The organism is Actinokineospora spheciospongiae (assembly GCF_003182415.1).
In the GTDB taxonomy this organism is placed as follows: Bacteria; Actinomycetota; Actinomycetes; order Mycobacteriales; family Pseudonocardiaceae; genus Actinokineospora; species Actinokineospora spheciospongiae.
In genome coordinates, this window is sequence record NZ_QHCP01000011.1 from 55,378 (window position 1) to 112,722 (window position 57,345).

Below are 57,345 nucleotides of genomic sequence, written 5' to 3' on the forward strand. Positions count from 1 at the left end.
GCCGTCGTGCACGTGCAGCAGCGGTTTGACCGCCAGCGCCGAACCCATCAGCGCCGCCGCGGCGCCGATGCGCCCGCCGCGGCGGAGGTGGTCGAGGGTTTCCACCACGAAGAAGCTCCTGGTGTGCTCCGCCGCCGCCACCGCCACCGCCTCGACCTCCGCTCCCCCGGCACCCGTGGCGGCCACGGCCGCCGCCCGCAGCGCGGCGAAGCCCAAGCCCATCGCGGTGGTGCGGGAGTCGACCACGCGCACCCGGTCCGAGCCGACCTCCTCGGCCGCCAACCGGGCCGACTCCCAGGTGCCCGACAGCTCGCGGGACAGGTGGACCGACAGCACGCCGTCGGCGCCCGCGTCCAGCAGCGAGCGGTACTCGGCGATGAACTCGCCCGGGTTGGGCCGGGACGTGGTGACCGCGCGGTGCTGGGTCAGCGCCTCGGCCAGTTCGCCGGGGCCGAGGTCGACGCCGTCGCGGAACTCGCGGCCGTCGAGGTGGACCAGCAGCGGCACGACGCGGACGGCGTGCCGGTCGGCGAAGCCCTGCGGCAGGTACGCGGTCGAGTCGGTGACTACGGCGAACGGCACGGGGCGGGAGCCTAGTTGCCGACCCGCCGGGAACCTACGACACGCGGTTCGTGCGCGGGTCGAGCAGCGGGGCGACGAGTTCGGCCAGGGCCTTGCCCGCCAGCGCGTGCCCCTCCCAGCCCCAGTGCAGGCCGTCGACGTTGCCGTGACCGCCCAGGACGTGGTCGCCGATGGTGGCGCGCAGGTCCAGGGCGGGCACCCCGGACTCCTCGGCCCACGCCTCGATGGCGGCCACGGCGGTGTCGCGGGCGGTGTGGACGTAGCCGTACGAGGCGGCGCGGTGGACACCGGGCAGGGCGATGACGACGGGCAGGGTGGGGCGCAGGGCGCGCACGGCGACCACGATGTCGTCCAGGTAGCGCACGGTCTGGGCGGCGGGCAGCACCACCGGCCAACCGCGGGTGAGCCGGGCCAGGTGCGGTTGCGCGGCCAGGTAGGCGCTCCGGACGCGGCGGCGCAGGCCGTCCGGGCGCAGGTAGCGGATGCCCTGGCGCAGGTAGGTCGGCAGCGGCGAGGGCAGCGTGTCCATCCCGCCGACGGCCAGCACCAGCACGTCGATGTCGGGCAGCACGGCCCACACCCGCGGGTCGCCGGTCAGCGACCAGTAGGCGTCGCGGGCGGTCCAGCCGAACCCGGCGAACAGCTCGGCGCGGCCGCCGACCGCCGCGGCGGCCAGGTTGGGCCACAGCCGGGGGTCGTCGGCGGGCATCGGTCCCCGCGGCCCGTGGAAGCACAGCGAGTCGCCGAACACGAGCAGGGTCGGGGACATGCGGTTCAGCTGGTCGTCCCGGCGTTGTACGCGACCAGCCGCCAGGTCGGGCCGCTGTTCGGGCGGCGGGCCAGCACGGTCCAGTGGCAGTTGCTGATGCCGCCGAGCTGCGACCAGTTCTCCACCGGCAGGTCCAGCATCCGCCCGGTCAGCGCGGTGATGAGGCCGCCGTGCGCGCACAGCAGCGCGGTCTCGTCGGTGCCCTCGTCGAGGTCGGCGACCACCTCGACGGCCCGGGCGGCGACCTCGACGCGGGTCTCGCCGTCCGGCGGCGCCCAAGTGGCGTCGGTCTGCCAGCGGGCCCGGTCACCGGGCCACTCCAGGTCGATCTCGGCACCGGTGCGGCCCTGCCACTGCCCGAGGTGCGTCTCGCGCAAGCGCTTGTCCAGCCGCAGCGGCACCCCGATGGCGTCGCTGAACACGGTGGCGGTGTCGGTGGCGCGGCGCAGGTCGGAGGCGACGATGACGTCCGGGGAGAACCGGGCCAGGCCGGGAACGGCGAACCGCGCCTGGTTCCAGCCCGTCTCGGTCAGGTGCGAGTCGATGTGACCCTGCATCCGGCCGGTGGCGTTGTAGTCGGTCTCCCCGTGGCGCCAGAGCACCACCCTGCGCAGGGTCACTCGGCGCCGTCCTCGGCCGGGGGCTCGGGGTCGAACTCGATCCGGGGGCAGTCCTTCCACAGCCGCTCCAGGCTGTAGAACGTGCGCTCCTCGGCGTGCTGGACGTGCACCACCACGTCGACGAAGTCCAGCAGGACCCAGCGGCCCTCGCGGGTGCCCTCGCGGCGGACCGGCTTGCTCCCGGCCTCGCGCATCTTCTCCTCGACGCCGTCGACGATCGCGTTCACCTGGCGCTCGTTGCTCGCGGAGGCGATGACGAAGCAGTCGGTGATCACCAACTGATCGGAGACGTCCAGGACGAGCACGTCACTGGCCTTCTTGTCGGCAGCCGCGTTGGCGGCTACCAGGGCCAGCTCGCGGGCGTCGGGCGTCGCGGTCACAGTTCTCCTCGATATCCTGCTGGGGACTCAACCAGGCGAGGGTACCCGGGCGCGCGCGGCGCCCGACGGGGAAGCACCGGTACGGGGCCTTGCCGGTCAGTCGCCATCGGCGTAGAGGCCGCGCTTGGAGATGTACTGCACGACCCCGTCGGGCACCAGGTACCAGACCGGCTCGCCCTTGGCGACCCGCGCGCGGCAGTCGGTGGAGGAGATCGCCATGGCCGGGACCTCGACCAGGGTGACCGAACCGCTGGGCAGGTGCTGGTCGCCCAGGGTGTACCCCGGGCGGGTGACACCGACGAAGTGGGCGAGGGTGAACAGCTCCTCGACCCGGTGCCAGGACAGGATCTGCTCCAGGGCGTCGGCGCCGGTGATGAAGAACAGTTCCGCGTCCGGGAGGCGTTCGCGCAGGTCGCGCAGGGTGTCGACGGTGTAGGTGGCGCCCGCGCGGTCGATGTCGACCCGGCTGACGGAGAACCGCGGGTTGGAGGCGGTCGCCACGACCGTCATCAGGTAGCGGTCCTCGGCGGCGCTGACCCCGTGCGCGGTCTTCTGCCAGGGCTGGCCGGTCGGCACGAACACGACCTCGTCCAGCCCGAACCGGACCTGCACCTCGCTGGCGGCCACGAGGTGGCCGTGGTGCACCGGGTCGAAGGTGCCGCCCATGATCCCCACGCGACGCCGCATGGGGGTGAGCCTACGTCCGGTTCGGCACCCCGTCGCGGCGTGTGGCCCAGCTCATCGCGGGGCGGGCCTGTGGACAACGAGTTGGCCGTGTCGTACGGGTCCGGTACCAAGGGGGCATGAACACGACCACGACCGCACTGCGCGCCACCGCCGAGGAACGGCTGCGGGCCCTCGCCGGTCCTGGCGCGCGGCTGCGCGAGGACCAGTGGACGGCCATCGAGGCGCTGGTGGCCGGGCGCGGCCGGGCGCTGGTGGTGCAGCGGACCGGGTGGGGCAAGTCCGCTGTGTACTTCGTGGCGACGGCGCTGCTGCGGGAGCGGGGTGAGGGACCGACGGTGATCGTGTCGCCGCTGCTGGCGCTGATGCGCAACCAGGTGGAGGCGGCCGCGCGGGCGGGGGTGCGGGCGCGGACGATCAACTCGGCGAACGTCGAGGAGTGGGACGACGTGCAGGACGCGGTGGCCTCGGGCGAGGTCGACGTGCTGCTGGTGAGCCCGGAGCGGCTGAACAACCCGGACTTCCGCGACACCGTGCTGCCGAAGCTGACCGCCTCGGCGGGGATGCTGGTGGTCGACGAGGCGCACTGCATCTCCGACTGGGGCCACGACTTCCGGCCGGACTACCGGCGGCTGCGGACGCTGCTGGGCGAGCTGCCCGAGGGGGTGCCGGTGCTGGCGACCACGGCCACCGCCAACGACCGGGTGGTGCGGGACGTGGCCCAGCAACTGCGGCTGGCCGAGGACGACGCGCTGGTGCTGCGCGGGCCGCTGGACCGGGAGAGCCTGCGGCTGGCGGTGCTGCGGCTGCCCACCGCGCGCGCCCGGCTGGCGTGGCTGGCCGACCACCTCGGGGAGTTCACCGGATCGGGAATCATCTACACGCTGACCGTCGCCGCCGCCGACGAGCTGGCGTCGTTCCTGCGCGAGCGCGGGTTCGAGGTCGCCTCGTACACCGGGCGCACCGACACCGCCGAGCGGCAGCGGGCCGAGGACGACCTGCTGGCCAACCGGGTCAAGGCGCTGGTGGCGACGTCGGCGCTGGGCATGGGCTTCGACAAGCCGGACCTGGGTTTCGTGGTGCACGTGGGGGCGCCGCAGTCGCCGATCTCCTACTACCAGCAGATCGGGCGCGCGGGCCGCGGCGTCGAGCGGGCGGACGTGCTGCTGCTGCCGGGGACCGAGGACCGCGACATCTGGTCGTACTTCGCTTCGCTGGCGTTCCCGCCGGAGCCGGTGGTGCGGGAGGTGCTGGCCGCGCTGGAGGGGGCCGGGCGGGTGCTGTCGACGCAGGCGCTGGAACCGATGGTCGACCTGGCCCGGGGCAGGCTGGAGATGGTGCTCAAGGTGCTCGACGTGGACGGGGCGGTCCGGCGGGTGCGCGGCGGCTGGGAGGCCACCGGGGCGGCGTGGGAGTACGACGGGGAGCGGTACGGGCGGATCGCGGAGGCGCGCACCGCCGAGCAGCGGGCCATCCTGGAGTACCAGCGCACCGACGGCTGCCGGATGGAGTTCCTGCTGCGGCAGCTCGACGACCCGCACGCGGCCCCGTGCGGCCGCTGCGACAACTGCACCGGGCAGCGGTGGAGCGACGCGGTGTCGGAAGCCGGGTCCGCGGCGGCGGAGGAGCGGCTGGCCCGGCCGGGCGTGGAGGTCGCGCCGAAGAAGATGTGGCCCACCGGGATGTCGGCGTTGGACGTCCCGCTGAGCGGCAAGATCGCCACCGGGCGGGTGGCCGAGGTGGGGCGGGCGCTCGGGCGGCTGACCGACATCGGGTGGGGCAACCGGTTGCGGGCGCTGTTCGCCGAGGGGGCCACGTCGGTGCCGGACGACGTCATGCGCGGGTGCGTGCAGGTACTGGCGGGCTGGGGGTGGGAGCAGCGACCGGTCGGCGTGGTGACGGTGGGGTCGTCGGACCTGGCGGTCGACTTCGGGGCGCGGATCGCCTCGATCGGACGGCTGCCCGTGTTGGGGATGGTCGAGGTGGCGGGGGCCGTGGCGCCGGGCAACAGCGCGCACCGGGTGGCGCGGCTGTGGGAGGCGCTGCGGGTGCCGGAGGAGTTGGCCGCGCGGGTGGCGGAGGCGGACGGGCCGGTTCTGCTGGTCGATGAGCGGGTGGACAGTGGGTGGACGGTCACTCTCGCCGCTTACCTGCTGCGCGGGGCTGGGGCGAAGAAGGTGTTGCCGTTTGTGTTGGCTGCGACCAGTTGATGCGGGGCGGTGGCGCGGGGTGATGTGACTGTTGGGCCGTGGCTGCGGTCAAAGCTCGGGATTTTGTCGCTGGTGCCCGGGTGGGTGGATCTGCTCGGCCGTGCCGTTGGTTTACAAGCCCGGGATTTTTGGGGGCGTGCCCGGGTGGGTGGATCTGCTTGGGCGGGGCCCCTACGCCGATCATGCGCCCAGTGTGACCGAGTGGGGCTGAAGAGATGCCCCACAGCCCAGGCAGGCTTGCACATGATCGTCTCCCCCACCCAAGCACATCCACCCACCCGGGCATGTCCGTAGCCGGGCCGCCGGTTCATTGGGTGGTCGGCGGCTGCGCACAGTGGGTCCGGTGTGACCGGCGGGCCAGCGGTCGATGGCGGTGCTGGCGGTGCTGGCCGGGTGGTGGGCTTCGGGGTGGTGACCGGCCTTGCGGGGCATGGGGTGGCCGACCGGGGTCGGGGCGGGGCTAGATCAGGGGGACGAGGTCGTCGGCGTGGACCACTTCGCGGCGTTGGTCCAGGGGGAGGTCTTGGGTGGAGTGGCCCAGGAGGGCGGGGAGTTCGGCGGAGTCGAAGTTGGTGATGCCGCGGGCGACGGTGACACCGCTGGTGTTCCGCAGTTCCAGGACGTCGCCCGCGACGAAGTCGCCGGTGGTGGTGGTGATGCCCGCGGCCAGGAGGGAGCGGCGGCGGGTGACCACGGCCGCGACGGCGCCGTCGTCGAGGGTGAGGGTGCCCTTGGTGTCCGCGGCGTAGCCGAGCCAGAAGCGGCGGGAGGTGAGGCGGCGGTCGCCCGCGGCGAAGGCGGTGCCGACGTCGGCCGCGCCAAGGGCCGCTTTGGCCTGGGCGGCGGAGGTGAGCAGGACCGGGACGCCCGCGGCTGAGGCGAGGCGGGCGGCGGCCAGTTTTGAGGCCATGCCGCCGGTTCCGAGGCCGGAGGCGCCGGTGCTGCCCGCCCGCACACCGTCCACATCGGACTCGCCGGCCACCTCGTCGATCCGGCGGGCGGCGCCGAGGCGGGGGTCGCCGTCGTAGAGGGCGTCCACATCGGACAGGAGGATCAGGGCGTCGGCGCCGACGAGGTGGGCGACGAGGGCGGCCAGGCGGTCGTTGTCGCCGAAGCGGATCTCCTCGGTGGCCACGGTGTCGTTCTCGTTGACGACCGGGACCGCGCCGAGGGCCAGCAGGCGGGACAGGGTGCGCTGGGCGTTGCGGTAGTGCGAGCGGCGGACCACGTCGTCCGCGGTGAGCAGGACTTGGCCGACCTGGAGGGAGTAGCGGGCGAAGGATTCCACGTACGCGTGCGCCAGGAGGATCTGGCCGACGCTGGCGGCGGCCTGCTGGGTCGCCAGGTCGCGGGGGCGGCGGGCGATGCCCAGCGGCGCCAGGCCCGCCGCGATGGCGCCCGAGGACACCAGGATGACCTGGCTGCCCGCGGCGAGCCTGGCCGCCAAGGCGTCCACCAGCGCGTCGAGCCGGGCCGGGTCGAGCCCGCCCTCGGCGGTGGTCAGCGACGACGAGCCGACCTTGACCACCATGACCCGGGCCGCCGCGATGGCGGCCCGGGTGGGGGAGCCCGCGACGGTCACAGGTCCTCGTCGTCGGTGCGGGTGCGGCGGGCGATCTTGGCGGCCTTGCGCTCCGAGGCGCCGACGCGCTCGTTGAGGTCGAGCCGCGGGTCGCTGCCGCGGTTGTGCATGAGCATCGCGATGCCCGCGGGCGTGGAGGGCTCCCAGTCGAAGGTGACGCCGCCGATGGTGACCGGGCACCCGGGGACCGCGCCCGCCTTGGCCAGCGCGTCCTCGACCCCGAGGCGGGCCAACCGGTCGCCCAGGTAGCCGACGGCCTCGGTGTTGTTGAAGTCGGTCTGCCGAATCCAGCGGGCGGGGCGCTCGCCGTGCACGAAGAACGCGCCCTCCTCCTCCGGGTCGGCGACCACGGTGAAGCCCGCGTCGTCGACGGCGGTGGGGCGCAGCACGATGCGGCTGGGCTCGGGGGCGGGCTTGGCCGCGCGGTCGTCCTCGATGACCTTGGCCAGGGCGAAGCTCAGCTCCCGCAGGCCCTCGCGGGTGGCGGTGGAGACCTCGAACACCGGCAGGCCGCGGGCCTCGATGTCCGGGCGGATCAGCTCGGCCAGCTCCCGGGCCTCGGGCACGTCGACCTTGTTCAGCACCACCAGGCGCGGCCGGTCGGCGAGGTCGCCGCCGAGGGCGGGGGTGTAGCGGGCCAGCTCCTCCTCCAGCGCGTCGATGTCCGACAGCGGGTCGCGGTCGGCCTCGAAGGTGGCGCAGTCGACCACGTGCACCAGCACCGAGCAGCGCTCGATGTGCCGCAGGAAGTCCAGGCCCAGGCCCTTGCCCTGGCTGGCGCCGGGGATCAGGCCGGGCACGTCGGCGATGGTGTAGATCGACTCGCCCGCGGTGACCACCCCGAGGTTGGGCACCAGGGTGGTGAACGGGTAGTCGGCGATCTTCGGGCGGGCCTGCGACAGCACCGAGATCAACGACGACTTGCCCGCCGAGGGGAAGCCGAGCAGCCCGGCGTCGGCCACCGAGCGCAGCTCCAGGACCAGGTCGCGGGTCTCGCCCGGCTCACCGAGCAGGGCGAAGCCGGGGGCGCGGCGGGCCTTGGAGGACAGCGCGGCGTTGCCGAGGCCACCCCGGCCGCCCTGGGCGGCGACGAAGCGGGTGCCGTGGCCGACGAGGTCGACGATGATCTCGCCGTCCGGGTCGAGGATGACGGTGCCGTCGGGGACGTGCAGCTCCAGGTCCTCGCCGGTGGCGCCGTCGCGGTTGGCGCCGTGGCCCTGCTTGCCGTTGGACGCGCTGGCGTGCGGGCGGAAGTGGAAGTCGAGCAGGGTGTGGACGTTGCTGTCCACGACCAGCACGACGTCGCCGCCGTTGCCGCCGTTGCCGCCGTCGGGGCCGCCGAGGGGCTTGTACTTCTCGCGGTGCACCGAGGCGCAGCCGTTGCCGCCACTGCCCGCGGCGACGTGGATCACCACGCGGTCGACGAATCGGGACACCTGGGGTTCCTCTCAGAGACAAAAAACGAGGGGCGGGCCGGATGAAGCTCCAGCCCGCCCCTCGTGGGGTCTTCCCGCTCGGTTCGGGCTTACGCCGCCTCGACCGGGACGATGTTCACGGTCTTGCGACCGCGCTTGGCGCCGAACTGGACGGCACCGGCGGCGAGGGCGAACAGCGTGTCGTCCTTGCCGCGGCCGACGTTGACACCCGGGTGGAACTTGGTGCCGCGCTGGCGGATCAGGATCTCGCCGGACTTGACGACCTGGCCGCCGTAGCGCTTCACACCGAGGTACTGGGCATTCGAGTCACGCCCGTTGCGGGAGCTGGATGCACCCTTCTTGTGTGCCATGTCTGCTCAGTCCCTCTACTTGGTGATGCCGGTGACCTCGACGCGGGTCAACTTCTGGCGGTGACCCTGGCGCTTGTGGTATCCGGTCTTGTTCTTGAACTTGTGGATGCGGATCTTGGGGCCCTTGGTCTGCTCGACCACCTTGCCCGTCACGGACACCTTGGCGAGGGCGTCCGCGTCGGTGGTGACGTCGGTGCCGTCGACCACGAGGACGGCCGTGAGGTTGAGCTCGGCGCCCGGGGTGCCCTCGAGCTTCTCGACCTCGACGACGTCGCCAACAGCCACCTTGTACTGCTTGCCGCCGGTCTTGACGATCGCGTACATCGGGACGGAAGTCTCCTGCTACTAGACGATGGGGGTCTTGCGCGCCCTCGACCGTGGGGGAAACGACCGCGGTCCGGGCTTCGCACGACACAGCCCGCCGATGGGAGGGCCGTGTGTCAGGTTACGTGTCGGCGGGAATCGGGGTCAAACCGGGGGGTGCTTTCCCCGGTCCGACCCCGGTTCCTCAGGCCTCTGGGCCGCCGACGGGCGGGCCCGCGGGGCGCGAGGCGGCCCGTCGGGCGCGCCTGCGCGGGGCGGCGGGCACGGACACGGGCTCCGGCTCGGCGAGGGCGGCCTCGGTGCGGCTGTCGAGCGGCGTGGTGCTCTCCACCCGCGCGTGGCCGTTGCGGTCGCCAGGCTCGCCCGTGAGCGGCTCGGAGCCGTCCCGCTGGGCGGGAGCAGCGGCCGGGGCGCTCACGACCTCCGGGACGTCGCGGACGGGGGCCTTGGCCTGCTCGTCCGCCGCGGCGGCGGCGGCCCGCTGCGACCTGCCGTTGGCGCGGTCGTTGCGGTGCCCGTTGTCCCTGCCGTTGTCCTTGTGGCCGCCGTCGCGCTGGCCGTTCTCACGGCCGTTGTCCCGGTTGCCGTTGTCCCGGTTGCCGTTGTCCCTGGACTGACCGGACTGGTGGCCGTTGTTCTGCCCCTCATCCCTGGTCGAGTCCTTGGAGTCCTTGGCCGCGTCGCCGTCGCCGTTGCGGTTGCGGTTCCGGTTGCGGCCGCCACCGCCGCCGTTGCCCTGGCCCTTCTCCGGCTGCGGGGGCTGCTGGGGCTGCCCACCACCCGCGGCGGCCTTGACGTTGGGCTCGGTGGAGACCATGACGCCGCGGCCCTTGCAGTGCTCGCAGGTGTGGCTGAACGCCTCCAGCAGGCCGGTGCCGACCCGCTTGCGGGTCATCTGGACCAGGCCGAGCGAGGTCACCTCGGCGACCTGGTGGCGGGTGCGGTCGCGGCCAAGGCACTCGGTCAGCCTGCGCAGCACCAGGTCGCGGTTGGACTCCAGCACCATGTCGATGAAGTCGATCACGATGATGCCGCCGATGTCGCGCAGCCGGAGCTGGCGGACGATCTCCTCGGCCGACTCCAGGTTGTTGCGGGTGACCGTCTCCTCCAGGTTGCCCCCGGAGCCGGTGTACTTGCCGGTGTTGACGTCGATGACGGTCATCGCCTCGGTGCGGTCGATCACCAGGTAGCCGCCCGAGGGCAGCCAGACCTTGCGGTCGAGCGCCTTGAGCAACTGCTCGTCGATGCGGTGCTCGGCGAAGACGTCCTTGGGCCCGACGTGGCGGCGGACCCGCTCCAGCAGCTCCGGGGCGACGTGGCGGACGTAGGCGTCGATGGTCTCCCAGGCGGTCTCGCCCTGCACCACCAGCGAGGTGAAGTCCTCGGTGAACAGGTCGCGGACGACCTTGACCAGCAGGTCGGGCTCCTCGTAGAGCAGCGTCGGCGCGCCGGACTTCTTGCCGACGCTGCCGTCGGACTTCTCCTTGATGACCTGCCACTGCGCCTGCAGGCGGCGCACGTCGCGGCCGAGCTCCTCCTCGCTGATGCCCTCCGAGGCGGTGCGGATGATCACGCCCGCGTCCTCGGGGACGATGCGCTTGAGCACGTCCTTGAGCCTGCGCCGCTCGTTCTCCGGCAGCTTGCGGGAGATGCCGGTGGCGCCGCCGCCGGACACGTAGACCAGGAAGCGGCCGGGCAGGCTGATCTGGGTGGTCAGCCTGGCGCCCTTGTGGCCCACCGGGTCCTTGGTGACCTGCACCAGCACGCTGTCGCCGGTGGACAGCGCCTGCTCGATCTTGCGGGCCTTGCCGTCCAGCCCGGCGGCGTCCCAGTCGACCTCACCGGCGTAGAGCACGGCGTTGCGGCCGCGGCCGATGTCGACGAAGGCGGCCTCCATGCTGGGCAGCACGTTCTGCACCCGGCCCAGGAAGACGTTGCCGACCAGCGAGCCGCTGCCCGCGGAGGTGACGAAGTGCTCGACGAGGACGCCGTCCTCGAGCACGCCGATCTGAATCCGGTCGGTGTGCTCGCGCACGACCATGGCGCGGTCGACGGCCTCGCGGCGGGCCAGGAACTCCGCCTCGGACAGGATCGGCGCACGCCTGCGGCCCGCCTCGCGGCCGTCGCGGCGGCGCTGGCGCTTGGCCTCCAGCCGGGTCGAGCCGCGCACGCTGCGCACCTCGTCGCGGGCGTTGGCCGCCTCGGTCTTCTCGTCGCGCGGTTCGCGGGGCTCACGCGGTTCGCGGGCCTCGCGGACGTGGACGACGGTGTTCGGCGGGTCGTCGTGGGTGGCGCTGTCGTCGTCGCCGCCCTTGCGGCGCCTGCGGCGGCGACGGCGGCGGCTGCCGCCGGAGTCGCCGTCGTCGTCGGAGTCGCCGTCGGTGTCCGCGTCGGACTCGGCGGGTTCCTCGGCGTCCGCGGGCTGCTCGGCCTCGGCGCGGGCGGGCTTCTCCGGCTTGTCGGGCTGCTCGGAGTCGTTCTGGTCGGTGTCGTCGGCGGCACCCTTGCCGCGACCGCGGCCGCGGCGGCCGCGACGGCGGCGGCGGCTGCCGGAGCCGTCCTCGTCGTCGTCGCCGTCGTCGAAGTGCTCATCGGACTCGACCGGGGCGGGCTCGTCCTCGACCGGCTCCGGCCGGGGGGTCCGCGCGGGCTTGGCCGGGGCGGCCTCGGGCGGCAGGAACAGCGGGGAGGCCGAGGCGAACACCGGGGTCGGGGGAATCCGCCGGGCGGGTTCGGGGGTCAGCGCGGTCTCGACCACGGCGGCCTCGACGACCTCGGGCTCGACGTGGTTCTCGTCGGCGGGGGCGTCGCCCTCCCAGGGGGCGTCGCCGGTCAGCGCCGCGGCGACCCGCAGGGCCGTCTCCCTGGCCACGCTGGACTGCGCGCCGCGCACCGCCTCGCCGAGGTCGGCGAGGGCGGCGATGACGTCCTTGCTGCTGACCGAGAGCAGCTTGGCGAGCGCGTGCACCCGCACCTTGGCGGGCAGCTCGGCCAGTGCGGCCTCGGTGGATGTGGTTGTGTCCCCGCCGGTGGTGCCGGCAGGGCTGGACTTGTCGGACATGTAGCTCCTCCACCCCCGGGCGCGTCGTGTGGACGCCGCCGCTCAGGGGCCTCGTTGTCATTTCCACCGCGCGAAGCGGCGGGAATCCTCGCCTCTCACCGCCCCGACCACCGGACATGGGACCGGCGGCCTGCGGACGGCAGGTCTTTCGACAACGGGTCGAGGCGCTCTGTTGTCTCCCCGGTCGGACTAGCCGATCGCCGCCCGGTCGTGGGCGAGCGGATCGGTCAGACCGCCACCGTCGTCAAGCCGTCCCTGGGCCATCCGGGTCGCCTTCGCGGGCACCGGCGGTTCCAGGGCGGCGACGACACGGAGCGCGCTCAGCACGTCGTCGGGTCGCACGGCCGGTGTTGTCTGCCGGACGACCACCACCAGTATCCCACACGAACGCCCCGCATCAGACATGTCGATGCCCACAGCGTCCGGCGAGTCCGCCGCGAGTTCCGCGGAATCGACCACTTCGGCGGAGATCACCGCAGGTCGGGCGTCGATCAGCCGCCTGCCGTCCTTGGTGAGCCGTTCCACCTCGACGTGCTCGGTGGCCATCAGCGCGTCCACCGCGGCGGCCAGTTCGGGCGCGCCGATGCCCGGCAGGGCGATCCGCCAGCGGCTGGCCTCCATCCGCTCGGCCAGCCCACCGGGTCCGGCCTGCACGGCCTCCAGCACGTCCAGGCCCGGGGCGAGTGCGGCGTCGAGCACCTGGGCCAGCCGGTCCGGGTCGAGGGCCTGCACGACCTGCAGCTCGACGTACTCGGCCTCGCTGGCCACCCCGGTCGGCGCGGCCCCGATCCAGGAGATCTTGGGGTGCGGGTTGAACCCCTGCGAGTAGGCCATCGGCACGCCCGCCCGGCGCAGCGCCCGTTCGAAGGCGCGCGCGACGTCGCGGTGGGAGGTGAAGCGGAGCCTGCCCCGCTTGGCGTAGCGCAGGCGCAGCTTCTGCACCGGCGGCGCCGAGGGGTTGGGCTGATCCTGGCGGCTCAGGACTACTCCTTACGGTGGTGCGGCACTGCTCCGGTGGTGCGCGGAGCGGCATGGTGGCACCGTACCGGCAGCCCCATTTCGGTCCGCGCGCTTGTTTCGGTCCGGGGTGGTGATTACCGTCCGCAGGCGAGTCGACAGCCGGTGCCCGAGGAGGTCCGGCGGTCCAGCCCTGGAGGTCACCGTGCTCCTGCCCCGCCGCGCGACGGCGGCCGCGGTCGGTGCCACGCTGGCCGCGAGCGCGCTGTTGACCCAGGTCACAGCGGACGCGGCCCCGTTGCCCGACGACGCGGTGCCGTGCCGCGCCGACGTGCCGACCGCCCGCTACCTGGTGCTGTTCGATCCCGGGACCACCGCCGAGGCGGCCTCGGTGTCGACGACCCTGGCCTGCGGGACCGCGGTCGTCTTCCACGACGCGATCGATGTGGCGGTCGTCACTTCCGCCGACTCGCGCTTCGCTGACCGGATCGGCCGCGACCGGGCGTTCAGCGCGGGTGCCGCGGTGGGCGAGGTGGCCGAGCGGGAGCCGCTGCCGGAGGCGGTGGGGCCGGTGGCCGACACCGACCGCACCGGTGAGCAGTGGGACATGGACATGATCGGCGCGCCCGCCGCGCACCGGGTGTCCCCCGGCGACCGGGACGTGCTGGTGGGCGTGCTGGACTCCGGGGTGGACGCGAGCCACCCCGACCTGGCCGCCGCGGTGGACCCGGCCGCGTCGGCGGGCTGCCTCACCGGGGTGGCCGACCCCTCCCCCGCCGCCTGGGCGCCCACCACCTCGACGCACGGCACGCACGTGGCGGGCCTGATCGCCGCCGCGGACGACGGCCGGGGCATCACCGGCGTGGCCCCCGGCGTGCGGCTGGCCTCGGTGCGGGTGGTCGACGACCGCGGCCTGGTGTTCCCGGAGGCGGTGGTGTGCGGGCTGGTGTGGGCCGCCGACCACGGCGTGCGGGTGGCCAACAGCAGCTACTTCGTCGACCCGTGGCAACTGACCTGCGACCGCGGCGCCGAGCACGTGGTCTTCGAGGCGGTGCGCCGGGCGGTGGAGCACGCGACCGACTCCGGGGTGCTGACCGTGGCGGCGGCGTCCAACGGCGGGATCGACCTGGCCGAGCCCCGCGGCGAGGCCTCGGACCTGGCGGGCGGCAGGCGGGTGCTGGACTCGGGCTGCAAGGTGCTGCCGGGCGGGCTGCGCGGGGTGCTGACCGTGTCCGCGGTCGGTCCCGACCGGCTCAAGGCGGGCTACAGCTCCTACGGCCTCGGTTCGGTCGACGTCACCGCCCCCGGTGGTGAGCGCGACGACCGCTGCGTGCTGTCCACGGTGCCCGGCGGCTACGCCACGGACTGCGGGACGTCGATGGCGACCCCGCACGCGACCGGGGTGGTCGCGCTGCTGGCCTCCCGGCACCCGTGGGCCACGCCGCAGCAGCTCACCCGGATGGCCACCGCGCAGGCCGAGTCCGTCCCGTGCCCGTCGGACTACGACCTCGACGGTTCCGGCGCGCAGGACGCCTACTGCTCGGGCTACGCGGCGTTCAACAGCTTCTACGGCCACGGCATGGTCGACGCGCTGGCGGCGGTCGACTAGTCGACGCGCCCGCGGCGGTCGGCCGACCGCTCAGCCGGGCGGGAGCCGCAGCAGCAGCGAGGTCGCCGGGGCGAAGCCGTGCCTGCCGTAGAACGGGACGGACCGCTCGGTGGGGCTCAGCACGACCCGCGCGTACCCCTCGGCGTCGGCGTGGGCCAGCGCCGCGGCCAGCATCTCCGCGCCGATCCCCCGGTCGCGGTGGCCGGGGGCGACGTAGGCGTTGCCGATGTGGCCCCACCGGCTCGCGGGAGCGCCCGGCTTGGGCATCCGGGTGAATTCGAGCATGTTCATCGAGCCCACCGGCGTCTCGCCGTCGAAGGCCAGCCAGAACGCGCGGTGGTGCCACTCGGCGGCGAGCCAGTCGGCGAACGCGGCGTCGAAGCCGGGGTCGTCGACCGGGCCGCGGTCCTCCTCGGTCCAGGCCCGCCGCAGCGCGGCCAGGGAAGCCGTGTCGGCTTCCCCGGCGCGGCGGACCTTCATCGGATCAGTGAGGGGTTCTGGACCGGGGAACCGACGCCGACCGGGCTGATCGGCAGGAGCGTGCGGCCGGTGGGGCCGATCTCGATGTCGGTGCCCATGGCCGGGCAGACGCCGCAGTCGAAGCACGGGGTCCAGCGGCAGTCGTCCTGCTCGCGGGAGTCCAGCGCGTCCTGCCAGTCGTCCCAGAGCCACTCCTTGTCCAGGCCGGAGTCCAGGTGGTCCCAGGGCAGGACCTCGGCCTCGGTGCGCTCGCGGGTGGTGAACCAGTCCAGCGAGACGCCGAGGGGCTCCAGCTCGGCGGCGGCGCCGGAGGTCCAGCGCTCGTAGGAGAAGTGCTCGCTCCAGCCGTCGAACCGGCCGCCCTCGCGCCACACCCGCTCGATGACCCGCCCGACCCGGCGGTCGCCGCGGGAGAGCAGTCCCTCGACCAGGCTGGGCTTGCCGTCGTGGTAGCGCATCCCGATGTTGCGGCCCAGGCTGCGGTCGGAGTCGGAGTTGACCGCCGCGCGCAGCTTGCGCAACCGGTCGTCCACCGTGTCCGGGTCGCACTGCGCGGCCCACTGGAACGGGGTGTGCGGCTTGGGCACGAACCCGCCAATGGAGACGGTGCAGCGGATGTCCTTGCGGCCGCTGGCCTGCCTGCCCGCGCGGATGACGTTCTTGGCCATCTCCGCGATCTGCAGGACGTCCTCGTCGGTCTCGGTGGGCAGCCCGCACATGAAGTACAGCTTCACCTGCCGCCAGCCGTTGGCGTAGGCGGCGCTGACGGTCTTGATCAGGTCCTCTTCGGACACCATCTTGTTGATGACGCGGCGGATGCGCTCGCTGCCGCCCTCGGGGGCGAAGGTGAGCCCGGAGCGGCGGCCGTTGCGGGACAGCTCGTTGGCCAGGTCGATGTTGAACGCGTCGACCCTGGTCGAGGGCAGCGACAGGCCGGTGTTGGTGCCCTCGTAGCGGTCGGCGAGCTGCTTGGTGAGCGGGCCGATCTCGGAGTGGTCGGCGCTGGAGAGCGAGAGCAGGCCGACCTCCTCGAAGCCGCTGTTCTCCAGACCGGTCTGGATCATCGCGCCGATGCCCTCGACGGACCGCTCGCGCACCGGGCGGGTGATCATCCCGGCCTGGCAGAACCGGCAGCCGCGGGTGCAGCCGCGGAAGATCTCCACGCTCATCCGCTCGTGCACGCTCTCGGCCAGCGGCACGAGGGGCTTCTTCGGGTACGGCCACGCGTCGAGGTCCATCGTGGTCCTCTTCGCCACCGTGGCCGGAACGCGCTCGCGGTTGGGGGCGTAGGAGTCGATGTGGCCGTCCTCGCGGTAGGACACGTCGTAGAAGCGCGGGATGTAGACGCCGCCGGTCTCGGCCATGCGGGTCAGCAGTTCGTCGCGCCCGCCGGGGCGGCCCTCGGCCTTCCACGCGCGGATGATGTCGGTGATCTCCCCGACGGCCTCCTCGCCGTCGCCGAGCACGGCGGCGTCGATGAAGTCGGCGATGGGCTCGGGGTTGAACGACGCGTGCCCGCCCGCGAGCACCACGGGGTGGTCCCCGGTGCGGTCGGCGGCGCGCAGCGGGATGCCCGCCAGGTCGAGGGAGGTGAGCATGTTCGTGTAGCCCAGCTCGGTGGAGAAGCTGACGCCGAGCACGTCGAACGCGCCGAGCGGGCGGTGCCCGTCGACGGTGAACTGCGGGACGCCGTGTTCCCGCATGAGCGCCTCCAGGTCCGGCCAGACCGCGTAGGTGCGCTCGGCCAGGACGTCCGGGATCTCGTTGAGCACCTCGTAGAGGATCATGACGCCCTGGTTGGGCAGCCCGACCTCGTAGGCGTCCGGGTACATCAGCGCCCACCGGACGGTGGTGCTGTCCCACTCCTTGACGGTGGCGTTCAGCTCCCCGCCGACGTACTGCACCGGCTTGGAGATCCGGGGCAGGAGGGGCTCAAGCTGGGGGAAAACGGACTCGACGCTCACAGCGAACCAGGGTAGACGGTGTTCGGGACCGGCGAACGGAGGGCGAGGCGTGGGGGACGGGCGGACTCGGGACTGGGCGGGTTTCCACAACACCCGCGACCTGGGCGGACTGCCGCTGAGCGGGGGCGGGACCACGAGGTTCGGCGCGTTCGTGCGGTCGGCCGACCCCGGCGGCGCCACCGCTGAGGGGTGGCGGGCGGCCAAGGCGGCGGGGGTGCGCACTGTGCTCGACCTGCGGTCGACGGCCGGGGCGGTGGCGGCCCCCGAGGGCATCGCGGTCGCGCACGTGGACCTGGACGACACCCCGGACGCGGCGTTCTGGGCGCAGATCCGGGCGGGCGGCCTGCACGGGACGCCGCTGTACTACCGGCCGTTCCTGGCCGCCAAGGCCGGGCGGTGCGCGGCGGCGTTCACCGCGCTGGCCGCGGCCGAGCCGGGGGTGCTGTTCCACTGCGCGATCGGCCGGGACCGGACCGGGCTGGTGGCCCTGCTGCTGCTGTCGCTGGTCGGGGTCGAACCGGAGGCCGTCGCCGCGGACTACGACCTGTCGACGACCGCGCTGCGGGAGCTGTTCGCCGCCGAGGGCCGCGACGACCACGGCCCGTTCATCGCCAACCTGCTCGCCGAGCGCGGCACGACGACCACCCGGACCGTCCTGGACCTCCTCGACGGCTTCGACGCGGAGGCCTACCTGCTGGCCGCCGGGGTGGCGGCGGCCGACCTGGAGGCGCTGCGGGCGCGGCTCACCTAGGACAGCAGGAGCTTGCCCAGCCTGCGGGAGGCGACCACCGTGCCGACGGCGGCCATCACCACGAAGTACGACAGGTGACCGAGCAGGGACAGGTCCACGTCGCCCATGGTGAGGGCCCGCATGACCTCGATGGCGTGGTAGAGCGGGAAGCACTGGACCGCCACCTGCAACGGCTCCGGGTAGACCGAGAGCGGGAAGAAGGTGGTGGAGAACAGGAACATCGGCGTCAGGGCAAGCTGGACCAGGTCGAAGTCCTGCCAGGAGCGCATGAACGTGGTGGCGGCCATGCCGATGGCGGCGAACGCGAACGCCACCAGCACGGACGCGGGCAGCGCCAGCAGGGCCCACGGGGAGGTCAGCAGGCCCATGCCGAGCATGACCGCGAGGAAGCCCGCCGAGTAGAGCGCGCCGCGGATCAGCGCCCAGGCGATCTCGCCGATCGCCACGTCGAGCGGGCCCAGCGGGGTGGCGAGCATGGCGTCGTAGAGCTTGGCGTACTTGAACTTGAAGAAGATGTTGAAGGTGGCGTCGTACACCGCGCCGTTCATGGCCGCGGCGGCCATCAGGGCGGGGGCGACGAAGGCGACGTAGCTGACCGGCTGGCCGCTGGGGCCCACCACGTCGCCGACGAGCTGCGCGAAGCCGAAACCCAGGCCGAACAGGTAGAACAGCGGCTCGAAGAAACCGGAGAACAGGGCCAGCCAGGCGCGCCGGTTGACCAGCAGCGAGCGCTCGACCAGCACCCGGGCCCGGCCCGCGTACAGGCCGGTGGGGAGCACGCGCAGCAGCAGGCCGCTCGACGGCGGCGGGGCGGTGGTCGTCACCTCAGACCTCCAGCCTGCGGACGAAGTTGCGGCGGGCCAGGTACGCGCCCACCACGAGGAGGGCGAGCAGGTACAGCAGGTGGCCGAGGGCGGGCAACGCGCCGAGGGTGCCCAGGGTGACGCCCCGGCACAGCTCGGTGCCGTGCCACAGCGGGGTCAACCACACCACCGGCTGCACCCACCCCGGCAACTGCTCGACCGGGAAGAACGTGCCGGAGAACATCATCATCGGCAGCACGATGAACCGGAAGATGACGTTGAACTGCTGGCCCTCGGACTCGATCGTGGCCGCGTAGGCGACGATCGGCGCCCCGCACGCCAGGCCGGTGAGCAGGGAGAACACCACGGCGAGCAGGAACCCGGGCCCGGCGACCGCGCCCAGGGCGGCGGCCACGGCCAGGAACCCGACCGCGGTGAACGCCAGCCGGGCCGCCAGCCAGGTGAGCTGCCCGGCGAGCAGTTGGGCGGCGCTGATCGGGGTGGCGACGACCGCCCAGTAGGTGCGCTGCCACTTGAACGCGGACAGGATCGGGTACGTGGACTCGAAGGTCGCCGTCTGCATGAGGGTGGCGGCCAGCAGCGCCGGGGCCAGGAACTGCACGTACGGGAGCCCCCCGGTGGCCGGACCCGGTTCGACCTGGGAACCGAAACCGATGCCGAGCGCGACCAGGAACAGCACCGGTTGGACCAGCGTGGAGATGACCGTGGAGCGCCAGTTGCGCCGGTACCAGGCCCACAGGCCCTCGACGACCAGCAGCGCCGCCCGCGCCGGACCGGGCACGGTGCCGGTGGGGCGTTGACCGGTGGTGGTCATCAGTCCACCAGCGTTCGGCCGGTGAGGCGGAGGAAGACATCCTCCAGCGTGGCGCGGCGGACCAGGCTGGACACCGGGACGACACCCCGGTCGTGCGCGGCCTTGAGCGCGGACTCCCCGTCGCCGGTGTAGAGCAGGAGCCGGTCGGGCAGCACCTCGACGCGCTCGGCCAGGTCGACGACGCTGGGCTCGGCGGCGGCCTGGGCGCCGGGGGCGAAGCGCAGTTCCAGCACCTCGCGGGTGGCGTGGCGGGAGATCAGCTCGCCGGGGCTGCCCTCGGCCACGATCCGGCCGCCGTCCATGACCACCAGCCGGTCGCAGAGCTGCTCGGCCTCGTCCATGTAGTGGGTGGTGACGATGAGCGTGACGCCCTGCTGCTTGAGCCGGAACAGCCGGTCCCAGAGCAGGTGCCTGGCCTGCGGGTCGAGCCCGGTCGTCGGCTCGTCGAGCAGCAGCAGCTCGGGGTCGTTGATCAGCGAGCGGGCGATGGTCAGCCGCCGCTTCATGCCGCCGGAGAGCGGTTCGACCTCGTCGTCGGCGCGTTCGGTGAGCTGGGCGAAGTCCAGCAGCTCCTCGGCCCTGGCCCGCACGTGCGCCTTGGACAACCCGAAGTAGCGGCCGTAGACGTGCAGGTTCTGCCGCACGGTCAGCTCGGTGTCGAGGTTGTCCTGCTGCGGCACCACACCGAGCCGGGCCCGGATGCGCGGCCCCGCCCGGTCCGGGTCCATCCCCAGGACGGTCAGCTCACCCCCGGTGCGCGGGGACACGCAGGAGATCATCCGCATCGTGGAGGACTTGCCCGCCCCGTTGGGGCCGAGGAAGCCGAACGCCTCCCCGGGACGCACCTCCAGGTCGATGCCCCGGACCGCCTCGAAGTCCCCGAACCGCTTGCCCAGTCCCCGCGCCCGCACCAGCGCACCGTCGCCCGCCACACCCCAGACCCTAAACGGGGGGCACGACAATTTCTCCCGGGTTCCGGCGCGGTCGGTGGACGTTCTCGTCCCGGAAACGCCGACCGGCCCGGAATCGCGGGGATTCCGGGCCGGTCGGGGGTGCGGGGGCTACAGCGCGGGGAACCAGATCTTGATCTCGCGCTCGGCGGACTCCGGGGAGTCCGAACCGTGCACCAGGTTGTACTGGACCTCCAGGCCGAAGTCGCCGCGGATGGTGCCCGGGGTGGCCTTCTCCACCGGGTGGGTGCCGCCCGCGAGCTGGCGGAACGCGGCGATGGCGTTCTCGCCCTCGGCCACGATCGCGGCCACCTTGCCGGAGGTGATGAACTCCAGCAGCGACTCGAAGAACGGCTTGCCGTCGTGCTCGGCGTAGTGCTGCTCGGCGACGGCGCGCTCGACCGAGCGCAGCTCCAGCGCGGCCAGGGTCAGCCCCTTGCGCTCGATGCGGGAGATGACCTCGCCGACCAGACCGCGGCTCACACCGTCGGGCTTGACCAGGACCAGCGTGCGCTCACTCACGGCGTTCCGAACTCCTTAGTGGGGAAGAATTGTGTGAGCAGGGTAACCCGGCCGGTCAGCACTGCGGCCGCAAGGTCCTCGACCACAGCGCGGCACCGGTCCCGTCGCGCAGGTCGACGGTCAGCTCACCGCTGCGGCCGTCCACGTTCACCTCGCCGAAGTGCTGGAAACCGTCCATCGGGGAGGTGTTCGCCGCGGGCGGGGCGTGCACGAACACCGCCTCCGGCCCGAACGTCGGGTCCAGCGCGTTGGGCCCGAACGCGCCCGCGTGCAGCGGCCCGGACACGAACTCCCAGAACGGGTCGAAGTCGCCCACTGCGGCCCGGTCCGGCGAGTAGTGGTGCGCGGCGGTGTAGTGCACGTCCGCGGTCAGCCAGACGACGTTGCGCACCCGCCGCCGGGCCAGCGAGCGCAGCACCCATGCCAGTTCGTGCTCCCGGCCGCCCGGCGCCCCCGGCAGCCCGTTGGCCACCCCCTCGATGCCCGCCCCGTCCGGCACGGTGAGCCCGACCGGCAGGTCGTTGGCGACGATCTTCCAGGTGGCCCGGCTGCGGCTGAGGCCGTCGACCAGCCAGCGCGCCTGCCGGTCGCCCAGGACGCGCCCGACGCCGTCGCGGGGCGCGGTGTTCGCGTCCTTGTAGGTCCGCATGTCCAGCACGAACACCTCGACGTGCGCACCGTGGGAGAAGCTGCGGTACACCCGCCCGTCGACGGCCCGGCGCCGGTCGACGGGCTGCCACTCGTGGAACGCCCGCGCCGCCCGCGCGGCCAGCACGTCGACCCGCTTCTCGGTGTACTGCGGCAGGTCCAGGATCTCGCCGGGGTACCAGTTGTTGGTCACCTCGTGGTCATACCGCGCGATCGCAATAGAAGATGCTCTATGCCATGTATTTCTTGGCTTCCGTGCGCACAAGGCGGTTAATGACGACATAATACGCCGCAATGAAAATTAGCAAAATTACGTTCGGCCTTGCGACGGCAGCAATTACTACTATATACATCCAGACGGTTACAATTTTTCCGCTTATAAGCCAGTTTTCATTGCCCGAAATGAATTTGAGCCAACCGCGTAGTTTTGCTCGTAGCACGCAAACCGCCATGCCCAGGGGCAGCGTAACCAGAATAGAGCTTCCAAAATTTCTTTCTTCATGGTCTCCCACGGGGAAAAGGTCGGCTCCAAACAGGTTCATTTTGTGCGCAGCGTTGTACGATTCAAATGGCCATTGCATAAAGTATGCTACCGCCGCGTCGCCCGACAGTGGATTCGATACTAAGAAGGCTATTGCGAAAATGGTGAGCGCGATTCCGAAGAACAGGATACTTCCCGTGCCTACTGTCTCCGTGCGATCGGAACTCCACTTTTCGATTTGTGAATGCAACTGTTTGACGACAGGAAATGAGATAAGAGCAACCAGTGCGCCCATTAACGCGTACGAGATAATCCATGAAATCGTAAGAGATAGATTGATCTTGGAAACGAGGTCTAGTATCCGATCGGCGAAGCCGACCATCACGGTAGTCATGAGTGCGTGGTTTACGGTAGCAAAAATGCCAAATAGGAGAAGAATTGCGGCAGATACTCCGAGGCTGAGATTCCCGGTCTTGCGCGCCTTTATTTCACTTCGAGCAGTGTTAGATTTGACCGAATTTAGGGATACTTGCAGGTCTTCCACTTTTTTAAGAGATTGCGCCAAATTTTCATCGTTTGGAAGGTCGTGTTGACTCGAAAGGGTCTGGCCTTGAGGTGTGCTATTTAGATTCGATTGCGCATCGAAGAGAGCTTCGGATTCACTTTTCCGGAGTTTTTTCACTTCCTCTAGCAGTTCGACTTGAAGACTCTCGGCGGCTTTCCTATTCTTTTCGGCTTGTGCGCCGCTGCGTTTCGACCAGGTATAGGCGGCAAAGGCGAGCAGCGCCCCTAGGATGCTCGCAACCCAACTCCAGCGCTCGATCTGTGTCCACACATAACCTATAGAATCATCTTGAGTGTGCCACGGATAGTGCCCAGCGAGCGCTGATCTGAAAGTTACACAAGCGCTCGAGCGGCATGGGGTTGGTACAATGTTGTTTGCTGGCACACGTGGTGGTCGTCCCACTGCGCCACGGTGGGCGCCTTCGCGGCGAAGGCGCGCACGTTGTCGTCGAGGAGGTTGTAGGCGAACTGGCCTCGGTACTCGTCGAGGGTTTCGGCGACCTTGGACTTGGCCGGGGTGACCAGGTTGCGCCAGATCCGGCCGTCGGGGAGGGTCACGCGCTCGACGAGGGGGCCGTCGGAGTAGACGGTGTCGCCGCTGTGCAGGAAGAAGTGGGGGTCGCGGGCGGCCATGGCGCGGTAGGCGGTGAGGCCGCCGAGGTCGGGGTTGATGCCCCAGCCCTGGCCGACGACGTCGCCGGACCAGGTGAAGCGGACGTCGGCGCGGCCCTGCGGGGCGGTGCGGAAGGAACCGGTGAGCGGGGCGCTGGTGGTGCGGCCGTCGAGGTCTTCGGCGCGGACTCGGTAGTGGACCTCGCGTCCGGCGGGCAGGTGGGTGAGGCGGAGGCGGCCGGTGCCGTCGGTGGCGGGGGTCAGCAGCGGGCCGCGCAGGGTGCGGGCGTTCCGGAAGTCGGGGTTGCCCGCGACCTCGACCAGCATCCGGGCGGGGCGGTCGGCGCGGGTCCAGACGACGGCGCCGTCGGTGGTGACGTCGCCGGTCTGCACGCCGTGGGTGAGGACCGGGCGGTCCTTCGGGACCGCGAACGCGATCCCGGGGGCGGCGACCCCGGCCGCCACGGACAGACCGCTCGCGCGCAGCAGGGTGCGCCGGGAGATTTCCATGTGCGGTGTCTAGGCGAGCAGTCCGACGCCCCGGCCAACGCCGGGCGACGCGGGGGTGACGCTTCAGCGGGGCTGGAGCACCACCTGCGTCTGCGTGGTCTGCGCGACCCGCTTGCCCGCCGCGTCGAACAGGTCGGTCTGCACGACGATCGTGGTGCGGCCGACGTGCAGGGGCTTGGCGACCGCTTCGACGTGGCCGGTGCGGACGCCGCCGAACAGGTTGGTCTTGCTCTCCACGGTCGAGGTGCCCGACGCGCCCTCGGGCAGGTTGAGGAACGCCGCGACCGCGCCCGCGCTGTCGGCCAGGGTCATCAGCGCGCCGCCGTGCAGGGCACCGCCGAGGGTGCAGCGGTCGGGTGCCCAGTCGAGGCGGGCGCGGACCTCCGCCGGGGTGGCGGAGGTGATCTCGACCCCGCTGGCCGCGGCGAAGGGCATCGACTGCGTCAACTGTTCCGGCGTCATGGCGCCAGGTTACTGCTGGCTGCGCAGGGTTCCCTCGGCCATCCGCTTGCGGACGTCGTTGCGGGCCCAGAACATCCAGCCCCAGGCGGCGGCGAACAGGACGCCGACGATGCCGAGGGTGGGCAGGAAGAGGAAGCAGGCGATGAGGGCCACGTGCAGGCCCGCGACCACCCAGGTGATCCACGGGCGGGCGACCAGGGCGCAGCCGAGCACCAGGGCGAGCGCGATCAGGCCGACGAACCAGCCCTGCCCGGTGCTGATGGTGTCGTCCTTGGCGACGACCAGCAGCGCCAGCAGCACCACGATCGCCTCGAGGATGAACATGGCCGACGTGACGCCGCGGAAGCCCTTCATCGGGTCCACCAGGGCGGGGGGCGGGTCCTGCTCGCTCATGCCGGTTCCTTCCCGAACAGGGCGCGGACCTCGCCCGCGGTGACGACCGACCCGGTGGCGATCACGCCCACCCCGGACATCGTCTCGCTCGGGTCGTCGCTCTCCTCGGCCAGGGCGACGGCCCGCTCGATGGCGTCGACGAGGCCCGCGGCGACGGTGACGCGCTCGTCGCCGAAGACGTCGGTGGCGATCTCGGCGAGGCGGTCGGGGTCCATGGCGCGCTGCGAGGAGTTGGTGGTGACGACCACCTCGCTGAGCACCGGTTCGAGGGGGGTGAGGATGCCCTCGGCGTCCTTGTCCGACAGGACCGCGACGACGCCGACGAGCTTGCGGAAGCCGAACTCCTCGTCCAGCGCGGCGGCCAGGGCCTTCGCGCCGTCGGGGTTGTGCGCGGCGTCGACGAACACGCTGGGTGCCATCCGGACCCGCTCCAGCCGCCCGGGGGTGGTGACCGAGGCGAAGCCGTGGCGGATGGCGTCGACGTCGAGCTGCTTCTGCGCGCCCGCGCCGAAGAACGCCTCCACCGCGGCCAGGGCGAGTGCCGCGTTGGCCGCCTGGTGGGCGCCGTGCAGGGGCAGGAAGACCTCGTCGTAGACCCCGCCGAGGCCCTGCAACCGCAGCACCTGCCCACCCACGGCCACGTCGCGCCGCAGGACGCCGAACTCCAGGCCCTGGCGGGCGACCGTGGCGTCGACCTCGGTGGCGCGCTCCAGCAGCACCTTGGCCGCCTCGGTGTCCTGCTCGGCCAGCAGGGCGATCGAACCGGGCTTGATGATCCCCGCCTTCTCCCGGGCGATCGAGACCAGGTCGGGGCCGAGCCGGTCGACGTGGTCGAGGCCGATCGGGGTGATCACCGCGATCCGCGCGTCGGCGGCGGTGGTGGCGTCCCAGCCGCCGCCCATGCCGGTCTCGACCACGGCCACGTCGACCGGGGTGTCGGCGAAGGCGGCGAAGGCCATGGCGGTGAGCACCTCGAACTTGCTCAGCCGGATGTCCCCGGCGTTGTCGACCATCGCCAGGTACGGCTCGACGTCGCGGTAGACCTCGACGTAGCGGGCCGGGTCGATGGGCGCGTTGTCGAGGCTGATCCGCTCGGTGACCAGTTGCAGGTGCGGGCTGGTGAACCGCCCGGTGCGCACGCCGAGGGCGGTCATCAGCGCGTCGACCATGCGGGTGACCGACGTCTTGCCGTTGGTGCCCGCGACCTGGACCACCGGGTAGGCGGTCTGCGGGTCGGCGAGCAGGTCGAGCAGCGCGCGGATGCGGTCGAGCGAGGGCTCGATCCGGTCCTCGGACCACCGCGCGTCCAGTTCGGACTCGACCTGGCGCAGGTCCTCGAGCACCCCGGGGTCGATCACGGTCACTCGCCCCCGGCCGGGAGCGCGTCGAGCCTGCCCCGGATGCGGGTGATCTCGGCGGCGGCGGTGTCGCGGCGGGCGCGGATCTTGTCCACCACGTCGGCGGGGGCCTTGTCGGTGAACTTGGGGTTGCCCAGCTTGGCCTCGCACTGGGCGAGTTCCTTCTCGGCGACCGACAGGTCCTTGCCCAGCCGCTTGCGCTCGGCGGCGACGTCGACGGTGCCGGAGAGGTCCAGCTCGACGGTGACCGCGCCGCCCGCCAGCGGCACCTCCAGCGCCGCGCTCGGCGCGAACGCCTCGCCCGGGGCGGTCAGCCTGGCCAGCGCGGTCACGGCGGCGGTGTGCGCGGACAGCCCCGCGGCGTCCACACCGGACAACCGGGCGGACACCCGCTGCCCCGGCTTGACGCCCTGGTCGGCGCGGAAGCGGCGGATCTCGGTGACCAGCCTCTGCACCCCTTCGACCCGCTGCGCGGCGGCCGCGTCGGCGGCCGCACCGGCGGGCTTCGGCCAGTCGGCGACGACCAGGCTCTCCCCGCCGGTCAGCGACTTCCACAGGACCTCGGTGACGAACGGCGTCACCGGGTGCAGCAGCCGCAGCACGGTGTCGAGGACGTGGCCGAGCACCGCGCGGGTGGCGTCGGCGCGCTCGCCGCCCTCGGCGATCTGGACCTTGGCCAGCTCCAGGTACCAGTCGCAGTACAGGTCCCAGGTGAAGTGGTAGAGCGCGTCGCACAGCTTGGCGAACTGGAAGCCGTCGAACAGCGTGTCCACATCGGACACCAGGGTGTCCAGGCTGTCCAAGATCCAGCGGTCGGCGTCGGTCAGGGTCGACCGGTCCGGGACCGCGGTGGCCGTGGTGGCGCCGTTCATCAGGGCGAACCGGCTGGCGTTCCACAGCTTGGTGCAGAAGTTGCGCGAGCCCGCCGCCCACTCCTCGGCCAGCGCCATGTCGCTGCCCGGGTTCGCGCCGCGGGCCAGGGTGAAGCGGGTGGCGTCGGCGCCGAAGCGGTCGAGCCAGTCCAGCGGGTCGAGGACGTTGCCGCGCGACTTCGACATCTTCTTGCCCTGCGCGTCGCGGATGAGCCCGTGCAGGTAGACGTGGTCGAAGGGCTGGACGTCCTCGCCCGCGTACAGGCCGAACATCATCATCCGGGCGACCCAGAAGAACAGGATGTCGTAGCCGGTGGACAGGACGCTGGTCGGGTAGAACTTCGCCAGGTCCGGGGTCTTGTCCGGCCAGCCCAGGGTCGACAGCGGCCACAGGCCCGAGGAGAACCAGGTGTCGAGGACGTCGGGGTCCTGCCGCCAGCCCTCGCCGGTCGGCGGCTGCTCGTCCGGGCCGACGCAGACGACCTGGTCGTCCGGGCCGTACCAGACCGGGATGCGGTGGCCCCACCAGAGCTGCCGCGAGATGGTCCAGTCGTGCATGTTGTCGACCCAGTCGAAGTAGCGCTTGGCCAGCTCCGGCGGGTGGACCTGGGTGCGGCCGTCGCGCACGGCGTCCCCGGCGGCGCGGGCCAGCGGCTCGACGTTGACCCACCACTGCAGCGACAGCCGGGGCTCGACCACGGTGTCGCAGCGCGAGCAGTGCCCGACCGAGTGCACGTACGGGCGCTTCTCGGCGACGATGCGGCCCGCCTCGCGCAGGGCCGCGACGACCGCGGGGCGCGCCTCGAACCGGTCGAGGCCCTGGAACGGGCCGGGGGTGGTGATGACCGCCGAGTCGTCCATGACGGTGATCGACGGCAGGTCGTGGCGGCGGCCGATCTCGAAGTCGTTCGGGTCGTGCGCCGGGGTCACCTTGACCGCGCCGGTGCCGAACGCGGGGTCGACGTGCTCGTCGGCCACGATCGGGATGCGGCGGCCGGTCAGCGGCAGCTCGACCTCGGTGCCCACGAGGTGGCGGTACCGCTCGTCGTCGGGGTGCACGGCCACGGCGGTGTCGCCGAGCATGGTCTCCGCGCGGGTGGTGGCGACCACGATCGCGTCGGCGCCGTCGCCGTAGCGGATGGAGACCAGCTCGCCGTCGTCGTCGGAGTGCTCGACCTCGATGTCCGACAGCGCGGTGCGGCAGCGCGGGCACCAGTTGATGATCCGCTCGGCCCGGTAGATCAGGCCGTCGTCGAAGAGGCGCTTGAACACCGTCTGGACCGCGCGGGACAGGCCCTCGTCCATGGTGAAGCGCTCGCGGGACCAGTCGACGCCGTCGCCGAGGCGCTTCATCTGGTCGAGGATCTTGCCGCCGTACTCGGCCTTCCACTCCCAGACCCGCTCGACGAACTTCTCCCGGCCCAGGTCGTGCCGGGAGACGCCCTCACCGGCGAGCTGGCGCTCGACGACGTTCTGGGTGGCGATGCCCGCGTGGTCCATGCCGGGCAGCCACAGCACCTCGTAGCCCTGCATCCGGCGGCGGCGGGTGAGCGCGTCCATGACGGTGTGGTTGAGGGCGTGGCCCATGTGGAGGCTGCCGGTCACGTTCGGCGGGGGCAGCACGATCGTGAACGGCGGCTTGTCGCTGCTCGCGTCGGCGGTGAAGTACCCGGCGTCTACCCAGCCCCGGTACAGCTCCGCCTCTACCGTCGCCGGCTCCCAGGCCGGGGGGAGGTCGATGCTGCGCAGGGTGGGGGTCTCAGTCACGGGAAAGAGTCTACGAACGTCCGGGAAATGGGGTCGAGGCGGGCGGACCTGGGGCTATACCGTCTCGCCATGACGACCCACGCGCACGCGGTGCCGCAGCGCCCCTCCCTGGACGGATTGGAAGCGAAATGGGCCGCGGAGTGGGTCCGGGTCGGCGTCCACCGCTTCGCCGGGGACCGCCCGCGCGCCGAGGTGTTCTCCATCGACACCCCTCCCCCGACGGTGAGCGGTGACCTGCACGTGGGGCACGTCTTCTCCTACACCCACACCGACGTGGTGGCCCGCTTCCAGCGCATGGGCGGCAAGGACGTGTTCTACCCGATGGGGTGGGACGACAACGGCCTGCCGACCGAGCGGCGGGTGCAGAACCACTACGGCGTGCGCTGCGACCCCTCCCTGCCGTTCGATCCCGATTTCCGCATCCCGCCGCCGGCGAAGCCCAAGCAGAAGCCGCGCTCGGTGTCCCGCCGCGAGTTCGTGGCGCTGTGCGCGGAGCTGACCGCCCGCGACGAGCAGGTCTACGAGGAGACGTGGCGGCGGCTGGGGCTGTCGGTGGACTGGTCGCGCACCTACACGACCATCGGCGAGCGGGCCCGGCGCCTGTCGCAGCGGTCGTTCCTGGGCCTGCTCGCGGCGGGCGAGGCGTACCAGGCCGAGGCGCCGACGCTGTGGGACGTGGGGCTGCGCACGGCGGTGGCCCAGGCCGAGCTGGTGGACCGCGACCACGCGGGCGCCTGGCACACCCTGCTGTTCGACGGCCACCCGGTGCAGACGACCCGCCCGGAGCTGCTGCCCGCGTGCGTGGCGCTGATCGCGCACCCGTCCGACGACCGGTACCGGGACCTGGTGGGCACCGGCATCCGCACGCCGGTGTTCGGCGCGGAGGTGCCGGTGCTGGCGCACCCGGCCGCCGATCCGGCGAAGGGCAGCGGGCTGGTCATGTGCTGCACCTTCGGCGACCTGACCGACGTGCAGTGGTGGCGGGAGCTGGGCCTGCCCGCGCGCGCGGTGATCGGCCGCGACGGTCGGCTGCTGCCCGAGGCCCCCGCCGGGGTGGACGCGGACCGCTACGCCGAGCTGGCGGGCGCGACCGCGCACACCGCCCGGGAGCGGGTGGTGGCGATGCTGCGGGACGCGGGTGCGCTGGTGGGCGAGCCGCGGCCGGTGGTGCGGCCGGTGAAGTTCTACGAGAAGGGCGACAAGCCGCTGGAGATCGTCTCCAGCAGGCAGTGGTTCATCCGCTCCACCGCGCACCGCGACGAGCTGCTGGCGCGCGGGCGCGAGCTGCGCTGGCAACCCGAGCACATGCGGGTGCGCTACGAGAACTGGGTGGCGGGCCTGGCGGGCGACTGGCTGATCAGCCGCCAGCGGTTCTTCGGCGTGCCGTTCCCGCTGTGGTACCCGCTCGACGCGGCGGGCGAGCCCGACCACGCCAACCCGATCCTGCCCGCGTCGCTGCCGGTGGACCCGGCCTCGGACACGCCACCGGGCTACACCGAGGACCAGCGCGGGGTGCCGGGCGGGTTCGCCGCCGACCCGGACGTGATGGACACCTGGGCCACCTCGTCGCTGACCCCGCAGTTGGTCTGCGGCCGCGACGACGACCCGGACCTGTACGCGCGGACCTACCCGATGGACCTGCGCCCGCAGGCGCACGAGATCATCCGGACCTGGCTGTTCGGCTCGGTGCTGCGGGCCGGGCTGGACTCCGGGACGCTGCCCTGGCGCACCGCCGTCATCTCCGGCTGGATTCTCGACCCGGACCGCAAGAAGATGGGCAAGTCCAGCGGCAACGGCCTGTCCCCGACCGACCTGCTCGACCGCTTCGGCGCCGACGCGGTGCGCTACTGGGCGGCAGGCGGGCGCCCCGGCACCGACACCGCGTTCGACGAGTCGACCATGCGGGTGGGCAGGCGGCTGGCCACCAAGCTGCTCAACGCGAGCCGGTTCGTGCTCGGCTTCCCCGCCGGGACCGGCGGGGTGACCGAGCAGGTCGACCTGGCGGTGCTGGGCGCGCTGGACGCGGTGGTCGCCGAGGCCACGGCAGCGCTGGCCGGGTTCGACCACACCGAGGCGCTGGTGCGGGTGGAGCGGTTCTTCTGGTTCTGGTGCGACGACTACCTCGAACTGGTGAAGGACCGCGCCTACGGCGACGGCCCGGGCGCGGACTCGGCCCGGTCGGCGCTGCGGGCGGCGCTGTCGCGGCTGCAGCGGCTGTTCGCGCCGTACCTGCCGTTCGCCGCCGAGGAGTGCTGGTCCTGGTGGCAGGCGGGTTCGGTGCACCGCGCGCCGTGGCCGACCGCGACCGGCGGCGCGGACGCCCTCGGTGTGCTGCCGCTGGTGTCGCTGGTGCTGGCGCAGGTCAGGGGGGCGAAGTCGGCGGCGCGGCTGTCGCAGCGCGCTCCGGTGGGCGCGGTGGACCTGACCTGCCTACCCTGGCAGGAGGACGTGCTGCGGGCGGTCGAGGCGGACCTGCGGGCGGCGGGCTCGATCACGGCCGTGCGCTACCGGCGCGGGGAGGGGTTCGAGGTCGCCGTCACCCTCGGCTGAGCGCGCGCCCTGTGCCGTTCGACGCAGCGGGCGGTCGGGTTGCTAACGCGAGCGGGCGTCCTCTCGATGTGGTGGTCACCAGGCGGGTGGCAGGGGAGGCCGGTGGATCGACGAGGGGACGCGCGGCGGACCCGGCTGTGGGCGCTCGAGCGCAGGCTGGTCGCCGCCATGGTGCTGGTGGCCGCCGTCTCGGTGCTGATGCTGCTGGTCGGCATGGGGCTGTTCGCGGGCCGCGGCGGGCTGTCGCCGACCGACGGCGCCGCCGGGGCGCCGCCGGAGTCCGTGCGCAGCCGGACCACGCCGTTCGACGGAACACCCGCGTCCGGCTGGGCCGAGGGCGCGGCGGGGATCGTGCCGCCGCCCCCGGCCCCGGTCGGGCCGTACGACGCCGCCCAGGTCGCCGCCGCCACGTCGCTGGTGCGCGACGCGCTGGTGGCCAGCAGGCTCGACCAGAACCTGGTGACCGGGCACGACCCGACCGGGTACCTGGGGCTGCTGGCCCCGGACGCGGCCGCGGCGCTGCGCCCGCTGTTCGGCACCGGCCGCGAGCCGGAGGCCCAGGCCCTGGTCAGCCTGGCGGACCCGGCCAGCCCGCTGCTGCCCGTGCCGCCCAGGGTGACCGGGGGGATGCGGGTGGAGGAGGGCGAGGAGGGCGAGTTGGTGGTGCACACCAACTACCTGTTCGCCTACGCCTTCGACGCCCCGCCGGGCGCGGTGGTCGACCCGATGGACGCCGTGGTGGTCGTCCGCGCCGACGTGGACTACGTCCTGCGGATCGGCGGCAAGTGGACCAGGAGCAGCCAGGGGCTCTGGTACGGGGACGTCGCGGGCTACGGCTACTCGATCGCCTGCGACGCCTACAAGCGCGGTTTCCTCGCCCCCACCCACACCGACCGCGACGACCGGCGCCCGCTGCCGCGCCCGGACCCGGGCGCCTACTTCGACCCGAGCGCCCCGCTGCCCGCTGAGATCGGGTGCCCGCCCTGAGCCGCCCACCCGGCACCGCCGGGGCCTGAGACCGCGCTCCGAGCGGCTTCGGCCCAGGTCAGCGCCACAGGGGCACGGGCCTGTGGACAACTGGTGGCGCATGTCCCCCCGAGGGACGACCATGGTCCCCATGACGCGGAAACCCCCTGTCGACGATGTCAACGACGACAACCCGGACGTGCGCGAGCCCAAGCGCTGGGCGGCGGGCATCCCCGGCGTCGCGGTGTCGCTGAACCGCGGGGTGCAGCAGATGGGCGCCGCGCGGACGGCGCGGACGCTGCGGCTGCTCAACCAGCGCGAGGGCTTCGACTGCCCCGGCTGCGCCTGGCCGGAGCCGCAGGGGCACCGCAAGCTGGCGGAGTTCTGCGAGAACGGCGCGAAGGCGGTCGCGGAGGAGGCGACCAGGCGGCGGGTCGGGCCGGAGTTCTTCGCCGAGCACTCGGTCGCCGAACTGGCCGGGCGCACCGACCACTGGCTGGGCCAGCAGGGCCGGATCACCCACCCGGTGCTGCTGCGGCCGGGGGCGACGCACTACGAGCCGGTCGACTGGGCGACCGCGTTCGAGGTGATCGCCGGGAAGCTGCGCGGTCTGTCCACACCGGACGAGGCGGCGTTCTACACCTCGGGGCGCACCAGCAACGAGGCGGCGTTCCTGTACCAGCTCATGGTGCGCTCGTTCGGCACCAACAACCTGCCGGACTGCTCCAACATGTGCCACGAGTCCTCCGGCGCGGCGCTGGCGGAGACGACCGGCATCGGCAAGGGCTCGGTGACGCTGGCCGACCTGACGATCGCCGACCTGATCGTGGTGGTCGGGCAGAACCCGGGCACCAACCACCCGAGGATGCTCTCCGCGCTGGAGGAGGCCAAGGGGGCCGGGGCGAAGATCGTGGCGGTCAATCCGCTGCCGGAGGCGGGGCTGCTGCGGTTCAAGAACCCGCAGAACGCGCGCGGCCTGCTGGGCCGGGGCACCGAGCTGGCCGACGAGTTCCTGCAGATCAGGCTCGGCGGCGACCAGGCGCTGTTCCAGGCGATCGGGCACCTGCTGCTGGCCTGGGAGGACGAGGTCCCCGGCACGGTGGTCGACCGGGACTTCGTCGACACCCGCAGCGAGGGCTTCGCCGAGTACGCCGAGCACCTGCGCGGGTTGGACTGGGCGCGGGTCGAGCGGGCGACCGGGCTGGACCGGGCGGAGATCGAGGGGGTCGCCCGGATGTTCGCCGAATCCGAGCGGACGATCGTGTGCTGGGCCATGGGGATCACCCAGCACAAGCACTCGGTGCCGACCATCCGCGAGATCGCCAACGTGGTGCTGCTGCGCGGGATGATCGGCAAGCCGGGGGCGGGGCTGTGCCCGGTGCGCGGGCACTCCAACGTGCAGGGCGACCGCACGATGGGGATCTGGGAGAAGATGCCGGAGAAGTTCCTCGCCGCGCTGGAGGGCGAGTTCGGCGTCGACGTGCCGCGCGAACCCGGCCTGGACACGGTGGGCGCGATCCGGGCCATGCGCGGGGGGAAGGTGCGGGCGTTCTTCGCCGTGGGCGGCAACTTCGTCGCCGCGGCCCCGGACACCGAGGTCACCGAGGCGGCGATGCGGTCGTGCGAGCTGACCGTGCAGGTGTCGACGAAGCTCAACCGGTCGCACGTGGTGCACGGGGAGACGGCGCTGATCCTGCCGGTGCGCGGGCGCACGGAACGGGACCTGCAGGCCGGGGGCGAGCAGTTCGTCACCGTGGAGGACTCGATGTCGGTGGTGCACCGGTCGCGCGGCAGGCTCGAACCGGCGAGCGACCAACTGCTGTCCGAGGTGGGTGTGGTCTGCGGACTGGCGCTGGCGCTGTTCGGACCGGAGCACCCGGTGCCGTGGGCGGAGCTGGCCGGGGACTACGACCTGATCCGGGAGCACATCGCCCGGGTCGTGCCGGGGTGCGAGGACTACAACGCCAGGGTCCGCCTGCCCGACGGGTTCGTGCTGCCGAACGCGCCGCGCGACTCCCGGGAGTTCACCGGGACGCGCGACGACAAGGCGGTGTTCACCGCGAACCCGCTGACCGTGCTGGAGGTCCCCGAGGGCCGCCTGCTGTTGCAGACCCTGCGCAGCCACGACCAGTACAACACCACCATCTACGGCCTCGACGACCGCTACCGCGGCATCAAGGACGCCCGCCGGGTGGTGCTGGTCAACCCCGACGACCTCACCGGGCTGGGGTTGGCGGACGGGGCGATCGTGGACCTGGTGGGCGAGTGGCCGGACGACCCGACCGGTCGGGTCGAGCGGCGGGCGGAGCGGTTCCGGGTGGTGTCGTACCCGACCGCCCGCGGCTGCGCGGCCGCCTACTTCCCGGAGGCCAACGCGGTGGTGCCGCTGGACTCCACGGCCGACCAGTCCAACACCCCGACCTCGAAGTCGATCGTCGTGCGGTTGGAGGTGAGCGCCCACAACCACGTGTGAGCGGGGATCGCCCCGGACCGGGCGGGAACGCCCGGGTGGGTGGTGGGGCCGATCGCGCCCCGCTGTGATCCAGGACTCACCCGGGGATGGCATGATCGGCCCGGTCGCGGGTGTTGTTGTGGTGACCCATCCCCCAGCGAACCGGGAGCGCCACCGATGCCGTCCGCGCCGAGCACCCTGACCTTCTACTCCACCGGTTGGTGCGGCTTCTGCGCGCGCCTGAAGGCAGGACTGGCCGCCGAGGGCATCGAGTACACCGAGATCGACATCGATGAGAACCCGGACGCCGCCGAGTTCGTGATGAGCGTCAACAACGGCAACCGGACCGTGCCGACCCTGCACTACCCGGACGGCTCGACCCAGACCAACCCGTCGGTGTCGCAGGTCAAGGCCGCCCTGGCCGCCTGAGGCCCCGCGCCCGGTCGGTGACCGTGCCACAGCCGGACCGCGCGGGTCGGGGATCGGGCTCACCGCCGGTCTCCGACCCGCGGCCGGTCCGGGGTTCGGCGTCGGGTCAGGACCTGCGGTGGCCGCGGAACAGCAGCCACAGCAGCCACGCCTGCACCAGGGCGACGGCGACCAGGCCCACCCCGGCGACGACCCCGCCCCACGGTTCGGGGAACTCGGGCAGCAGGATGATCACCAGGGAGGCGGGCAGCGTCACCACGAACGCCAGCACCGGGGCGAACGAGCCGTCCGGCGAGTCGTTCGTGGCGATCACCAGGGCGACGCCGATGAAGACCAGCGTGACCACGACCAGGTAGGCCAGCGCGACCTTGCGGGCCGCCCGGCGATTGCTCCACGTCGTCATCGGACCGGCTCCAGCAGGGACATCGCCGCGTTGTGGCCGCCGATGCCGCTGACCCCGCCACCGCGCCGGGAGCCCGAACCGCACACCCGCAGCGCGGCGACGTCGGTTTCCACGCCCCAGCCGGGGTCGTCGGCGAACGGCCAGGACAGGTCGCCGTGGAAGATGTTGCCGCCGGGCATGGCCAATTCCGCCTCCAGGTCGAGCGGGGTCCGCGCCTCGACGCACGGCCGCCCGTCGGCGTCGCGGGCGACGCACTCGTCGATCGGGTCGGCGAGGTGGCGGTCGAGGCCGTCGAGGTAGCGGCGGACCAGGGTGTCGCGCACGCCGTCGTTGTCGTCGGCGAACAGGGTGGGTGGCAGGTGCAGGCCGAACAGGGTCAGCGTGTGCGCGCCGCGGGCCGCCCGCTCCGGGTCCAGGATGGACGGGTCGGTCAGCGTGTGGCAGTACATCTCACCGGGTGGCGTGTCCGGCAGCGCGCCGGAAGCCGTTTGCCGGTAAGCCCTTTCCAGGTCCGCATAGGACTCGTCGAGGTGGAACGTGCCCGCGAACGCCTGGCGCGGGTCCACACCGGACCGCAGCCGGGGCAACCGGTCCAGCAGGAGGTTGATCTTCAGTTGCGCGCCCACCGGCGACGCCGACCCCCTGCCGCGCAACCGGTCCAGCACAGCGGGCGCCACCCCGGACAGCACGTGCCCGGCGCCGAGCACCTGTTCGCCGTCGGCGGTCCGGTAGGTGACCTCGGCGTGCGCGTCGTCCGCGTCCACCCGGGTCACCTCGGCGCCGGTGCGGAGCTGCGCCCCCGCCTCGACCGCCACCCGCGCCAGCTCGGCCGTGACCGATCCCATCCCGCCCGCGGGCACCCGCCACTCCCCCGTCGCGTTGCCGACGAGGTGGTACAGGAAGCAGCGGTTGGCAGGCAGGTCCGCCGAGGTCAGCGAGGTGTGCGTGCCGATCAGCCCGTCCGTGGCGACCACCCCGCGCACCACGTCGTCGGCGAAGGTCTCCTCGATAGAGGTGCCCAGCGGCTGCTCGAACACCTGCCGCCACACGCGCTCCCCCGCCGCGTCCGACACCAGCCGCCGCAGGGCGTCGCGGCTCGGCAGCGGGCCCAGCAGCGTCGGCGCCACCACCCGCGCCATCCGCGCCAGCCCGCCGTAGAACTCCGCCCACCGCTGGAACTCCGCGTCCGACCCGGTCAACTCCCGGAAAGACGCCTCCGTCACCGGCCCGGGTTCGCGTTCCACCAGCAACCCGGTGTCCACCCCGTCCCGCCGCACCGGCGTGTACGACGACACCTCCCGCGACCGCAGGTCCAGCCGCAGCCCCAGGTCCGCCACGATCCGGTCCGGCAGCAGGCTCACCAGGTACGAGTACCGGCTCAGCCGCACCCCGGGGAACGGGCTGGCGCTGACCGCCGCCCCGCCCACGTGCCCGAGCCGCTCCAGCACCACCACCGACCGCCCGGCCCGCGCCAGGTAGGCCGCCGCCACCAGCGCGTTGTGCCCGCCCCCGACCACCACAACGTCATACCGGTCCGTCGCCACGGACCAACCCTAGATCCACGCGGCGGACGTGGGCTACGTCCGCAAGTAGGAGGCGCCGTTGAGGTCGAGGACCGCCCCGGAGGCCCACAGCGCCGGGCCCGAGGCCAGGTAGACCACCGCGGCGGCGACCTCCTCCGGTGTGGCCACCCGGTCGAACGGGCTCTGCGCGCGGATCGCCTGGCCCGAGGCGCCGTCGAGCCGCTGCGAGACCCGCTCGGTCGCCACGAAGCCCGGGGCGACCGAGGTGACGGAGATGCCGTGCGGGGCCAGGGCGAGCGCGAGGGACTGGCCGAGGGCGTGCAGGCCCGCCTTGCTCGCCCCGTACGCCGGGTACTCGGGTTCGCCGCGGAAGGCACCCCGGGAGCCGACGTTGACCACCCGGCCGCCGGTGCCCTGGCGGACCATCACGGCCGCGGCCTGGTGGGTGAGCGCGGCGGCGCCGATCAGGTTGACCCCGACGATCCGCTGCCAGGCGGCGACCCACTCCGCGTACGGGGTGTCCACCGGCGGGTGCGCCGGGTTCATCACCGCGGCGTTGTTGACCAGCACGTCCAGGCCGCCCAGCCCGTCGACCACGGCCTCGACCAGCCCGGGGACCTGCTCCGGGTCGCCGAGGTCGGCCTCGACCAGGACGTGCCCGTCGCCGGGGAGGTCGGCGAGGACGGCGGCGGCCCGGTCCGGGCTCGCCGAGCAGTGCACGGCGACCTTGTCGCCGAGGCGGGCGAACGCCGCCGCCACCGCCGACCCGATGCCACCGGACGCGCCGGTCACCAGCACCCGCCTGCCCGGGACCACGCCACCCGCCCCTGCCCCGATCGGTGCTGCCCCGGCCGCCGCTGTGCCACCCTCGACATCCTCGGTGCTCATGCCGTCCAGCCAAACACAACTAGGGTGGGCGTCATGGGACGGGTGACGGTGCGCAGGACCGTGGTGCGGCTGTCGGCCGGTGAGGCGCGCACGCGGCAGGACACGCTGGTCGCCGAGGAGCCGCTGGAACTCCGCGTCGGCGGGAGGGCGCTGGCGGTGACCATGCGCACACCGGGCCACGACGTGGAGCTGGCGCACGGGTTCCTGCTGACCGAGGGCGTCATCGGCAACGCCGAGGACGTCTCGATCGCCCGCTACTGCGACGGCGTGGACGACCAGGGCCGCAACACCTACAACGTGCTCGACGTCGCCCTGGCCGACGGGGTGCCGCCGCCCGACCCCGGCGTGGAGCGCAACTTCTACACGACCTCCTCCTGCGGTGTCTGCGGCAAGGCGGCGCTGGACGCGGTGAAGCTCAAGACCCGCTTCTCCCCCGCCGCCGACGGGGTGCGCGTGACCCCGCGGACGCTGAGCGCGCTGCCGGACGTGCTGCGCGCCCAGCAGAAGGTGTTCGACGGCACCGGCGGTCTGCACGCGGCGGGGCTGTTCACCGCCGCGGGCGAGCCGATCGCGGTGCGCGAGGACGTGGGCAGGCACAACGCCGTGGACAAGGTGCTCGGCCGGGCGCTGCTCGACGGGCGGGTCCCGCTGGGCGGCACGGTGCTGCTGGTGTCCGGGCGGGCGTCGTTCGAGCTGGTGCAGAAGGCGGCGATGGCGGGCGTGCCGGTGCTGGCCGCGGTGTCGGCGCCGTCGTCGCTGGCCGCGGAACTGGCCGCCGAGCAGGGCATGACGCTGGTCGGCTTCCTGCGCGGCGACACCATGAACGTCTACGCCGGTGCGGACCGGATCGGATGAGGCCGCTGGAGGGGGTGCTGGTCGTCAGCCTGGAGCAGGCGGTGGCCGTGCCGTACGCGACGCGGCTGCTGGCCGACCTGGGCGCCCGGGTGATCAAGGTGGAGCGGCCGGGGACCGGGGACTTCGCCCGCCAGTACGACGCCTCCTGCGGGGAGGTGTCGAGCTACTTCGCCTGGACCAACGTCGGCAAGGAATCGGTGGCCCTGGACCTCAAGGACCCGGCCGGGGCCCGGGTCGTGGCCGAGTTGGTGGCGCGGGCGGACGTGGTCACCTGCAACCTGTCCCCCGGCGCGGCGCGCAGGCTCGGCCTGGACGCGGACACGCTGCGTGCCGAGCACCCCTCGTTGGTGGTGGCGGAGCTGTCCTCGTACGGGGAAGGCGGCCCGTACGGTGACCGGAAGGCGTTCGACGCGCTGATCCAGTCCGAGGCCGGGCTGGTCGCGCTGACCGGCGACGGCGACTCGGTGGCCCGCGCCGGGATCTCGGTCGCCGACATCGCGGGCGGCGTGCAGCTCCAGGCCGCCGTGCTGGCCGCGCTGGTGCGCCGCGGCCGGACCGGTGAGGGTGCGACGCTGCGGCTGACGCTGATGGAGGCGCTGGCCGAGTGGATGCACCAGCCCGCCCTGTACGCCCACGGCACCGGTCGGGAACCGTCGCGGCACGGCGCCCACCACCCGACGATCGCCCCGTACGGCCCGTTCCCCTGCCGCGACGGCGCGGTGCACCTGGCCGTGCAGAACGACGGGCAGTGGCGGCGGCTGTGCGGTGCGGTGGTCGGCAGGCCGGAACTGGCCGAGGACCCGCGGTTCCGCACCGTCGCCGACCGGGTGGCCCGCAGACCGGAGCTGCACGCGGAGCTGCAACCGTCCTTCGACACCGTTGCCGCCGACGACCTGCTGGCCAGGCTGGACGCCGCCGACGTCCCCGCCGCCCGCACCCGCGGGATCGGCGAGCTGACCGCGCACCCGCAGCTCACCGCCCGCGACCGGTGGACGACCGTCCCCGTGCCCGGCGGCGAGGTGCCGATGCTGCGCCCGCCGGTGGACTCCGACGGCTGGACCTGGTCGGCGGCGGCCGTCCCCGGCCTCGGCGAGCACACCGAGCCGGTGCTGACCTGGCTCGGCTACACCGCCGCGGACATCGCCGACCTGCGAACACGCTCGGTGATCTGAACGGGGACGTGTGGCGGGCGCCTCGGTGGGCTATCCGGGTGAAGGTGTGCACGAAGTCGCACGCGGACGGTCACCGGAACCGGGAAACACTCGGGCCGCGTCTCACGATTGCTGAGGGGGAGGGCGGCGGAGCCGCCCGGGGGACCACGGAGGGGCGCCATGGCCGACGGGGAGTCAGGCGGGGGCAGTCCGCTGCGCAGGCGGACGGTGCTGCTCGCGGGGGCGGCGGGGCTGGCCACCGCGGGCATCGGCGTCGGCGCCGCCAGCGGGGTCGTCGACCTGGTGACCGCCGGGTCGGCCGAACCGCGGATTCGCACCGAGCGCGTCCACTCCGCCGCGCGGGGCCGCGAGGTCGACCTGGTGACGATCCTGCCGGGCCAGCTCTCCGCCCGGAACCTGCCGGTCTGCCTGTTCCTGCACGGCCTGCGCGGCAGGGCCCGCCAGGCCGCGCCGACCGGCCTGGCGAAGACCCTGGCCAGGGGGGTCGCCGACGGCACCCTCCCGCCGTTCGCCTTCGTCGCCGTCGACGGCGGCGACAACTACTGGCACGAGAACCACGTCGGCGACAATCCGATGGCCATGCTCCTCGACGAGGTCCCCGCCTGGCTGCGCGCCCGCGGCCTCGGCGACGCCACCGGAACCCCGTTCGCGTGCGCCGGGGTGTCGATGGGCGGTTTCGGCGCGCTGCTCTACGCCCGCAGGCGCCAGGAGCGGGCGCAGCCGGTGTCCGCCGTCGCCGCCGTCTCCCCCGGCCTGCTGATGTCCTGGCGCGAGATGAGCACCCGGCGCGCGTTCAAGAGCAACACCGAGTGGGCCGCCCTGGACCCGCTGCGCAACGTGGAGAAGATCGATCGGGCGCCGGTCGGCATCTGGTGCGGCACCGAGGACCACTTCATCGAGGGCGCCCGCAAGTTCATGCGCCTGGCCAAGCCCGAGGTCGCCTACACCGGCCCCGGCGGCCACGGCGACAGCTTCTACCGCAAGGTCGTCCCCGACGTGCTGTCGTTCCTCGGCAAGCACACCCCGACGTCGGCCAAGGCCTGACCGCCCCGGTCCCGGAAAAGCGGAAGGCCCCGGGCGTGGTGCCCGGGGCCTTCCGCGCAGCCGTGCCTCAGGCCGACTTCTCGCGCCGTTCGCGGCGGGAGGGCTGGCGGGAGACGATCGTGGGGTTGACGTTCTCGCGGACCGTCTGCTCGGTGATGACGACCTTCGCCACGTCGGTGCGGCTGGGGATGTCGTACATGACCGACTGGAGGACTTCCTCCATGATGGCGCGCAGACCCCGGGCGCCGGTGCCGCGCAGGATCGCCTGGTCGGCGACCGCCTCCAGCGCGGTGTCGGTGAACTCCAGCTCGACGCCGTCCATCTCGAAGAGCTTCTGGTACTGCTTCACCAGGGCGTTGCGCGGCTCCATCAGGATCTGGACCAGGGAGCGCTTGTCCAGGCTGGTGACGCTGGCCAGGACCGGCAGTCGGCCGATGAACTCGGGGATCAGACCGAACTTGATCAGGTCCTCGGGCATCGTGTCGCCGAAGAAGTCGGCGTTGTCGATGTCGGCCTTGCTGCGGATCTCGGCGCCGAAGCCGAGGCCGCGCTTGCCGACCCGGTCCTGGATGATCTTCTCCAGGCCCGCGAACGCCCCCGCCACGATGAACAGGACGTTCGTGGTGTCGATCTGGATGAACTCCTGGTGCGGGTGCTTGCGGCCACCCTGCGGGGGCACGCTCGCGGTGGTGCCCTCCAGGATCTTGAGCAGCGCCTGCTGCACGCCCTCGCCGGACACGTCGCGGGTGATCGACGGGTTCTCGCTCTTGCGGGCGATCTTGTCGACCTCGTCGATGTAGATGATGCCGGTCTCGGCGCGCTTGACGTCGTAGTCGGCGGCCTGGATCAGCTTGAGCAGGATGTTCTCGACGTCCTCGCCCACGTAGCCCGCCTCGGTCAGCGCCGTGGCGTCGGCGATGGCGAAGGGGACGTTGAGCAGCTTGGCCAGGGTCTGCGCCAGGTAGGTCTTGCCGCAGCCGGTCGGGCCCAACATCAGGATGTTGGACTTGGCCAGCTCGACGGTCTCCTCGCGCGACTCGCGGCCTTCGCGGCCCTCCGGCCGGGCGCGGTCACCGGCCTGGATGCGCTTGTAGTGGTTGTACACCGCCACCGCCAGCGAGCGCTTCGCGTCGTCCTGGCCGATGACGTACTGGTCGAGGAAGTCGTGGATCTCGGCGGGCTTGGGCAGCTCGTCGAGCTTCACGTCGCCTGCCTCGGCCAGCTCCTCCTCGATGATCTCGTTGCAGAGATCGATGCACTCGTCACAGATGTACACGCCGGGACCGGCGATGAGCTTCTTCACCTGCTTCTGGCTCTTCCCGCAGAAAGAGCACTTGAGCAGGTCTCCGCCGTCACCGATACGTGCCATGACCGCTGACCTCTGTCCCCTCCGGCGCACCGGGGAAAGTGCGCCTGGCTGTGTGTCCGGCCGGACCCGGGAACCCGCTCCACGCGCCGGTCGTTCGACGGTGGAGAGGGGCCGTTTCCGGCCGTTGCCTCCGACGGTACCCGCCGACACCCGGTCTGCGGGAGAACCTTGAGACCCGGCGCGGCCGAATCCGGAGGAATCCAGTCCGTCACGGTAACCCGAAAACGGGTCGCGTGTCGGCTTTTTCCCCCGGACGCGGCAACGCGCCGGGGTGCCCGACTAGCCCTGGGCCGAGAGCTTCCGGTACGGGAGCACCTCGTCGATGATGCCGTAGGTCTTGGCCTCGGCGGCGGTGAGGATCTTGTCGCGCTCGATGTCGGTGCGGACCTGGTCCTCGTCCTTGCCCGTGTGCCTGGCCAGGGTGGTCTCCAGCAGCTTGCGCACGCGCTGGATCTCCGCGGCCTGGATCTCGAGGTCCGAGACCTGGCCGTAGACGCCCTCGGTGGCGGGCTGGTGGATGAGCACCCTGGCGTTGGGCAGCGCGAAGCGCTTGCCCGGGGTGCCCGCCGACAGGATGACCGCGGCGGCCGAGGCCGCCTGGCCCAGGCAGAAGGTGGCGATGTCCGGCCGGACGTACTGCATGGTGTCGTAGATGGCCATCAGCGAGGTGAACGAGCCACCCGGGGAGTTGATGTACATCGTGATGTCGCGGTCCGGGTCGGCCGACTCGAGGTAGATGAGCTGGGCCATGACGTCGTTGGCCGACGCGTCGTCGATCTGGACGCCGACGAAGATGACCCGCTCCTCGAAGAGCTTGTTGTACGGGTTCGACTCCTTGACCCCGTAGCTCGTGCGCTCGACGAAGGACGGCAGCACGTACCGGGACTGGGGGAGGTGAAGATCACTCACTGGAGGCTCCTGGGGTTCTCTCGTCCGCGGTCGTCAGTTGCCGTTGGGGGTCTGGGTGGCCCGCTGCACCACGTGGTCGACGAAGCCGTACTCCTTGGCCTCCTCGGCGGTGAACCAGCGGTCGCGGTCGGCGTCGGCGGTGATCCGCTCGATCGTCTGGCCGGTCTGCTCGGCGGTGATGGCGGCCATCTCGTGCTTCCACCGGGCGTAGACCTGCGCGCGGATGGCGATGTCGGAAGCGGTTCCCCCGACGCCCGCGGACGGCTGGTGCATCATGATCCGGGTGTGCGGGAGCGCGTAGCGCTTGCCCGGCGTGCCGGAGGCGAGCAGGAACTGGCCCATGGAGGCGGCCAGGCCCATGCCCCAGGTGGCCACGTCCGGCTCGATGAGCTGCATGGTGTCGTAGATCGCCATGCCCGCGGTCACCGAGCCACCGGGCGAGTTGATGTAGAAGGTGATGTCCCGCTCCGGGTCCTCGGCGCTGAGCAGGAGCAGCTGCGCGGTGATCCGGTTGGCGATGTCGTCGTCGACCTCGGAGCCGAGGAAGACGATGCGCTCACGGAGCAGCCGCTCGTACACCGAGTCGTTCAGGTTGAGCCCCGCGGTGGCGGACCGCATGTGGGGCGAGTGGTGCTGCGTCACGTCTGCCTGCCTTCTCCACAAAGTCTCTTCACAACTAAAACCGATCTCCACGACCGACACTAACGAAGGTGGGCGGCGCCGACTTCCCGACACCGCCCACTTTCGCTCAGAGCGTCACAGACTCTCCGACTGGAACGCGCCCGTTACTTGGCGGGCTCCGGCTCGACCTCGGCCTCGACCACGGCGGGGGTCTCCGCCGACTCGGCGGGCGCCGCCTCGACCGGGCCGAACAGCTCGCTCAGGTCGACGGTCTCGCCCGACTCGTCGGTGACGGTCGCCTGGCGGACCACCGCGGCCAGCGCCTTGCCGCGGCGCACGTCGGCGAAGATCGCGCCGAGCTGGCCGGACTGCTGGGCGCGCTGGACGTACTCGTCCGGGCTGACGCCGAAGCGCTGCGCCTGGTAGACGATGCGCTCGGTCAGCTCCTGGTCGTTGACCTGGACCTGCTCGGCCTCGGCGAGGGCGTCGAGGATGAGCTGCGTGCGGACCGACTTCTCGGCCTCCTCGCGCACCTCGGTGTCGAACTGCTCGCGGGTCTGGTCCTGGGTGGCCAGGAACTCGTTGAGCTTGTCCTGGTCGTGGTCGAAGCTGTGCACCGCGTCGTGCTGGCGCGACTCGATCTCGGACTCGAGGACCTTCTCCGGGATCGGGACCTCGACGGTCTCCAGGAGGGCCTCGAGGATCTTGTCGCGGGCCTGCACGCCCTGCTGCATCTTCTTCACCCGCGACAGCCGCTCGCGCAGGTCGGCGCGCAGCTCCTCGATGGTGTCGAACTCGCTGGCGAGCTGGGCGAAGTCGTCGTCGGCCTCGGGCAGCTCCCGGGTCTTGACCGACTGCACGGTCACCGCGACCTCGGCCTCCTTGCCCGCGAACTCGCCCGCGACCAGGGTGGTGGTGAAGGTCTTGGTCTCCCCGGCGGGGGTCCCGACGAGGGCCTCGTCGATGCCCTCGATCAGCTCGCCGGAGCCGACCTCGTAGGACAGCCCGGAGGTCTTGGCCTCCTCGACGTCCTGGCCGTCGACGGTGGCGGAGAGGTCGATGGAGACGAAGTCCCCGCTCTCCACCGGGCGCTCGACGCCGGTCAGCGTGCCGAAGCGGGCGCGCAGCTCGTCGAGCTGCTCGTCCACCTCGGTGTCGGCCAGGTCGAGGTCGTCGACGGTGACGCTGAAGTCGCCGTAGGCGGGGATGGTGATGTCCGGGCGGACGTCGACCTCGGCGGTGAAGGCGAGGTGGTCGCCGTCCTCGAGCTTGGTGACCTCGATGTCGGGCTGCCCGAGGGTCTTCACCTCACCGGCGGTCACGGCCTCCATGTACTTGGCCGGGATCGCCTCGTTCACGACCTCGTCGAGGATCGGCGCGCGGCCGATCCGGGACTCGATGACCCGGGCGGGGGCCTTGCCCGGCCGGAACCCGGGGATGCGGACCTGGCCTGCGAGCTTGCGGTATGCGCGGTCGAAGTTCGGCTTGAGCTCGTCGAACGGCACCTCGACGTTGATCCGTACCCGCGTCGGGCTCAGCTGCTCGACGGTGCTCTTCAACGTGATCTCCTCGTGCGGCTGTCAGGGGGCGTACCCGGCGACTCGGCCGGGGTCAGCCCCCGAGTCTAGGCGAGCACGCGCAGGTGGGGAGCCGGGGGTGCGCACGTGGAAAACGGCCGGTCCACGACCGGCCGTTTCAGCGGAGCGGGCGACGGGAATCGAACCCGCGTAGCTAGTTTGGAAGACTAGGGCTCTACCATTGAGCTACGCCCGCGTGCGCAGCGCTGTCGAGCGCTGCGTGGGCAACAGTAGCGGGTGGCGCTAGGCTCTGTGCGAAGTACCCCGGGCTGTGGCGCAGCTTGGTAGCGCATCCGCTTTGGGAGCGGAGGGTCGCAGGTTCAAATCCTGTCAGCCCGACAAAGGGGCATCCACGCTGGTGGGTGCCCCTTTTCGCGCCCCGCGCCCGCGGAGCGGAGCCGAAACAGCGCTCCACGACCCTCCGCTTGGTCAGGCACGCCGCCTGCGCCCACCCCGCCGGGGCCGGGGAAGTCCTCGCCGCGCTCCGGCACCCCGGCAGCCACTCCCGCTCCGGGGGCACAGGTTCCACACCACCCGGGTGCGACCCCGCCGGAATGGCCGCGGCCCACCTCGACAACAGCGCGTCGGCGACCGGCAGGTCATTCCGGGAAGAAATCGGGACTTCACCCAGCAGTGCACCGAATGGACACCGAGTGGTCACACGACGGGCCGGGCAGTCGGAGCCGCGATCAGCTCGCCGTGCTTGCAGGAGGACCAATCGGCGCACACCCGTTCGGATCAGTCGCGAATTAATCCACGCCGGGCGGATTGCCACTCCGCGCAATGGGAACATGCGCGTTTCGAGTACACACAGGACAATTCCGGAACCGATTCCGGGCCTTCCCCGGCCCGGCGATCCGCCGACGCGGGCTTCACGCATGGCGACGGAGGATCACTCGAACGGCCTAGTTTCCGAGGCCATGCGTCGGGAATTCCCCTGACAGCGAAAGGTCATGGAGAAAATTTTCGGTGCTGGTCCCACACCAGATCGGGGCCGGTGCGCAATTCATCAGCTTTTCGTCCGCTGACGGTTCGACGGGTAGCCAACCGGTGATTCTTCCCTGCTGATGCGGGCATTTCCCGCGGTCGGCGCTCCCGACTCGACCACCTTTTTCTTTCCCGCTGGGATACGACGCGACCGGGGTGCCCATCCCCGGCCCACCACTTTTGCTTCGCATCGATTGAGGAGTGCGCAATGACGCTGGCTTCCCGCGATCGCACGGACCTCCCCGAAGGGGCCATGCTGCTCGACTGCACGATCCGCGACGGTTCCTACGCGGTCGACTTCCAGTTCGAGGACGACTTCGCCGTCGAGCTGCTCGCCGGGCTGGGCGAGACCTCCGTACCGCTGGTGGAGATCGGGCACGGGCTCGGCCTGGAAGCGGAGCGGGCGGGGGTGCGGGCGTGCTCGATCGCCGACGAGCGGTGGTGCGAGATCGCCGGGTCGACCCTGGGGGACAAGCAGTGGGGGATGTTCGCGCAGCCCTCGTTCACCCGGGGGTCCAGCATCGCCGCGATGTGCGACCGGGGCATGTCCTTCGTCCGGGTCGGCATGGAGGCCGAGAAGGTGGCCGACAACCTCGGCTACCTCGACGAGGTGGCCGACGCCTGCCCGCGGGTCTACCTGAACCTGATGAAGACCAGCGACACCGCGCTCGACCGGCTGCTGCCGATGCTCGAAGGCGTCCGCGACGACCTGGCCGGTGTGTACGTGGTCGACTCGCACGGCACCATGCTGCCCGCCGACGTGCGGGCCTACGTCAGCGCCGTCGCGCGGCACTTCGACACCGTCGGCTTCCACGGGCACAACAACCTGGGCATGGCCAACGTCAACAGCATCACCGCGCTGCAATCCGGGGCGCTGATCGCCGACGGCACGCTCAACGGCATCGGCCGCGGCGCGGGCAACGCCGAGCTGGAGTCGCTGGCGGGCATCATCGCCAAGACCGACCGCGACCGCTTCGGCTACCGGCAGCTCGCGCGGCTGGCGGAGTTCTGCCGGGCCAACATGCGCGTGGTGCCCGAGGACCGCACCATGCAGGTCTTCGGCGGCGTGATCGGCATCCACTCCGGCTACTTCCCGCTGGTCAGCGAGCTGTCGGAGAAGACGGCCACCGACCCGGCCGTGCTGATGGAGACCGCGGCCGGGCTGACCGACCACAGCCCCACCAAGGACCACTTCCACCGGGCCGCCGCCCTGCTCGCCCACCGCGCCGCCGCCTGACGCGCCCACCCCGACCAGCGAAGGAGGACAACGATCGTGAGGCTCACCAAGTCCGGGGCAGGCGGCGTCCTGGTGCGGCACGACGACCAGTGGTACCCGGTGGACCGGGTCGACGGGTTCGCGGGCACCTCCCGCGCCTGCGACCTGCTCATCGGGGACCGGCCCGCGCGGCTGGCGGGCGCGCTCGACCGGGCGGTCGGGTCGCTGCGGCCGGTCCCGGTGGACCTGGCCGGGGCGCCGACGGTCGCCGACGGCGGGGCGGACATCTGGGGCGCGGGCCTGAACTACCGCAAGCACTCCCAGGACCTGGAGGCCGCGCAGCCCACGTCCGGGCCGGGGTCCTACCTGCGGCCCAACGGGTGCCTGATCGACAACGGCGCGCACATCGAGCTGCCCACCCGCTCCGAGCGCATCACCGCGGAGGCCGAGCTGGGGCTGGTGCTCGGCACCGGGGCCAAGGACGTGCGGCGCGAGGACTGGCGGTCGGTCGTGGCCGCGGTGACCACCGTGCTGGACATGACGGCCGAGGACGTCATCCGGGAGAACCCGCGCCACATCCCCTGGGCCAAGGGCTTCGACACCTTCTGCAGCATCGGGCCGGTGCTGGTGACCGTGGACGAGTTCACCGACGCCGACCTCGCCGGGCTGCGGGTGTCGACCGTCCGCAACGGCGAGACCATCGCCTCGGCCACCCCCGCGGACATGATGTACGACATCGGGTTCCTGGTGGAGTACTTCTCGGCGGGGCGGACCCTGCGGCCGGGCACCGTGATCTGCACGGGGACCCCCGGCGCCGCCGTCATCCGGACCGGCGACCTCGTCGAGGCCGTTGTGGACGGCGTCGGCGCCCTGTCGCACCCGGTCAAGTAGCGGCGACCGGGGAGTCGGGAACCATGCGACACCAGGGAAAGCGCGCCCTCGTGCTGTGCGGGACGCGCGGCATCGGCGCCGGGGTCGCGCTCAGCCTCGCGCGCCGCGGTGCGGCGGTCACGGTGTCCGGTCGCGACGCGGACCGCGCCGCGGCCGCCGCGGCCGGGCTGCCCGGGACCGGGCACGGGTCCTTCGCCTGCGACTTCGCCGACCCCGCCGGGGTCGCCGCGGCCGCCGCGGCGGCGGGTCCGTTCGACATCGTGCTGCTCAACACGCCAGGGCACCCGCCGGGCCCGGTGGACGAGCTGTCCGCCGACGGGCTGCGGTCGGCGTTCGAAACGATGCTGCTGCCGGTGCGGGGCGTCGTGGACGCGGTCCTGCCCGGGATGCGGCGCAACCGGTGGGGGCGGCTGATCGCCATCACCTCCAGCTCGGTGGACGTGCCGATCCCCGGCCTGGCCGGGTCCACCGTGGTCCGCTCGGCGGTGCGCTCCTACCTCAAGCTGCTGGCCGAGAGCGCCGGGCCGGACGGCGTCACGGTCAACCACGTGATCCCCGGGAAGGTCGACACCGATCGGTTGCGGTCGGCCGACGCCGCGGCGGCCCGACGGGCGGGCACCAGTGCCGACGCCGTGCGGGCCGCCACCCTGGCCGAGATCCCGGTCGGCCGCTACGGAACCCCGGACGACGTCGGCGAACTGGTGTCCTTCCTGGCCGGTGACGCCGCCGCCTACATCACCGGCACCGGCATCCGCTGCGACGGCGGATACGTGCGGGCGTTCTGACCCGTTCCCGAACCCCACCCCCACCGCCACGGAAAGTGAGCTGAGACCGTGCTGAGCCGAGACCTGCCCATCGTGGACCGCATCGACCTGGTCGTGCGGGAGCACCCGGACGCCGACGCCCTGGCCACCCCCGAGCGCACCCTCACCTACCGGGAGTTCGGGAAGTACGTGGAGGAGTTCGCCCTCGAACTCGAGCGGCGCACCGCGCCGGGTGAGTTCGTCGGGATCGAGGCCGACCGCCGGGCGGGCTCGATCGTGGCCATGATCGGCGCGCTGCGCGCCGGGCGCCCCTTCGTCTTCCTCGACCCCCGCGACAGCGAGGCGTCGAACTCGGCCAAGGCGGGCCTGCTGGGCGTGCGGCTGCTCGCCCGCTGCCTGCCCGGGCAGCAGGACCCGGACCTGGTGCCCGCCCGGTGGGCGACGGCGGCGGGCCACTCCCCCGCCGGGCTCGACGAGGTCAGGTCCGAACTGGCCTACGCCATCCACACCTCCGGTTCCACCGGTGAACCCAAGTGCGTGCTGGTGCGCGCCGCCGCGCTGGTCCCGGTGGTCCACGACCACGTCGAGCGGCTGGAGGTGGGCCCGGGCTGCCGCACGCTGCAGTTCGCCCGGCTCACCTTCGACGGCTGCGTCACCGAGATCCTGTGGACGCTGACCTCCGGTGCCTGCCTGGTCGTGGTGGACGAGTCGCTGCTGACCCCCGGCCCGGTGCTGGGCGGCACCCTGGAGCGCTTCGGCATCACCCACGTCAAGACCACCCCGTTCGCGCTGACCGCCACCGAACCCGGCCCCGGCACGGCGCTGCGGCACGTGCTCAACGGCGGCGGGGCGTGCAGGCCATCGGTGGTGCGCCGGTGGTCCGCGGTGGCCGCCTTCCACAACGCCTACGGCACGACCGAGACCACGATCTGCAACCTGCTCAGCGACCCGCTGGACCCGGGGAGCTGCGCGTCGGAGGTGCCGCTGGGCGAGCGGGTCGGCGACTGCGGGCTGCGCGTCGACGGTGAGGGCGGTCGCGGGGAGCTGGTGGTGACCGGGAACAGCGTCGCCGTCGGCTACCTCGCCGAGGACGGCGTCCGGCCCTTCGGCGACGAGTACCGCACCGGTGACGTCGTGGAGGAGCGCGAGGACGGGCTGCACTTCGTCGAGCGGGTCGACCGGCAGGTCAAGGTGCGCGGCTACCGGGTGGACCCCGGCGAGGTGGAGAACGCGGTGTGCGGGCTGACCGGTGTCCTGGACGCGGTGGTCGTGGCCGAGGCGCACGACGGTGGCGACGCCGCCGCCGACGCCCTGGTCTGCTACTTCCGGGGCGGGGTGAGCCCCCGGGCGCTGCGCGAGCACCTGGAGTCCACCCTGGACCCGTACAAGGTGCCCTCGGTGCTCACCCGCGTCGAGGAGTTCCCGCACACCCCCAACGGCAAGGTCGACCGCGACGCGCTGCGCGCCGACCGCCGGGCGGGGGCGGGCGGCGGGTCCGGCGGCGACCCCGTGCTGGAGCTGGTGCACGGGCTGACCGGCATCGACGACGTCACGCTGGACGACAACTTCTTCGACGTCGGCGGCGACTCGGCCTCGGCGGTCGTGCTGGTGACCAGGCTCAAGGAGCTGGGCTGGGTGGACGTGGGGGTGCGCGACGTGCTGCGCGCGGACACCCTGCGCGACCTGTCCGAGCGGCTGCCCGAGCGGAGCGTGTAGCCGTGTGCGGCATCTGCGGCACCTTCGCTCCCGGCGGCGACCCCGACCGGACCCTCAGCGCCACCATGGTCCGCCGCATCACCCACCGCGGCCCGGACGAGGTCTACTCGCTCAACACCCCCTCGGTGTCGATGAAGCTGGCCCGGCTGGGCATGACCGGCCTGGTGCACGGCTGGCAGCCCGCCGAGGACCGCTCCGGCCGGTTCGTGGCCATGACCAACGGCGAGATCTACAACGCCGCGCGGCTGCGGCGCGAGCTGGGCGGCGACGACTGGGCCAACACCGTCGACGTCGCCGTCGTGCCGGAACTGGTGGCGCGGTACGGCGTGGCCGGGTTGGCCAGGATCGACGGGCAGTTCGCCACCGCCGTGCTCGACCGGGCCGAGAACGCGCTCTACCTGGCCAGGGACCGGTTCGGGGTGTGCCCGCTGCACTACACCGGCGTGGGCGGGCAGGTGCACTTCTGCTCGGAGATCAAGGCGCTGGTGACCACCGTGCCCGGTCCGTGGCGGGTCGACCACACCGCGGTGGACCAGTACCTGTCGCTGGGCAACGTCGTCGCGCCGCGCACCCTGGTGCGCGACGTGCACGCCGTCCCGCTGGGCTGCGCGGTCCGGTTCGACGCCGACGGCCAGGACACGATCCGCTACTGGCGCTACGGCGAGTTCACCGCGGGGGAGGACGTGCCCGCCGAGGAGCTGCGCGAGCGCGTGCGGACCGCGGTCGGCGACCGCCTCACCGCGGACGTGGAGATCGGCGCCTACCTCAGCGGCGGGTTCGACTCCTCCACCATCGTGGTGGAAGCCGCGCGGCTGCTGGAGAAGCCGCCCAAGACCTTCTCGGTGGTCTTCGACGACGCCGCGCTCGACGAGGGCCGCTTCCAGCGGGTGATCGCCGAGGCGGCGGGCAGCGAGCACCACCAGGTGCGGTGCACCGCCGCGGACGTGGCGGGCGAGTTCGAGGCGATGGTGCGGCACTGCTGCCACCCGCAGCGCGAGACCTACAACGTCGCCGCGCTGATGCTCTCCAGGGAGGTCGGCTTCGCCGGGGTCAAGGGCGTGGTGTCCGGGGAGGGCGCCGACGAGCTGTTCTTCGGCTACGACTCCTACGTCTTCGACGCCGCCCGCCGCAAGCCGCCCACCGCCCGCGAGGAGAACGCCTCGGCGTGGGGCAGGGCCGACTTCGGCTGGGAGGTCGACTGGGCGCGGCTGGCCGCGCGCAAGGAGGCCTGCCTGGCCCCGGAGGCGGCGGAGGCGGTGGCGGGCCGGGAGTTCTGGCGCGACCGCCTGGTTCCGCTCACCGACGCCGAGGCCGCCGCGCTGACCCCGATGCAACTGCGGTCGGTGGCCGACGTGCACGTCCAGCTCGCCGGGCACCTGCTCGGCGACCACGGCGACTCGATGCTCATGGCCAACTCCATCGAGGGCCGCTACCCGTTCCTGGGCAACGGCGTGGTGGACGCGGCGCTGCGCGTGGCCGACGAGCGCAAGGTCGCCGACTTCGAGGGCAAGGCCTGCCTGAAGGAGGCCTACGGGGGGCTGCTGCCCGAGTCGGTGCTGCACCGGGCCAAGCAGGGCTTCACCGCCCACGGCCTGACCGCCGTGGCCGACGGGCCGACGCTGGCCAGGTGGCGCGACCTGGTGGCGGCCAGCGGGCTGTTCCGGCCCGACGCCCTCGACGCCCTGGGCGGGCTCGCCGCGCGACGGCCCGACAAGTGGGACGTGCGGCTCAGCGTGATCAGCATCAGCACCGTCGTCGACGAACTGGGGTTGCTGCCATGACCGGGCGGATGGGCACGGGGTGGGACGCGGTGATCGGCGACGACCGGTGGCGGTCGTCGGAGGTGCTGTGGGTCGAGGGCGGCACCGAGCACTCCTGGCGGCGGGTCGACGAACTCGCCGCCGGGGTCGAGGCCGCCGTCCGCGCCGCCCCGGGGACCGTGGTGGTGCTGGTGCGGGCGGCGAGCAGGCTGGGCGCGTTCGCGGGCCAGCTCGGCGCGTGGCGGGCGGGCCGGGTGGTCGCGGTCGACGACGGCCTCGGCCCCGCCGAGCTGGCCAGGGTTCGCCCCGACCTGGTGCTCTCGGTGCCGGTGGACGGGCCGCCCGAGGTCGTCGAGGTGGCGGCGGGCGGGCTGCCCGCCGACCGGCTGCCCCCCGAGGTGGTGGCGGTCAACTTCACCTCCGGCAGCACCGGCGCCCGCAAGGCCGTCGCGGTCACCCGGGACAACCTGGCCGCGCTGTTCGGCTGCCGCGGTCTCGACGTCCCGGTCGAGGGCAGGCTGGTGGCCGCCAACTTCGCCTCCCCCGCCTACGACGGCTGGTGGTTCGACACGTGGAAGACCGCCGCCGTGGGCGGGGTGGTGGTCTGCCTGCCGAAGGTGACCGACGACGTGTTCGCCTGGCCGGAACTGGTCGAGCGGTACGGCGTGCACCGGGTGCTGCTGCCCGCGGCCGTCGTGGCGACCCTGGTCCAGTCGCTGCCCGAGTGCGTCGAGGACATCCCGTGGGTGTTCAGCGGCGGCGAGCGGTTCCGCGTCGCCACCGTCCGGCAGGCCCGGGACGCCGGTCTGACCACCCGCTTCGTCAACCTGTACGGGCCCACGGAGGCGACCTTCGCCACGCACGGGCACGTGCTGCCCGCCGACCCCGCCGAGCTGACCGAGATCCCGATCGGGACCCCGCTCGACGGTTGCGCGCAGCGGTTGGAACAGCGCGACAACGGCACCGAACTGGTGGTCAGCGGCCCGGTGGTGTGCCTGGGCTACCTCGACCACGGGCGGGTGGCCGACCGCTTCCCCACCGAGGGCGGGCACGCGGTCTACCGCACCGGGGACCTGGTGCGCCCCGACGCCGACGGCGCGCTGGTCTTCGTCGCCCGGCTGGACAGCCAGGTCAAGGTCAACGGCGTGCGGGTGGACACCGCCGCGCTGGAGACCGAGGTGACCGCGCTGCCCGGGGCGGCCGACTGCCGGGTCGTGCAGGACGGGGCGGACACCGTCGCCTTCGTCCGCGTCGGCGGGCCGGGGACCTCGCCCACCGAGGTCGAGCCGGTCGTCAAGCGCTTCTCCCCCGCGATCGCGGTGGAGCTGCTCGACGGCTTTCCCGTCAAGGACGGCGGGAAGGTCGACGCCAGGGCACTCATGGAGCTGTACCGCACGAGGACAAGGACCGGAGAGCATGTCTGACATCACCACGAAAATGATCATCGACTGCGTGCGCGAGGTCGCCAGGCGCGACGTCTCGGGCGACACCGACATCTTCACCGCGGGCGTGGACTCCCTCGCCGTGCTGCGCTGCCGCGCCCTGCTGAAGAAGTGGACCGGGGTCAAGGTGCCCGGCCACGTGTTCTTCGGCGGGCGCACCCCCGAGGGGATCGTCGACCTGATCGGAGCCGACAATGCTGGTCGTTGAGGACAGCCCGCTCTACTCCGCGGAGTTCTTCGCCACGGGCGACCCCTGGTCGTACCTGGCGCGGCTGCGCCGGGAGGCCCCGGTGTCGCTGCACCGGCGGGCCGACGGGTACGAGTTCTACGCCCTGACCAAGCACGCCGACGTCCACGCCGCCTACGTCGACCACACCCGGCTCAGCTCCGCCTACGGCACCATGGTCGACGGCTCCTACCTGCCGCGCAAGGACTCCGCCTCCGGCCGGATGCTCATCGTCGCCGACCAACCCGAGCACGCGGCCATCAAGAAGCCGGTCAAGGCGGGCGGCTTCAACCGCACCATGCTCGCCCGCATCGGCGACACGGTCCGCCGCAACATCCGCACCGCGCTGGACGGGTTGGCCGTCGGCGACCGGGTCGACTTCAGCCGGGTGGTGGCCCCCGCGCTGCCGATGGGCGTGCTGGAGGTGCTCTTCGGCATCGGGGCCACCGACGCCGGGCACCTGCTGGAGCGGACCCGCACGATGATCGGCTACCGGGACGCGGCCTACGTCGGCGGCTCCTCGCTGGACTCCCTGGTCGACGCGCAACTGGAGGTGCTCGACTTCATCGAGGAGCTGATCGACGACCGGATCGCCTCCGGGGCCGACGACGACATGATCGGCATGCTCGCCCAGTTGGTGGCCTCCGGGGCGATGTCGCGCGACGTGGCCCTGCTCAACGGGCTCAACGTCGCCGTCGGCGGCAACGAGACCACCCCGCACACCGCGAGCCTCGTCGTCACCACCATCGACGCCGAGCGCGACCAGTGGCGCGAGGTGGTCGACGGCCGGGTCGGCGCGGACGTGGCGACCCAGGAGTTCCTGCGCTGGACCTCCACCAACAGCTACGTGCAGCGGCTGTCGGTCGCCGACTTCGAGGTGGGCGGGCAGGTCATCCCGGAGGGCAGCTTCGTGACCCTGTGGAACATGTCCGCCAACCGCGACGAGGACGTCTTCGAGCGGCCCGACGAGTTCGTGGTGGACCGCCAGGACAACAAGCAGATCGCCTTCGGCGCGGGCATGCACCGCTGCATCGGCGCACCGGTGGCCACCCTGGAGGTCCAGACCTTCGTCGAGGAGCTGGCCGAGTGGGACAGGGCCTTCGAGGTGGTGGCACCGCCGCGCAGGCTGCACTCGAACTTCATGCTCGGCCTCACCGAGCTGCAGGTCGAGGTGGTCAAGGCGAAGGCACTGGTCGCGTGAGCGGGTCCGCAGGCGCGGCGCCCCTGATCGCCTCCTTCCCCGCGGCGGGGGCGGGCAGCACCAGCCTGGCCTGGCTGACCCCGATCGCCGCCGCGCGCGGGGCCGAGCACCTGCCGCTGGCCACCCCGTCGAGCACCGCCGAGTTCCACTCGGGACGGTGGCTCGACGCGGTGGTGGACGCGGTCGGGGGCGCCGCCGGGCGGACCGGTGCCGACAGCGTGGTCCTGGTCGGGCACAGCATGGGCGGTCTCGCCGCGCTGCTGGCCGCCCGCGCCCTGCGCGCGGACTTCCCCGTCGGCGTCCTGGGGATCAACCCGCCCTGCCCGGACGCGGAGGGGCGCATCCCCACGATGTCGGGGTCCGACGACGCCGAGATCGCGCGCGTCCTCGGCGGGGACGGCTTCCCGCCCGAGCTGCTCGACGACGAGGAACTGCTCGCCGAGGTCGCCGACGGGGTCCGCGCGGACGCCGGGGTCGCCGACGAACTGGCCGTGCGGGTCGCCGGGATGGGTGACGTGGGCCCGCTGTGCGTGCTGGCCACGCGCGGGGACGCGTTCATCGGCGTCCGGCACTGCCTGCGGTGGCGGGAGCGCTCCCCCGGTGGTCTGGACCTCATCGAGGCGGACGGTTCGCACATGCTGACCGGGACCCCCGGCCATATCCTCGAGCGCGCAGTGGACTCGGTGGTCGCCTCGGTGCGAAGGGATGTCGCGTGGAGAAGCTGAAGCAGTCGATGGGCGGGTTCGTGGGGACCTTCGTCGCCCTGTCGACCATCCTGGGCAGCGGGATGATGATCCTGCCCGGCATGAGCTACCACCGGCTCGACACCGCGGCCTGGCAACCGTGGGCGCTCGCCGCGCTCTCGGTGGTCCCCCTGCTGTACTGCTACGCCTGGCTCGGCCGCCGCCACCCCGCCGCGTCCGGGGTCGCCCACTACGCCGAGGTGGCGCTGGGCAAGCCGGTGGGGCGCACCTCGGGCATGCTGGCGGCCCTCGCGCTGGTCACCGGCATCCCGGCCACCGCCATCACCGGCGGGTTCTACCTGGCGGAGTTCTCCGGGATCGGGGTGCTGGCGTGGGTGTTCCCGCTGCTGGTCCTGGTCGGCGCCACCTTCGTCGCCGCGGCGGGGGCGTCGTTCTCCGGCAGGTTGCAGGTGGGCCTGATCCTCGCGCTGTTCGCGCTGATCCTGGCGACGGCGGTGGCGGCCATCGGGGAGCACGGGCCGCGCCCGCCCGCGCTGGAGGTGCCCGGGATCGGCGCGCTCGGCTCGGTCCTCACGGCGGTGTACGTGGCGTTCACCGGGTGGGAGACCGTCGCCTTCACCTTCGAGGAGCACAAGCGGTCCGACCTGATCCCGCGCATCTTCGCCGCGTCCTACGTGATCGTGATCGCCCTGTACGGGCTGCTGCTGCTGGGCCTGTTCGCGGCCGTGGACCCCGGCGAGGACGCCCTGGAGTCCGCCCCGCTGCTCGTCCTCGCTGACCGCGCCTTCGGCGACCTGGGCCGCCCGGCGGCGGCGGTGCTGGTGGTCGCGTGCATCACCGCCAACGTGTGCGCGTCCGTCCTCGCCCTGTCGCGGCTGGTCTTCGGCATGGCGCGCAGCGGTTTCCTGCCCGCCGCGCTGAGCAGGGTCCGCGCGCACGACCGCAACCCGATCACGGCGGTGGTGGCCGTGGGGTGCGTCCTCACCGTGATCGCGGTGCTGGGCGCCATGGACCTGTTCCCCTTCGAGTTCCTGTTCATCCTCTCCGGCGGCGTCTACTTCGTCCTCTACGGCGTCGGCGCGGCGGCGTTCACCCGCCTGGCCTCCGGTCCGTCCCGCGTCGCCGTCGGCGCCGTGTGCGCGGT

Annotated in this window: 49 protein-coding genes, 2 tRNA genes and 2 pseudogenes (2 of these 53 cut by a window edge); 21 read left to right on the forward strand and 32 right to left on the reverse strand. The window is 72.4% G+C overall.

Annotated features, from left to right (window positions below; all coding sequences use genetic code 11):
- The 5 genes from DFQ13_RS25300 to nadD form a co-directional block, all read right to left on the reverse strand.
- A protein-coding gene (locus tag DFQ13_RS25300) for a DegV family protein (RefSeq protein WP_110081608.1) crosses the window boundary here: on the reverse strand, positions 1–582 show its 5' portion. Its footprint begins 267 nt before the window's first position; only the first 582 of its 849 coding nucleotides appear in the window; it begins with the start codon at positions 580–582; the stop codon falls past the left edge of the window.
- A gap of 34 nt (positions 583–616) precedes the next feature.
- Complete coding sequence (gene octT, locus DFQ13_RS25305; RefSeq protein ID WP_110081609.1) at positions 617–1,351, reverse strand: diglucosylglycerate octanoyltransferase; 735 nt, start codon at positions 1,349–1,351, stop codon at positions 617–619.
- Positions 1,352–1,356: 5 nt separating this feature from the next.
- Positions 1,357–1,971, reverse strand: coding sequence for a histidine phosphatase family protein (locus tag DFQ13_RS25310; RefSeq protein ID WP_035286046.1), 615 nt, complete (start codon positions 1,969–1,971; stop codon positions 1,357–1,359).
- Positions 1,968–2,351 carry a ribosome silencing factor gene (gene rsfS / locus DFQ13_RS25315; RefSeq protein WP_035286048.1) on the reverse strand — a complete coding sequence of 128 codons (384 nt, stop codon included), beginning with the start codon at positions 2,349–2,351 and terminating at the stop codon, positions 1,968–1,970. The genes DFQ13_RS25310 and rsfS overlap by 4 nt, the downstream gene beginning before the upstream one ends.
- Positions 2,352–2,447: 96 nt before the next feature.
- The gene (nadD, locus tag DFQ13_RS25320; protein WP_035286050.1) at positions 2,448–3,038 is read right to left on the reverse strand and encodes a nicotinate-nucleotide adenylyltransferase; all 591 of its coding nucleotides are present in this window, start codon (positions 3,036–3,038) and stop codon (positions 2,448–2,450) included.
- Positions 3,039–3,154: 116 nt separating this feature from the next.
- Between nadD and DFQ13_RS25325 the strand changes: the two genes are divergently transcribed.
- Positions 3,155–5,245 carry a RecQ family ATP-dependent DNA helicase gene (locus DFQ13_RS25325; RefSeq protein ID WP_110081610.1) on the forward strand — a complete coding sequence of 697 codons (2,091 nt, stop codon included), beginning with the start codon at positions 3,155–3,157 and terminating at the stop codon, positions 5,243–5,245.
- Between the two features lie 460 nt (positions 5,246–5,705).
- On the opposite strand, the gene proB is transcribed toward DFQ13_RS25325, so the two are convergent.
- The 6 genes from proB to DFQ13_RS25355 all read right to left on the reverse strand — a co-directional run bounded on the left by proB (position 5,706) and on the right by DFQ13_RS25355 (position 12,940).
- Complete coding sequence (proB, locus tag DFQ13_RS25330; RefSeq protein ID WP_219994659.1) at positions 5,706–6,776, reverse strand: glutamate 5-kinase; 1,071 nt, start codon at positions 6,774–6,776, stop codon at positions 5,706–5,708.
- Between the two features lie 47 nt (positions 6,777–6,823).
- On the reverse strand, positions 6,824–8,263 hold the full coding sequence (gene obgE, locus DFQ13_RS25335; RefSeq protein WP_110081612.1) for a GTPase ObgE: 1,440 nt from the start codon (positions 8,261–8,263) through the stop codon (positions 6,824–6,826).
- Positions 8,264–8,352: 89 nt separating this feature from the next.
- Positions 8,353–8,613, reverse strand: coding sequence for a 50S ribosomal protein L27 (gene rpmA / locus DFQ13_RS25340; protein WP_035282355.1), 261 nt, complete (start codon positions 8,611–8,613; stop codon positions 8,353–8,355).
- A 15-nt stretch (positions 8,614–8,628) separates the two neighbouring features.
- Positions 8,629–8,937: a 50S ribosomal protein L21 gene (rplU, locus tag DFQ13_RS25345; RefSeq protein WP_035282359.1), complete on the reverse strand. Its 309-nt coding sequence runs from the start codon at positions 8,935–8,937 to the stop codon at positions 8,629–8,631.
- Positions 8,938–9,121: 184 nt separating this feature from the next.
- Entirely contained in the window at positions 9,122–11,998 is a 2,877-nt protein-coding gene (locus tag DFQ13_RS25350; RefSeq protein ID WP_110081613.1) for a translation initiation factor IF-2 N-terminal domain-containing protein, read from the reverse strand.
- 189 nt (positions 11,999–12,187) lie between these two features.
- Positions 12,188–12,940: a TIGR03936 family radical SAM-associated protein gene (locus DFQ13_RS25355; protein ID WP_110081614.1), complete on the reverse strand. Its 753-nt coding sequence runs from the start codon at positions 12,938–12,940 to the stop codon at positions 12,188–12,190.
- 220 nt (positions 12,941–13,160) lie between these two features.
- Between DFQ13_RS25355 and DFQ13_RS25360 the strand changes: the two genes are divergently transcribed.
- A complete protein-coding gene (locus tag DFQ13_RS25360) occupies positions 13,161–14,564 on the forward strand; it encodes a S8 family peptidase (protein WP_233438576.1) in 1,404 nt (467 codons plus the stop codon).
- 30 nt (positions 14,565–14,594) lie between these two features.
- On the opposite strand, the gene DFQ13_RS25365 is transcribed toward DFQ13_RS25360, so the two are convergent.
- Together DFQ13_RS25365 and DFQ13_RS25370 are read right to left on the reverse strand one after the other, a co-directional pair.
- Positions 14,595–15,044 (reverse strand): GNAT family N-acetyltransferase, encoded by a 450-nt coding sequence (locus DFQ13_RS25365; protein WP_110081615.1) that lies wholly within the window; start codon positions 15,042–15,044, stop codon positions 14,595–14,597.
- Positions 15,041–17,008, reverse strand: a complete 1,968-nt coding sequence (locus DFQ13_RS25370) for a TIGR03960 family B12-binding radical SAM protein (RefSeq protein ID WP_035282372.1) — start codon at positions 17,006–17,008, stop codon at positions 15,041–15,043. Before DFQ13_RS25370 ends, DFQ13_RS25365 begins: the two co-directional genes overlap by 4 nt.
- A gap of 49 nt (positions 17,009–17,057) precedes the next feature.
- Between DFQ13_RS25370 and DFQ13_RS25375 the strand changes: the two genes are divergently transcribed.
- Entirely contained in the window at positions 17,058–17,759 is a 702-nt protein-coding gene (locus DFQ13_RS25375) for a tyrosine-protein phosphatase (protein WP_110081616.1), read from the forward strand.
- Here DFQ13_RS25375 and DFQ13_RS25380 read toward each other — a convergent pair.
- The 11 genes and pseudogenes from DFQ13_RS25380 to DFQ13_RS25425 all read right to left on the reverse strand — a co-directional run bounded on the left by DFQ13_RS25380 (position 17,756) and on the right by DFQ13_RS25425 (position 28,536).
- Positions 17,756–18,583, reverse strand: a complete 828-nt coding sequence (locus DFQ13_RS25380) for an ABC transporter permease (RefSeq protein WP_035282388.1) — start codon at positions 18,581–18,583, stop codon at positions 17,756–17,758. The two genes, DFQ13_RS25375 and DFQ13_RS25380, sit on opposite strands and share 4 nt — an antisense overlap.
- A gap of 1 nt (position 18,584) precedes the next feature.
- Positions 18,585–19,397 carry an ABC transporter permease gene (locus tag DFQ13_RS25385; RefSeq protein WP_110081617.1) on the reverse strand — a complete coding sequence of 271 codons (813 nt, stop codon included), beginning with the start codon at positions 19,395–19,397 and terminating at the stop codon, positions 18,585–18,587.
- Positions 19,397–20,329, reverse strand: a complete 933-nt coding sequence (locus DFQ13_RS25390) for an ABC transporter ATP-binding protein (protein WP_035282392.1) — start codon at positions 20,327–20,329, stop codon at positions 19,397–19,399. Before DFQ13_RS25390 ends, DFQ13_RS25385 begins: the two co-directional genes overlap by 1 nt.
- Before the next feature lie 129 nt (positions 20,330–20,458).
- Entirely contained in the window at positions 20,459–20,869 is a 411-nt protein-coding gene (ndk, locus tag DFQ13_RS25395; protein ID WP_035282394.1) for a nucleoside-diphosphate kinase, read from the reverse strand.
- A 55-nt stretch (positions 20,870–20,924) separates the two neighbouring features.
- Positions 20,925–21,719 (reverse strand): annotated as a pseudogene (locus tag DFQ13_RS25400) (alkaline phosphatase D family protein); the annotation flags it as partial.
- Between the two features lie 28 nt (positions 21,720–21,747).
- On the reverse strand, positions 21,748–22,833 hold the full coding sequence (locus DFQ13_RS33285; protein WP_146241357.1) for a Mic19 family protein: 1,086 nt from the start codon (positions 22,831–22,833) through the stop codon (positions 21,748–21,750).
- 113 nt (positions 22,834–22,946) lie between these two features.
- Positions 22,947–23,684: pseudogene (locus tag DFQ13_RS25405) on the reverse strand (alkaline phosphatase D family protein); the annotation flags it as partial.
- A 63-nt stretch (positions 23,685–23,747) separates the two neighbouring features.
- Positions 23,748–24,146, reverse strand: a complete 399-nt coding sequence (locus tag DFQ13_RS25410; protein ID WP_110081619.1) for a PaaI family thioesterase — start codon at positions 24,144–24,146, stop codon at positions 23,748–23,750.
- A 9-nt stretch (positions 24,147–24,155) separates the two neighbouring features.
- Positions 24,156–24,539: a DUF4233 domain-containing protein gene (locus DFQ13_RS25415; RefSeq protein WP_110081620.1), complete on the reverse strand. Its 384-nt coding sequence runs from the start codon at positions 24,537–24,539 to the stop codon at positions 24,156–24,158.
- Positions 24,536–25,897: a bifunctional tetrahydrofolate synthase/dihydrofolate synthase gene (gene folC / locus DFQ13_RS25420; protein ID WP_407643207.1), complete on the reverse strand. Its 1,362-nt coding sequence runs from the start codon at positions 25,895–25,897 to the stop codon at positions 24,536–24,538. The genes DFQ13_RS25415 and folC overlap by 4 nt, the downstream gene beginning before the upstream one ends.
- Before the next feature lie 2 nt (positions 25,898–25,899).
- Positions 25,900–28,536 (reverse strand): valine--tRNA ligase, encoded by a 2,637-nt coding sequence (locus tag DFQ13_RS25425; RefSeq protein WP_110081622.1) that lies wholly within the window; start codon positions 28,534–28,536, stop codon positions 25,900–25,902.
- 69 nt (positions 28,537–28,605) lie between these two features.
- Here DFQ13_RS25425 and valS point away from each other — a divergent pair, with 69 nt between their 5' ends.
- The 4 genes from valS to DFQ13_RS25445 all read left to right on the forward strand — a co-directional run bounded on the left by valS (position 28,606) and on the right by DFQ13_RS25445 (position 34,933).
- The gene (gene valS / locus DFQ13_RS25430) at positions 28,606–31,086 is read left to right on the forward strand and encodes a valine--tRNA ligase (protein ID WP_110081623.1); all 2,481 of its coding nucleotides are present in this window, start codon (positions 28,606–28,608) and stop codon (positions 31,084–31,086) included.
- A 102-nt stretch (positions 31,087–31,188) separates the two neighbouring features.
- Entirely contained in the window at positions 31,189–32,073 is an 885-nt protein-coding gene (locus DFQ13_RS25435) for a hypothetical protein (RefSeq protein ID WP_110081624.1), read from the forward strand.
- A gap of 130 nt (positions 32,074–32,203) precedes the next feature.
- Positions 32,204–34,525 (forward strand): FdhF/YdeP family oxidoreductase, encoded by a 2,322-nt coding sequence (locus DFQ13_RS25440; RefSeq protein ID WP_110081625.1) that lies wholly within the window; start codon positions 32,204–32,206, stop codon positions 34,523–34,525.
- 156 nt (positions 34,526–34,681) lie between these two features.
- Positions 34,682–34,933: a mycoredoxin gene (locus tag DFQ13_RS25445; RefSeq protein WP_035282418.1), complete on the forward strand. Its 252-nt coding sequence runs from the start codon at positions 34,682–34,684 to the stop codon at positions 34,931–34,933.
- A 106-nt stretch (positions 34,934–35,039) separates the two neighbouring features.
- Here DFQ13_RS25445 and DFQ13_RS25450 read toward each other — a convergent pair whose 3' ends face one another.
- The 3 genes from DFQ13_RS25450 to DFQ13_RS25460 are packed head-to-tail and all read right to left on the reverse strand — an operon-like array spanning position 35,040 to position 37,747.
- Positions 35,040–35,336, reverse strand: coding sequence for an SCO4225 family membrane protein (locus tag DFQ13_RS25450; protein WP_035282421.1), 297 nt, complete (start codon positions 35,334–35,336; stop codon positions 35,040–35,042).
- Positions 35,333–36,880, reverse strand: coding sequence for a phytoene desaturase family protein (locus tag DFQ13_RS25455; protein WP_110081626.1), 1,548 nt, complete (start codon positions 36,878–36,880; stop codon positions 35,333–35,335). Before DFQ13_RS25455 ends, DFQ13_RS25450 begins: the two co-directional genes overlap by 4 nt.
- A gap of 33 nt (positions 36,881–36,913) precedes the next feature.
- The gene (locus DFQ13_RS25460; RefSeq protein ID WP_110081627.1) at positions 36,914–37,747 is read right to left on the reverse strand and encodes an SDR family NAD(P)-dependent oxidoreductase; all 834 of its coding nucleotides are present in this window, start codon (positions 37,745–37,747) and stop codon (positions 36,914–36,916) included.
- Between the two features lie 33 nt (positions 37,748–37,780).
- Between DFQ13_RS25460 and fdhD the strand changes: the two genes are divergently transcribed.
- The 3 genes from fdhD (at position 37,781) to DFQ13_RS25475 (ending at position 40,818) form a co-directional block, all read left to right on the forward strand.
- Positions 37,781–38,602, forward strand: coding sequence for a formate dehydrogenase accessory sulfurtransferase FdhD (fdhD, locus tag DFQ13_RS25465; protein WP_035282425.1), 822 nt, complete (start codon positions 37,781–37,783; stop codon positions 38,600–38,602).
- Positions 38,599–39,774 (forward strand): CaiB/BaiF CoA transferase family protein, encoded by a 1,176-nt coding sequence (locus DFQ13_RS25470; protein WP_110081628.1) that lies wholly within the window; start codon positions 38,599–38,601, stop codon positions 39,772–39,774. The genes fdhD and DFQ13_RS25470 overlap by 4 nt, the downstream gene beginning before the upstream one ends.
- Before the next feature lie 159 nt (positions 39,775–39,933).
- Positions 39,934–40,818, forward strand: a complete 885-nt coding sequence (locus DFQ13_RS25475; RefSeq protein WP_035282427.1) for an alpha/beta hydrolase — start codon at positions 39,934–39,936, stop codon at positions 40,816–40,818.
- Positions 40,819–40,885: 67 nt separating this feature from the next.
- Here the strand turns inward: DFQ13_RS25475 and clpX are convergent, their stop codons facing one another.
- The 5 genes from clpX to DFQ13_RS25500 all read right to left on the reverse strand — a co-directional run bounded on the left by clpX (position 40,886) and on the right by DFQ13_RS25500 (position 45,490).
- Entirely contained in the window at positions 40,886–42,187 is a 1,302-nt protein-coding gene (clpX, locus tag DFQ13_RS25480; protein WP_035282428.1) for an ATP-dependent Clp protease ATP-binding subunit ClpX, read from the reverse strand.
- A gap of 279 nt (positions 42,188–42,466) precedes the next feature.
- Positions 42,467–43,096 carry an ATP-dependent Clp protease proteolytic subunit gene (locus DFQ13_RS25485; protein ID WP_035282431.1) on the reverse strand — a complete coding sequence of 210 codons (630 nt, stop codon included), beginning with the start codon at positions 43,094–43,096 and terminating at the stop codon, positions 42,467–42,469.
- A 33-nt stretch (positions 43,097–43,129) separates the two neighbouring features.
- Entirely contained in the window at positions 43,130–43,738 is a 609-nt protein-coding gene (locus DFQ13_RS25490; protein ID WP_084175542.1) for an ATP-dependent Clp protease proteolytic subunit, read from the reverse strand.
- A gap of 143 nt (positions 43,739–43,881) precedes the next feature.
- Complete coding sequence (tig, locus tag DFQ13_RS25495; protein WP_035282433.1) at positions 43,882–45,276, reverse strand: trigger factor; 1,395 nt, start codon at positions 45,274–45,276, stop codon at positions 43,882–43,884.
- 143 nt (positions 45,277–45,419) lie between these two features.
- Positions 45,420–45,490 (reverse strand) — tRNA-Gly (locus DFQ13_RS25500).
- A 69-nt stretch (positions 45,491–45,559) separates the two neighbouring features.
- On the opposite strand from DFQ13_RS25500, the gene DFQ13_RS25505 reads away from it, so the two are divergent.
- From DFQ13_RS25505 to DFQ13_RS25555, 11 genes are all read left to right on the forward strand, one after another.
- Positions 45,560–45,633: transfer RNA gene (locus tag DFQ13_RS25505), tRNA-Pro, on the forward strand.
- A gap of 856 nt (positions 45,634–46,489) precedes the next feature.
- Positions 46,490–47,518: a beta/alpha barrel domain-containing protein gene (locus DFQ13_RS25510; RefSeq protein ID WP_233438577.1), complete on the forward strand. Its 1,029-nt coding sequence runs from the start codon at positions 46,490–46,492 to the stop codon at positions 47,516–47,518.
- A gap of 36 nt (positions 47,519–47,554) precedes the next feature.
- Positions 47,555–48,388, forward strand: a complete 834-nt coding sequence (locus DFQ13_RS25515; protein WP_110081629.1) for a fumarylacetoacetate hydrolase family protein — start codon at positions 47,555–47,557, stop codon at positions 48,386–48,388.
- A 23-nt stretch (positions 48,389–48,411) separates the two neighbouring features.
- Positions 48,412–49,173, forward strand: coding sequence for an SDR family oxidoreductase (locus DFQ13_RS25520; RefSeq protein ID WP_110081630.1), 762 nt, complete (start codon positions 48,412–48,414; stop codon positions 49,171–49,173).
- A gap of 48 nt (positions 49,174–49,221) precedes the next feature.
- The gene (locus tag DFQ13_RS25525) at positions 49,222–50,868 is read left to right on the forward strand and encodes a non-ribosomal peptide synthetase (protein WP_233427563.1); all 1,647 of its coding nucleotides are present in this window, start codon (positions 49,222–49,224) and stop codon (positions 50,866–50,868) included.
- A gap of 2 nt (positions 50,869–50,870) precedes the next feature.
- Entirely contained in the window at positions 50,871–52,649 is a 1,779-nt protein-coding gene (gene asnB, locus DFQ13_RS25530; RefSeq protein WP_110081631.1) for an asparagine synthase (glutamine-hydrolyzing), read from the forward strand.
- Positions 52,646–54,052 carry an AMP-binding protein gene (locus DFQ13_RS25535; RefSeq protein WP_110081632.1) on the forward strand — a complete coding sequence of 469 codons (1,407 nt, stop codon included), beginning with the start codon at positions 52,646–52,648 and terminating at the stop codon, positions 54,050–54,052. The genes asnB and DFQ13_RS25535 overlap by 4 nt, the downstream gene beginning before the upstream one ends.
- Positions 54,045–54,278, forward strand: coding sequence for an acyl carrier protein (locus tag DFQ13_RS25540; protein WP_084175543.1), 234 nt, complete (start codon positions 54,045–54,047; stop codon positions 54,276–54,278). The genes DFQ13_RS25535 and DFQ13_RS25540 overlap by 8 nt, the downstream gene beginning before the upstream one ends.
- Positions 54,265–55,497 carry a cytochrome P450 gene (locus DFQ13_RS25545; protein ID WP_110081633.1) on the forward strand — a complete coding sequence of 411 codons (1,233 nt, stop codon included), beginning with the start codon at positions 54,265–54,267 and terminating at the stop codon, positions 55,495–55,497. The genes DFQ13_RS25540 and DFQ13_RS25545 overlap by 14 nt, the downstream gene beginning before the upstream one ends.
- On the forward strand, positions 55,494–56,222 hold the full coding sequence (locus tag DFQ13_RS34100) for an alpha/beta fold hydrolase (RefSeq protein ID WP_110081634.1): 729 nt from the start codon (positions 55,494–55,496) through the stop codon (positions 56,220–56,222). The genes DFQ13_RS25545 and DFQ13_RS34100 overlap by 4 nt, the downstream gene beginning before the upstream one ends.
- Positions 56,210–57,345: the 5' portion of an APC family permease gene (locus DFQ13_RS25555; protein WP_110081635.1), read on the forward strand. It continues 181 nt past the right edge of the window; only the first 1,136 of its 1,317 coding nucleotides appear in the window; it begins with the start codon at positions 56,210–56,212; its stop codon lies beyond the right edge, outside the window. The genes DFQ13_RS34100 and DFQ13_RS25555 overlap by 13 nt, the downstream gene beginning before the upstream one ends.

Bases quoted from the DNA above. Each gene is read 5' to 3' on its own strand.
- DFQ13_RS25540 (WP_084175543.1), top strand. From the start codon at position 54,045: ATGTCTGACATCACCACGAAAATGATCATCGACTGCGTGCGCGAGGTC.
- DFQ13_RS25440 (WP_110081625.1), top strand. From the start codon at position 32,204: ATGACGCGGAAACCCCCTGTCGACGATGTCAACGACGACAACCCGGAC.
- clpX (WP_035282428.1), bottom strand. From the start codon at position 42,187: ATGGCACGTATCGGTGACGGCGGAGACCTGCTCAAGTGCTCTTTCTGC.
- DFQ13_RS25510 (WP_233438577.1), top strand. From the start codon at position 46,490: ATGACGCTGGCTTCCCGCGATCGCACGGACCTCCCCGAAGGGGCCATG.
- DFQ13_RS25535 (WP_110081632.1), top strand. From the start codon at position 52,646: ATGACCGGGCGGATGGGCACGGGGTGGGACGCGGTGATCGGCGACGAC.
- nadD (WP_035286050.1), bottom strand. From the start codon at position 3,038: ATGCGGCGTCGCGTGGGGATCATGGGCGGCACCTTCGACCCGGTGCAC.
- rplU (WP_035282359.1), bottom strand. From the start codon at position 8,937: ATGTACGCGATCGTCAAGACCGGCGGCAAGCAGTACAAGGTGGCTGTT.
- DFQ13_RS25445 (WP_035282418.1), top strand. From the start codon at position 34,682: ATGCCGTCCGCGCCGAGCACCCTGACCTTCTACTCCACCGGTTGGTGC.
- DFQ13_RS25475 (WP_035282427.1), top strand. From the start codon at position 39,934: ATGGCCGACGGGGAGTCAGGCGGGGGCAGTCCGCTGCGCAGGCGGACG.
- octT (WP_110081609.1), bottom strand. From the start codon at position 1,351: ATGTCCCCGACCCTGCTCGTGTTCGGCGACTCGCTGTGCTTCCACGGG.
- DFQ13_RS25350 (WP_110081613.1), bottom strand. From the start codon at position 11,998: ATGTCCGACAAGTCCAGCCCTGCCGGCACCACCGGCGGGGACACAACC.
- valS (WP_110081623.1), top strand. From the start codon at position 28,606: ATGACGACCCACGCGCACGCGGTGCCGCAGCGCCCCTCCCTGGACGGA.
- rpmA (WP_035282355.1), bottom strand. From the start codon at position 8,613: ATGGCACACAAGAAGGGTGCATCCAGCTCCCGCAACGGGCGTGACTCG.
- DFQ13_RS25325 (WP_110081610.1), top strand. From the start codon at position 3,155: ATGAACACGACCACGACCGCACTGCGCGCCACCGCCGAGGAACGGCTG.
- proB (WP_219994659.1), bottom strand. From the start codon at position 6,776: ATGGTGGTCAAGGTCGGCTCGTCGTCGCTGACCACCGCCGAGGGCGGG.
- DFQ13_RS25415 (WP_110081620.1), bottom strand. From the start codon at position 24,539: ATGAGCGAGCAGGACCCGCCCCCCGCCCTGGTGGACCCGATGAAGGGC.
- fdhD (WP_035282425.1), top strand. From the start codon at position 37,781: ATGGGACGGGTGACGGTGCGCAGGACCGTGGTGCGGCTGTCGGCCGGT.
- DFQ13_RS25520 (WP_110081630.1), top strand. From the start codon at position 48,412: ATGCGACACCAGGGAAAGCGCGCCCTCGTGCTGTGCGGGACGCGCGGC.
- DFQ13_RS25460 (WP_110081627.1), bottom strand. From the start codon at position 37,747: ATGAGCACCGAGGATGTCGAGGGTGGCACAGCGGCGGCCGGGGCAGCA.
- DFQ13_RS25365 (WP_110081615.1), bottom strand. From the start codon at position 15,044: ATGAAGGTCCGCCGCGCCGGGGAAGCCGACACGGCTTCCCTGGCCGCG.
- DFQ13_RS25385 (WP_110081617.1), bottom strand. From the start codon at position 19,397: ATGACCACCACCGGTCAACGCCCCACCGGCACCGTGCCCGGTCCGGCG.
- DFQ13_RS25450 (WP_035282421.1), bottom strand. From the start codon at position 35,336: ATGACGACGTGGAGCAATCGCCGGGCGGCCCGCAAGGTCGCGCTGGCC.
- DFQ13_RS25470 (WP_110081628.1), top strand. From the start codon at position 38,599: ATGAGGCCGCTGGAGGGGGTGCTGGTCGTCAGCCTGGAGCAGGCGGTG.
- DFQ13_RS25545 (WP_110081633.1), top strand. From the start codon at position 54,265: ATGCTGGTCGTTGAGGACAGCCCGCTCTACTCCGCGGAGTTCTTCGCC.
- DFQ13_RS25410 (WP_110081619.1), bottom strand. From the start codon at position 24,146: ATGACGCCGGAACAGTTGACGCAGTCGATGCCCTTCGCCGCGGCCAGC.